The organism is Indolivaga capnocytophagoides DSM 22835, from assembly GCF_000426485.1.
GTDB lineage: Bacteria > Bacteroidota > Bacteroidia > Bacteroidales > Dysgonomonadaceae > Dysgonomonas_A > Dysgonomonas_A capnocytophagoides.
Genome location: NZ_AUFL01000019.1, coordinates 1 through 57,671, shown reverse-complemented (window position 1 = coordinate 57,671; position 57,671 = coordinate 1). Strand labels below are relative to the sequence as shown.

Below are 57,671 nucleotides of genomic sequence, written 5' to 3'. Positions count from 1 at the left end.
TCAGAGATAAATTATTAACCTGGGTATCAATAGTATTCGTGATACTTATCTTTTTATTTCAGGCAGGAATTATTTATAGTTTGTTCCAGACAAATATGAATCTTCTGACACGTGAGTTGAATTTACTCACAGACGAAGTTTATACTACCAGCCTAGATAAACGTCTTGATGCAGGAAAAAAAGATGTAGAAAATAAGATTAAAATTAAGGTTGATGATGCTCCGGAAGTACCGGATACAATTCAAGGCAAAAATGTTGTCTTTTTTAAGAAAGACAGTCTACCCAAGAACACCGAACAGATATCTCCATCTGCAATATTAAATCTGGCTATTGAAGAATTTATCAGTCAGACTCACCCACTTAATCTTGTAGAAATGAGCGAGGAAGTAGCTTCCGCTCTTAAACGTAATAATATAAATCTACGCTTTTATGTAGAGATCGTGGATCTGTCGGCAAATAAAGTTCTGGAAACAACTCTTCCGGCAACAGCTCATCCGTCGAGTATACTGTCTTCCAAAAATCTGCCGTTAAATATAAAGCAGACTAAAGTCTTACGTATTGTACTTATCGAACCGATGAGTAAAATATATCCCCAAATGGCATGGATGTTAGTATTGTCGCTCCTCCTGTCTTTAGTTTGTATTTACTGTTTATATTTCCAATTGAAAACACTGTCTAAACAACGCAAATTAGCGCACTTAAAAAGCGACTTCTTCTCTGAAGTATCACATGAGTTTAAACGTCCTCTATCTGTTCTAAAACAAGCTGTCAGCTCTTTAGATAACGAAAAGATTATAGGAGACAGAGACCGCAGATCCAAATTACTGAAAATAGCGGATCTGGAAATTACAAAAATGACAGAGAAAACAGAAATGCTATTAAGTTTGGCTATGGACGATGAAGGTATCTTCGAAGTCAATAAAACTGAGTTTGATTTTGTGAAAGTTGTTTATGACCTGGCAGATGAAGCTCTGGACACTACAACCAAACCAATAGATGTAGATGTGGTGAACGAAGTAAAAAATCCGTATATCATAGCTGACCAGTGTCACATAGAACAGGTTGTCTCTAACTTGCTGGGAAATGCCATTAAATATTCGAAAGCTGTAATTGATATACACATAAGAATCTACGAAGAAGGAGCATACACCTGCATAAGTGTAAAAGATAACGGATTGGGAATTGCTGCAGACGATCTTAATGTTATATTCGATAAATATACACGAGTTGCCAAAACGGCCAATATCAAAGGTCATGGAATCGGGCTGAACTATGTTAAAAGAATCATCGAAAAGCACAAAGGAATCATCGATGTTGAGAGTGAAGTAAGCGTAGGCAGCACATTCACTATAAAAATACCTACTAATGGCTAAATATATCCTATAAATACATAACAGAGTATAGGCTGTAAAAGAACTTCTTTATTATCTTTGTTTATATTTTGACAAGCAAACTTTTACAGGCACTTTTTATTATTTATAAAGCAGTATGGCAAATATATTATTAGTAGAAGATGATGAGAACTTAGCATATATGCTCTGTGAAAATCTAGAGATTGAAGGCTTTGAAGTGAAGCACATCAACAAAGGGGCAAAAGCGTTAGCTGAACTCGAAGTGAATCTAGCTGACTTATTATTAATGGACGTTGATCTGGAAGATAATATAAGCGGGTTTGATGTTGCAGAAAGCGTTCGGATGGTTTATCCAACACTACCCATTATATTCACAACCGGGAAAACACACTTCAAAGATGTTGAAAGAGGGCTTAAGCTAAGATATGTCGACTATCAAAAGAAACCTTACGGAACAAAAGAACTTCTGGCACGGATCAATAATCTGCTTAACAGAGTAGTAGAAACAAACGAGAAACGATTTGTATTCTCCGGATTCTCTTTCAATCCCATGGAGCAGATTGTATCAGTGGACGGCAATGAAATCCGGATAGCTAAAACCGAAGCTGCATTCCTTCGCTTATTATGTGAAAATGTCAACACCGTTGTTACTAAAGAAAAGATAGTATGGATATTGTGGAATGAAGAAGATGTTTACCAGAAAGAGCATTCGCTAAACAATCTGGCGCACAAAATACGTAAATATCTGGAAGGAAACCCTTATGTAGACTTAGTTACAATCTCTAAAGTCGGATATAAACTTATAGATAACAAGTAATCCTGAATCCGCCTGATAAATCAGATATCTTATAAAACAAAAAAGCATCCAATAATGGATGCTTTTTTATCTTATAAGACAGATAATTATTCTTCTGTTTTATCTTCGCTTTCAGCTTTAGAAGCCTTAGCTGCTTTAGGAGCCTTCTCTTTAGCTTCTGCTGCAGGAGCAACTTCAGTTGTATCAGCATCAGCTTTCTTTCTAGAACGACGTGTTTTAGGTTTAGCAGCTGCTTTAGAAGTTTCCTTAGCCATATTATCGTTGTAATCAACTAACTCAATAAAGCACATCGCAGCGTTATCACCAAGACGGTTACCTGTTTTAATGATACGAGTATATCCTCCAGGACGATCTGCTACTTTTTGAGAAATGTTTTGGAACAACTCAGTTACGGCAGTTTTACTTTGAAGTTCTTGGAAAACCAAACGTCTTGAATGAGTTGTATCTTCCTTCGATTTTGTGATGATAGGCTCAACAACTTTCTTCAAAGCCTTAGCTTTTGCCACCGTAGTAAAAATACGCTTGTGTAAGATCAAAGAAGCACACATGTTAGACAACATGGCATTTCTGTGCGTATTAGTACGTCCTAAGTGATTAAATTTTTTATTATGTCTCATCGCTTAATTAATCTTTATCTAATTTATATTTGGATATATCTAAACCAAAAGACAGGTTCAAGCTATCCAATAATTCATCAAGTTCAGTAAGAGATTTCTTACCGAAGTTTCTAAATTTAAGAAGATCGTTCTTGTTGAATTGAACAAGTTCACCAAGAGTCTCTACCTCTGCTGATTTCAAACAATTTAGAGCTCTCACCGAAAGGTTCATATCTACTAACTTGCTCTTCAACAATTGACGCATATGAAGTATTTCTTCATCAAATTCTTCGTTTCCATCAGTTTCTGTTTGCTCTAACAAGATCTTCTCATCAGAGAACAACATGAAGTGATGAATCAGAATTTTAGCAGCTTCTTTCAAAGCGTCTTTAGGATGTATAGACCCATCTGTTGATATTTCTATAACCAATTTTTCGTAGTCCGTTTTTTGTTCTACACGATAGTTTTCTATCGCATATTTCACGTTACGAATAGGAGTATAGATAGAATCAATTGCGATAACATTAACATCGTCATTCGGATTACGGTTCTCATCAGCTGGAACATATCCGCGACCTTTGTTAATTGTCAATTCAATCTGAAGGTTTGCACTGGAATCTAAGTGGCATATTACTAAGTCAGGATTCAATACCTCAAATCCGGACAGGTGTTTACCAATATCTCCAGCTTTGAACACTTCGGAACCCGAAATAGTTATACTTACTTTTTCATTCTCGATTTCTTCTACTATTTGTTTGAATCTTACTTTTTTAAGATTCAAGATAATGTTTGTTACATCTTCTATAACCCCCGGTACTGTGGCAAACTCATGCTCAACACCGTCGATTTTGATAGAAGTAATAGCAAAACCTTCAAGCGAAGAAAGGAGAATACGGCGAAGAGCATTACCTACAGTAATACCGTAGCCGGGTTCCAACGGACGAAACTCAAATTTTCCGAAGAAATTGTCCGCCTCCAACATTAATACTTTATCGGGTTTTTGAAATGCTAATATCGCCATGAAATTATTATTTAGAATACAATTCTACGATCAACTGTTCTTTGATGTTTTCGGGAATATCTGCTCTTTCTGGCAAGTGTAAAAATTTACCAGCTTTAGAAGATTGATCCCATTCAACCCAAGGATATTTACTGTGGTTAAATCCTGCTAAAGCGTTATCAATCACTTCCAATGATTTAGATTTCTCACGAACACCTATCACCTGACCTGGTTTCAATGTATAAGAAGGAATATTTACCACCTTACCATCAACCACGATATGACGGTGAGAAACAAGCTGACGAGCAGCAGCTCTTGTAGGAGCGATTCCTAAACGATATACAACATTATCTAATCTTGCTTCAAGGAATTGCAAAAGAACCTCACCGGTAATACCACGTGAGCGAGCAGCTTTTTCGAATAGGTTACGGAATTGTTTTTCCAACACTCCGTAAGTATATTTTGCTTTTTGTTTTTCACGCAACTGAATACCATATTCAGAAGTCTTTTTCTTTCTACCGTTACCATGTTGTCCGGGAGGATAGTTCTTCTTAGAAAGAACTTTATCCGGTCCGAATATAGGCTCACCGAATTTACGGGCTATTTTTGATTTTGGTCCAGTATATCTTGCCATTTTTTTTAAATTAATACATTAAAAAGAAGCGAGAATTGTGCAGCCGCGATTACAGAGAGGGTGTTTTGCAATCAATCACAACTCAAGTTTCAAACTTTAAAATTGGGATTAAACTCTTCTGTGTTTTGGAGGACGACATCCATTATGAGGAAGTGGAGTAACATCAACGATTTCTGTTACCTCAATTCCGGCACCATGTATTGTACGGATTGCAGACTCACGCCCATTACCCGGACCTTTTACAAACACTTTTACTTTTCTAAGACCAAGATCGTATGCAACTTTTGCACAGTCCGATGCTGCCATCTGAGCTGCATAAGGGGTGTTCTTTTTAGAACTTCTGAAACCCATTTTACCTGCAGATGACCAGCTGATCACTTGTCCTTCGCTATTTGTAATAGAGATAATAATATTGTTAAATGAAGAATGCACATGAGCTTGTCCGACTGCATCAACTTTAACGACTCTCTTTTTCGCTGCGACTGTTTTTTTTGCCATATCAAACTATTATTTTGTAGCTTTTTTCTTATTTGCAACAGTTTTCTTTCTACCCTTACGTGTACGGGCATTATTTTTAGTACTTTGTCCTCTCAGAGGCAAGCCATTACGATGACGAATTCCACGGTAACAACCGATATCCATTAAGCGTTTGATATTCAACTGAACTTCTGATCTCAAATCCCCTTCTACTTTATATTTAGTAGAAATAATTTCACGGATAGTACCCGCTTGATCATCAGTCCAATCTTTTACTTTAAGATCTCTATCAATACCTGCTTCTGCCAAGATAGCATTAGAAGCACTTCGTCCGATACCATATATATATGTCAAGGCAATTTCGCCTCTTTTATTTTGCGGTAAATCGACACCAACTATTCTTATAGCCATATACTAGATTATATTTTGCAAAATTAATAAAATTATCCCTGACGTTGTTTGTACTTAGGATTTTTTTTGTTGATTACATATAAGCGTCCTTTTCTTCTGACGATTTTACAATCATCTGTACGCTTTTTCAATGATGCTCTTACTTTCATATCTTGTTTTTTTATTTATATCTGAAAGAGATCCGACCTTTAGTCAAATCATAAGGAGACATTTCCACACGTACTTTATCTCCGGGAAGAATCTTGATATAGTGCATACGCATCTTTCCCGAGATATGAGCAGTGATCTCATGCCCGTTTTCTAATTCTACACGAAACATTGCGTTTGACAATGCTTCTACAATTACGCCATCTTGTTCTATTGCAGCTTGTTTAGCCATAAATTATTTTTTAGATTCCGTTGTTTCCTAATACAGCCTCGACAAATTCAAATGTCGATAGAATATCTGCTTTACCTTCACGGATTGCAACTGTATGCTCAAAGTGTGCCGACATTTTACGATCTTTAGTTCGTACAGTCCAACCATCACTCTCGAACACGACATTCTTACTTCCTTGATTAATCATGGGTTCTATCGCAATACACATTCCTCTTTTTAACTGAGGACCTGTACCTCTTCTTCCATAATTAGGAACTTCAGGTGACTCGTGCATTTTACGACCGATACCGTGACCGACTAATTCTCGGACAACAGAAAAGCCCTTTTTTTCGCAATACATCTGAACAGCCTCACCAATGTCTCCGATACGGTTACCTTCTACGGCTTTAGCTATTCCTTCGTATAAAGATTCTTTTGTTGTTCTCAGAAGTTTTTTTACGTCTTCCGCAACTTCACCTACACAAAAAGTATAGGCTGAGTCTCCGCAGAATCCGTTTTTTTCGGTTCCGCAATCAACGGATATAATATCACCATTCTTCAATATATATTCCGAAGGAAATCCGTGAACCACATTCTCATTAACCGAAATACACAATGAATAAGGAAATCCATTATATCCGAGAAATGAAGGGATAGCCCCATGGCTGCGAATAAACTCTTCTGCAATATTATTGAGATGCAGTGTAGTAACCCCCGGTTTGATGTGCTTGGCAACTTCACCAAGAGTCATGCCAACCAAACGGTTACTTTCACGCATCAATTCTATTTCTTCGTCTGTCTTTAGAAAAATCATTATCTATTTTAAACTTAATATGCTGCAATTGATCCAGTGCGACCCTTGATTCTTCCGGATTTCAACAATCCATCATAGTGACGCATCAACAAGTGGCTCTCAATTTGCTGCAAAGTATCCAGTACTACCCCGACAAGGATAAGCAATGATGTTCCTCCAAAGAAATGAGAGAACTCACGGCTAATTCCGACCAGACTAGCAAAAGCAGGAAGGATTGCAACCAATGCAAGGAATAATGATCCGGGCAAGGTTATACGAGACATAACGTCATCTATATAATCAGCTGTTTTTTTCCCGGGTTTGATACCAGGAATGAAACCATTATTTCTCTTCAATTCATCAGCCATTTGCACCGGGTTAATTGTAATTGCTGTGTAAAACCATGTAAATAAAATAATCAACAAAGCAAATATTGTACAATATAACCAACTTGTATTATCAGTCATAGAACGCATAAACCATCCTGCCTGATCCGCAGTAGTAAATCCTGCAATAGCCACCGGAATAAACATTATTGCCTGAGCAAAGATAATAGGCATCACATTTGCAGCATTCACCTTTAGAGGAATGTACTGGCGAGCTCCACCATATTGTTTATTACCAACTATACGTTTTGCATATTGTACCGGAATCTTACGAGTACCTTGTACCAATAAGATAGCTATACCTATAACAAACAGCAAGAATACTATTTCGAGCAGGAATACTATCAAACCTCCGGCCTGATCGCTCAAACGAGACATGAACTCGTTCACTAGAGCATGAGGCAGACGGGCAATAATACCTACAAGAATGATAAATGATACACCATTACCAATACCTTTATCCGTAATACGCTCTCCTAACCATAGAACAAACATACTACCTCCGGCCAATATTATTGTTGAAGGTATATAGAATGACCATAGCCCACCGGGAGCAGCACTACCCAAAGCACCCATCAAATAGGCAGGACCTTGGAATAACAATATAGCTACTGTCAGATAACGGGTATATTGATTTAGTTTATTACGTCCACTTTCTCCTTCTTTCTGCAATTTCTGGAAATATGGTAATGCAATACCTAACAGCTGGATAACAATCGAAGCCGAAATGTAAGGCATAATTCCCAGTGCAAAAATAGAAGCATTTGCAAAGGCACCTCCTGAGAACATATCCAATAGTCCTACCAGCCCTCCTGATGCAGTATGCTTCAAAGCATCCAAATCAGCAGGATTTACTCCGGGAAGCACAACATGTGCCCCGAAGCGGTAGATAACTACGAAAAAGAAAGTAGTGAGAATCCGTTTGCGCAGATCCTCAATCTTCCATATATTTTCAATTGTCTTTACAAATCCCATCTTAGTCTAGTTTTGTTGCGGTTCCACCTGCAGCCTGAATAGCTGCTTCTGCTGACTTAGAAAAAGCATGAGCAACTACTTCCAATTTAGAAGTAACAGCACCATTACCTAATATTTTAACTAAGTGCTTAGACGAAACAAAACCAGCGTCGATCAAAGCCTGAACATCAATCTTTGTTAGGTTTTTAGCATCAGCCAAAGCCTGAAGAGTGCTTAGGTTGATTGGCTTATATTCCACACGGTTGATGCTCTTGAAGCCATACTTAGGAAGACGACGTTGAATAGGCATCTGACCTCCTTCAAATCCGATCTTCTTAGAATAGCCTGATCTTGACTTAGCTCCTTTATGACCTCTAGTTGAAGTACCACCCAAACCAGAACCTGTACCACGACCAATTCTTTTTCTTGTTTTAGTAGCCCCTTCAGCGGGTCTCAAATTAGATAAATTCATATTCTTAGATTTTTATCTTTTACAGATTATTACTCTACTATAGAAACTAAGTGATGAACTTTAGCAACCATACCTCTTATAGCAAGATTGTCTGGATGTTCAACTACTCTGTTCAACTTTTTCAAACCTAAAGCATCCAAAGTTTTCTTTTGATCTTTAGGGCAGTTGATTCTGCTTCTAACTTGTTTAATTTTAATTGTTGCCATAATTGTAATCTCCTTGCGAATTAGCCTTTAAAAACTTTTTCCATTGATACACCTCTGTTTTGAGCAACAGTATAAGCATCTCTTAACTCACCTAAAGCCTCGATAGTAGCCTTCACTAAGTTGTGAGGGTTAGACGAACCTTTAGACTTTGCAAGTACGTCAGTTACACCAACACTTTCAAGTACGGCACGCATCGCACCTCCTGCTTTAACCCCTGTACCGGGAGCAGCTGGTTTGATAAATACTTCCGAACCTCCAAATTTAGCAATCTGCTCATGAGGTACAGTACCTTTCAATACCGGAACTTTGATTAAGTTTTTCTTTGCAGCTTCAACTCCTTTAGCAATGGCTGTCGTTACTTCTCCGGCTTTACCTAAGCCCCAGCCAACAATGCCATCTTCGTTTCCTACAACTACGATAGCAGCGAAACTGAATGTACGACCACCTTTTGTTACTTTAGTAACACGATTGATAGCCACCAATCTGTCTTTCAATTCAATATCGTTGGTCGATTTTACTTTATTATTAACTCCTGCCATTTCTATTAAAATTTAAGACCACCATTACGGGCAGCGTCTGCTAATTCTTTAATTCTACCGTGATATAGATAACCGTTACGGTCAAATACTACAGTTGTAACACCAGCTTCCTGTGCTGCTTTAGCCACCAATTCACCAACTTTAGCTGCAATCTCTTTTTTAGGAGCTTTTTCTCCTAATTTAAGAGAAGAGGCAGATGCAAGAGTTTTTCCGGCCAAATCGTCAATTACTTGAGCGTATATCTGCTTGTTACTTCTGAATACGGTCAAACGAGGACGCTCTGCAGTACCACTTACATGGCTGCGAACTCCTAATTTTATCTTATTTCTTCTATCTGTCTTCGATGTCATGATTATTACAGTTTATGTAAATTATTTACCTGCTGATTTACCTGACTTACGACGTATCACTTCACCTACAAAACGGATACCTTTACCTTTGTAAGGCTCAGGTTTACGGAATGAACGGATTTTAGCACATACAAGCCCGATAAGTTCTTTATCGCAAGATTCTAAAATGATCAAAGGGTTTTTGTTTCTTTCAGACTTAGTCTCAATTTTGATTTCAACCGGCAGCAACATGTGAATGTTGTGAGTAAAACCAACCGAAAGGTCTAGTTGTTGACCTGCATTAGAAGCACGGTAACCTACACCTACTAATTCCAATTCTTTACGGTATCCTTCAGAAACCCCGATAACCATATTATTGATTAACGCTCTGTAAAGACCATGCAACGCACGATGTTCTTTCTCATCACTCGGACGTGTAACTGTTACAACTCCTCCATCAACATTTATTTTGATGTCAGCATTTACACTCTGAGTTAATTGACCTTTAGGACCTTTTACAGTCACTAAATTATCATTATCCACAGTTACGGTTACTCCCGCAGGGATAGTTATAGGTAATTTTCCAATTCTTGACATAGTATACCTCCCTCTTAATTAATAAACGTAACATAAAATTTCTCCACCGACTTTAAGGTCGCGAGCTTCTTTGTCAGTCATAACACCTTTAGAGGTAGACAATACAGCAACACCAAGACCATTAAGTACTCTTGGCATTTCTTTGTATCCTGTATACTTACGAAGACCTGGAGTTGAAATACGAATTAACTTCTTAATTGCATTCACTTTGTTAACCGGGTCATACTTCAAAGCTATTTTGATTGAGCCTTGAGGACCTTCTTCTACAAACTTATAGTTAAGAATGTAGCCTTTTTCAAAAAGAATCTTTGTGATTTCTTTTTTCAAATTTGACGCTGGTATCTCTACCACTCTGTGTTTAGCCATGATCGCATTACGAACACGCGTCAAATAATCTGCTATTGGATCTGTCATTATTAAATTGATTTAAATTAATCCCGGCTTCCGGGACAATATTTAATTCTAAAAAAAATTCTAATAGATTACCAGCTTGCTTTTTTTACTCCTGGTATTAAGCCTTTAGAAGCCATTTCTCTGAACTGAATACGAGAAATTCCAAATTGGCGGATATAGCCTTTTGGACGTCCTGTCATACTACATCTGTTGTGTAGACGGATAGGTGTCGAATTCTTTGGCAGAGCCTGAAGACCTTCATAATCTCCTTCAGCTTTCAGCTGTGCACGCTTAGCTGCATATTTAGCAACAAGTTTTGCACGCTTCACTTCGCGGGCTTTCATTGATTCTTTTGCCATCTTATATCAATCTTTTTTTGCGTTCTTAAATGGTAGTCCAAACTCTTTCAAAAGAGCATAACCTTCTTCATCTGTTTTCGCAGAAGTTACAAAGGTAATATTCATTCCCAGAATTTTATTGATTGAATCAATATTAATTTCAGGGAAAATGATTTGCTCCTGGATACCTAGTGTATAATTACCACGGCCATCAAGCTTGCTTTCGATACCTTTGAAGTCACGTATACGAGGAAGAGCAACTTTCACAAGTCTTTCCAAGAACTCATACATGCGATCGTGGCGTAATGTAACCATTACCCCGATTGGCATTTTCTTACGCAATTTGAAGTTAGAAATATCTTTCTTCGAAACAGTTGCTACAGCCTTTTGACCGGTAATAGTAGCCATTTCGTTAAGAGCCGTTTCTATAATTTTTTTGTCGGCAACAGCTATACCCAGACCTTGATTGATCACAATCTTTTTAAGAACAGGCACCTGCATTGGCGACTTATAACCGAATTCTTTCATCAAAGAAGAAACAATACGGTCTTTATATTCTGACTTAAGAGTTGTTGTATTGCTCATTATTTAATTACCTCCCCTGATTTTTTAGAAATACGTACTATTTTTCCTTCTACAACTTTACGACCAACGCGAGTTGGTTTTCCTGTTTTAGGGTCTACGACATTCAAGTTAGAAATATGTATAGGAGCTTCTACTTGTTCTCTACCTCCTTGAGGATTTTTCGCATTAGGCTTAGCATGTTTCGTTACCATGTTCAGACCTTCTACGATAGCACGTTGTTTGTCAACTAAGACTTTAACAACACGACCAGTCTTACCTTTGTCTGTTCCGGTATTTACGAAAACGATATCGCCTTTCTTTATATGTAACTTACTCATTACCGTTTCTGGATTAATTTTGATTAAAGTACCTCTGGTGCTAATGAAACGATCTTCATGTTTGTAGCACGAAGTTCACGAGCAACCGGTCCGAAGATACGGCTACCTCTGATTTCTCCGGCTGCATTCAATAACACACATGCATTATCGTCGAAACGGATATATGATCCGTCAGCTCTACGTACTTCTTTTTTAGTACGAACAACTATAGCTTTAGTTACAGCACCTTTCTTAATATCACTTGAAGGGATCACATTTTTGATAGCAACTACTATCACATCACCAACTGATGCATAGCGACGTCTTGTGCCTCCCAATACGCGGATACAAAGAGCTTCTCTTGCTCCGCTGTTATCTGTTACAGCTAACCTAGATTCTTGTTGTATCATAATTATTTAGCCCTTTCAATTATTTCGATTAATCTCCATCTTTTTAGCTTACTCAAAGGACGAGTCTCCATGATACGAACTGTATCGCCGATATTGCACTCGTTTTTTTCGTCGTGAGCATGATATTTCTTCGTTTTATTAACGAACTTTCCGTAAATAGGGTGTTTTTCTTTCCATTTTACAGCAACAGTAATGGTTTTTTCCATCTTATTACTGAAAACGACCCCGATTCTTTCTTTTCTTAAATTTCTAGTTTCCATCAGCTCTTATTACTTGTTATTTAGTTCTCTTTGGCGCAATACTGTCAAAATGCGAGCGACATCACGACGCTTTACTTTGATCTGAGCAGGATTATCCAATGGAGTCACACTGTGGTTTAAAACTAATTGATCTAGTGCCGCTTTTTCGGTCACTAATTTGTCTGCTAAATCCTTATCGGACAATTCTCTTACTTCTGCAATATTCATCGTGCTTAAGAATTTTGAGTTAAATCATAATCTCTACGTACTACGAATTTTGTAGTTACGGGTAGTTTTTGAGCAGCTAAGCGCAATGCTTCTTTTGCCACCTCAAAAGACACACCTTCGATTTCGAATAGCATTCTTCCGGGAGTAACAGGAGCCACAAATCCTTCTGGCGAACCTTTACCTTTACCCATACGCACTTCGGCAGGCTTCTTAGTAATAGGCTTATCAGGGAAGATACGTACCCATACTTGTCCTTGACGTTGCATGTAACGAGTTACAGCAATACGAGCCGCTTCGATCTGACGTCCGGTAATCCATTTAGAATCAAGAGTCTTGATTCCGAATGAACCGAAAGCCAATTGGTTGCCACGTTGAGCATTACCCTTCATGCGACCTTTTTGCTGTCTTCTAAACTTAGTTTTTTTCGGTTGTAACATCTTTTTTCAAATGTTTAATTCTTATTTTCTCTTACCTTTCTTGAAACCTCTTCCTGAATCCGAAGATCTGCGATTATCGCCACCTCTGTTTTGAGAAGCGTTATCTTTAGATGCTACGAATGAAGGAGCAAGGTCTTTCTTACCGTAAACTTCTCCACGGCAAATCCATACTTTGATACCGAGCAAACCTACTTTTGTCAAAGCTTCAGCGTGTGCATAATCAATATCTGCACGGAATGTATGTAGAGGTGTACGTCCTTCTTTGTACATTTCGGAACGAGCCATTTCAGCACCGTTCAAACGTCCAGAGATTTGGATTTTGATACCTTCTGCACCCATTCTCATTGTTGAAGCAATAGCCATTTTTACTGCACGGCGGTAAGCGATCTTACCTTCAAGCTGACGTGCAATATTGTTAGCTACGATAACCGCATCTAACTCTGGCTTTTTGATTTCAAATATATTGATCTGAATATCTTTATCTGTAATTTTCTTTAGCTCTTCTTTCAGCTTATCTACTTCTTGACCGCCTTTACCGATAATGATTCCGGGGCGTGCAGTACATACTGTAATAGTTACAAGCTTCAGAGTTCTTTCGATCACTATGCGAGATACACTAGCTTTTGCCAGGCGGGCATTTAAGTATTTACGGATTTTGCTGTCTTCTAAAAGAGTATCACCGTAATTTTTACCGCCATACCAGTTTGAATCCCATCCTCTAATGATACCTAAACGATTTGCTATCGGATTGATTTTTTGTCCCATCTGGCTAAATTAATTTTGTTTTTTATTAATAAGTGCATCTACTTCGATAGTCACATGATTCGAACGTTTACGAATTCTGTAACCTCTACCTTGTGGAGCAGGACGAAGTCTTTTTAACATCGCTCCTCCATCTACATAAATCGAAGACACATACAGTTCTCCACTCTCGGCTTTACGTTCATTTTTAGCTTCCCAGTTTGCAATAGCAGAACGCAAAAGTTTTTCAACTCTTGCAGATGCTTCTTTATTTGAGAATTTCAAAACGCCAAGAGCTCTAAACGCTTCCATACCTCTTACCATATCGGCAACTAAACGCATTTTGCGAGGCGAAGTAGGAACGTTATTCAACTTAGCTAAAGAAACCGCTTGTTTAGCTTCTTTTCTAGCATCAGCTGCTATTCTTTTTCTCTTACCCATTTTATATTAATGTTTCTTTTTTTGAATAAATTTTGGCTTTGCTCAGATTACCTTTTCTTGTTACCTCCGTGTCCACGGAAAGTACGAGTTAAAGCGAATTCACCTAATTTGTGACCTACCATATTTTCTGTTACATATACAGGTATAAATTTATTACCGTTATGAACAGCGATGGTGTGACCTACAAAGTCAGGAGAAATCATCGAAGCTCTTGCCCATGTTTTAACTACAGCTTTTTTGCCTGACTCATTCATAGTCAAAACTTTTTTCTCAAGCTTAACATTAATATACGGGCCTTTTTTTAACGAACGACTCATAATTTTCTTTTAATTAATCAGGTTACTTCTTTCTTCTTTCAATAATGTACTTAGAAGAATGTTTCTTAGGAGCTCTTGTTTTAAGACCCTTAGTATACAATCCATTACGTGATCTAGGATGTCCTCCCGAAGCACGACCTTCTCCACCACCCATTGGGTGATCAACAGGGTTCATTACTACCGCACGAGTACGTGGACGACGACCAAGCCATCTAGAGCGTCCTGCTTTACCTGATCTTTCAAGTGCATGATCTGAATTACCAACACTTCCTACTGTAGCTTTACAAGCTAATAGTACTTTACGTGTTTCACCCGAAGGCATTTTCAGGATAGCATAGATACCTTCACGAGAAGTTAACTGCGCATAAGCTCCTGCCGAACGAGCCATTTTAGCTCCTTGTCCCGGGCGTAATTCGATATTATGAACAACTGTACCGATAGGAATATTTGCCAAAGGCAATGCATTTCCTATCTCAGGTGCTGCTTCTGCACCTGACATCACTGTCTGACCTACTTCCAAGCCTGTTGGGGCAATGATATAGGCTTTAGCTCCGTCTACGTAATAAAGCAATGCGATACGAGCCGAACGGTTCGGATCGTATTCGATTGATTTAACAGTAGCAGGAACTCCGTCTTTTGTTCTCTTGAAGTCTATGATTCTCAGCTTTCTTTTGTGACCTCCACCAACGTTACGCACGGTCATTTTACCAGTATTGTTGCGGCCACCTGAAGCACTCTTACCGACTACAAGAGATTTCTCTGGCACACTAGCAGTGATTTCCTCAAATGTACCAATAACTTTGTGTCTTTGCCCCGGTGTTGTGGGCTTTAATTTACGTACTGCCATTTTTGTATTTAGATATTACTAAAAAAGTCTATAACTTCACCTTCTTTCAAGGTAATGATTGCTTTCTTGTAAGCAGAAGTTTTGCCATTAACAGCACCTGCTTTAGTAAAACGGCTTTTGCGTTTTCCAGGATAGTTGATGGTATTTACACTTTCTACTTTTACTCCGTAAACTTGTTCTATAGCTGCTTTGATTTGAGCTTTGTTAGCATCTGGAGTCACACGAAAACCATAGCGGTTAGGAAATTTTTCCGAGATCGCTGTTTGTTTTTCTGTCAATATAGGTTTAATCAAAATTCCCATTTTTACCTCCTTATGCTTTTAAAAGTTTATCAATTACCGCAACTGAAGATTCCGCCAACACAAGACTTGAGCAATTCAAGATTGTATAAGCGTTTATATCAGAAGCAGTTACAACTTTAACTCGTTCTAAATTACGAGCCGACAAATATACGTTTTTATTTTGATCAGGCAAAACCAAAACTACCTTTTTATCAGCAACTTGCAAATTTTTAGCTAATGCCACAAAATCTTTAGTTTTTGGAGCTTCGAAGTTAAAGTCTTCAACTACTAAGATCTGATTGTCTTTCGCTTTGTAAGACAATGCTGATTTACGAGCAAGAACTTTCACTTTTTTATTCAATTTAAAGCTGTAGTCTCTTGGTTTAGGACCAAATACACGAGCACCACCAACCAATACTGGAGAGTTGATATCACCACGACGGGCTCCACCACCACCTTTTTGTTTGATTAGTTTACGTGTACTACCAGACATCTCACTTCTTTCTTTAGACTTGTGAGTACCTTGGCGTTGGTTTGCCAGATACTGTTTTACGTCTAACCAAAGAACGTGGTCGTTAGGCTCGATTCCATAGATCGCATCGTCTAACGATACTTTCTTTCCGGTATCTTTACCGCTTATATTTAATACACTAAGTTCCATTATTTTTCAATTAATACGATTGAACCTTTGCTTCCCGGAACAGAACCTTTTACTAGCAAAAGATTGTGCTCAGCGATCACTTTAATTACTTGTAGATTTTGTACAGTAACACGTACATTACCCATTTGTCCACCCATTCTTGTTCCTTTGAACACCTTAGCAGGGTAAGAACAAGCACCGATAGAACCCGGAGCACGCAAACGGTTATGTTGTCCGAGAGTAGCCTGTCCAACCCCACCGAAACCGTGACGTTTAACAACACCTTGGAAACCTTTACCCTTTGATGTTCCGATAACATCGATAAATCCGTTTTCATCAAACAGATCCACCTTCAATTCATCGCCTGGTTTGCAACCTTCAAATCCTTTGAACTCAGCCAAGTGTCTCTTAGGTGCTACTCCTGCTTTTTTGAAATGACCGGCAAGAGGCTTAGTTGTATGTTTGTCTTTTGCATCAACAAAACCCAACTGAACAGCTTCATAACCATCTGTTTCTGCAGTTTTAACTTGAGTAACAACACAAGGACCCACTTCGATAACAGTGCATGGAACATTTTTTCCCTCGGCACTGAAAACGGATGTCATTCCGATTTTTTTTCCTAATAATCCTGGCATTTCTTTAATTAATTTACTGATTTATCAAACTTTAATTTCTACTTCTACCCCACTTGGCAATTCAAGTTTCATCAAAGCATCCACAGTTTTAGCTGTTGAGCTATAGATGTCGATCAATCTTTTATAAGAAGATAGTTCGAATTGCTCACGAGACTTTTTGTTTACGAAAGTCGAACGGTTCACAGTGAAGATACGTTTGTGCGTTGGTAACGGAATTGGTCCGCTCACCACAGCTCCTGTAGCTTTAACTGTTTTCACGATTTTTTCAGCAGATTTGTCTACCAAGTTGTAATCGTAAGATTTCAGTTTGATTCTAATTTTTTGACTCATATGGTCTTTTAATTAATAAATTGATTTTAAATATATAATGATGCAAACTGCGATTAAGAGTCATTTACTAATCACAGCCTGCATACATTTTCTTTTTATTTGATAAGATCTACACGACCTTGACATTCAGTCAATACTTGTTTCGCAATAGAAGAAGATACTTCTTCGTAATGAGAGAAAGTCATCGCTGAAGTTGCACGTCCTGAAGTGATCGTTCTTAAAGAAGTCACATAACCGAACATCTCAGCCAATGGAACTTTAGCTTTCACGATACGAGCTCCTGAACGGCTTGATTCCATACCTTCAACTTGTCCACGACGTTTGTTCAAGTCAGAAATCACATCACCCATACTTTCCTCAGGTGTTACAACCTCAAGTTTCATGATTGGCTCAAGAAGAACGGGAGATGCTTTTTCGGAAGCACTCTTAAATGCAAAGCGAGCACAAAGTTCGAAAGACAACTGGTCTGAATCGACCGGGTGGAAAGAACCATCCACAAGAGTTACTTTCAGTTTATCCAAAGCAAAGCCGGCAAGCACACCATTCTTCATTGAAGAAAGGAATCCTTTCTGAACCGAAGGAATAAATTCTTTTGGTATATTACCACCTTTTACTTCATCAATAAATTGAAGATCTCCTTCGAAACCAGCATCAGCAGGACCTACCTTCACGATAATATCAGCAAACTTACCACGACCTCCTGATTGTTTCTTATAAACTTCGCGAAGCTCTACTGTATTAGTAATCGCTTCTTTATAAGACACCTGTGGACGACCTTGGTTACATTCTACCTTAAACTCACGTTTCAAACGGTCGATAATGATTTCCAAGTGAAGCTCACCCATACCTTCGATGATAGTTTGACCTGAGTCTTCATCGGTATGTACACGGAATGTTGGATCTTCTTCTGCAAGTTTAGCCAAACCGTTAGAAAGTTTATCGATATCTTTTTGAGTCTTAGGTTCAATAGAAATTCCGATCACAGGATCAGGGAAGTCCATTGACTCAAGTACGATAGGATTATTTTCATCGCAAAGAGTATCTCCTGTACGAATATCTTTGAAACCAACACCCGCACCTATATCTCCTGTAGAGATAACATCTTTAGGGTTTTGTTTATTTGAGTGCATCTGGAACAAACGTGAAATACGTTCTTTTTTATCAGAACGAGGATTGTATACGTATGAACCGGCAGGAAGTTCTCCTGAATACACACGGAAGAAACAAAGACGTCCTACGAATGGGTCTGTTGCGATCTTAAATGCAAGAGCACAAAGAGGCTCATCCGGACTTGGGTGACGTACTACTGTATTGTCATTTCTTGGATCAACACCTTCGATAGCTAATGTATCAACAGGGCTTGGCAAGAATTTAGCAACAGCATCCAATAAAGGTTGTACACCTTTATTTTTGAATGAAGAACCCAATAACATAGGGTTGATCTGCATAGCCAAAGTTCCTTTACGGATAGCAGCGATCAATTCTTCTTCTGTGATAGATTCGGGATCATCAAAGAATTTCTCCATCAAATCTTCATCACATTCAGCAGCTTTCTCAAGCAAATTAGCTCTCCACTCTTTAGCTTCTTCTAGGACATCAGCAGGGATTTCTTCAATCTCATAAGCAGCACCCATAGTTTCGTCATGCCAGAAATAAGCTTTCATTGTGATCAAGTCTACGATACCACGAAAAGTTTCTTCTGCACCAACAGGGATTTGAATAGGGCAAGGGTTTGCACCTAACATTTCTCTTACCTGACGAACTACTTCGAAGAAATTAGCACCCGAACGGTCCATTTTATTTACATAACCGATACGAGGTACATTATATTTGTCAGCTTGACGCCATACAGTTTCAGACTGAGGCTCAACACCGGCTACCGCACAAAATGTAGCGATAGCACCATCAAGGATACGAAGAGAACGCTCTACTTCTACTGTAAAGTCAACGTGTCCGGGGGTGTCAATCAAGTTGATTTTGTAAATCTCATTATTATATCTCCACTGAGTGGTTGTAGCAGCCGAAGTAATAGTAATACCACGCTCTTGCTCTTGTTCCATCCAGTCCATGGTAGCTGCACCATCATGCACCTCGCCTATTTTATGAGTCAAACCAGTATAAAAAAGAATACGCTCAGAGGTCGTAGTCTTTCCGGCATCGATGTGAGCCATGATACCGATATTTCTGGTAAGTCTTAAAGCATCTGTAACTTTTGCCATTGTTTAAATTATCTCCTTAATTAAAATCTGAAGTGAGCAAATGCACGGTTAGCTTCTGCCATTCTGTGCATATCTTCTTTACGTTTGTAGGCACCACCTTGATTATTGAATGCGTCAACGATTTCGGCAGCTAATTTATCAGCCATTGTTTTACCGCCTCTTTTACGAGAATAAAGAATAAGATTCTTCATGCAGATAGATTCTTTACGATCAGGACGAATTTCGGTTGGAACCTGGAATGTAGCACCACCCACACGGCGAGATTTTACTTCTACCTGAGGTGTTACATTTTCCAAAGCAGCTTTCCATATTTCAAGAGAGCTTTTTTCTTCGTTAGGAAGTTTAGTTTTCACCACTTCCAACGCTGTATAGAAAATTGTGTATGAAGTACTTTTTTTACCATCATACATCAAGTGATTTACGAATTTCGTAACTTTTACATCACCGAAAACAGGATCCGGAAGCACCTGTCTTTTCTTTGGTTTTGCTTTTCTCATTGCTTGTTAAAAATTTTGTTCTTGTTTTTGGTTGCCAATTTCCCGTCTTCAACAGTTCCGCTGAACTATTTACTCAACCTATAGTAGCCTACCCAATAAACTTAAAAACACTTTAATACTTGAATTAATTAAAAATGTTGATTATCGGAACGAAGAATTATTTCTTCTTTCCTCCCTTAGCTGGTGCCGCTGGTGCCGCTTTTCCTGCTTTAGGACGTTTCGCTCCATATTTAGAACGTCTTTGAGTACGACCATTCACACCGGCAGTATCCAATGTTCCGCGAACAATGTGATAACGTACCCCAGGAAGGTCTTTCACACGACCACCTCTAACAAGTACAATTGAGTGCTCTTGCAAATTGTGTCCTTCTCCAGGAATATAAGCATTCACCTCTTTTGAGTTTGTTAAACGCACACGTGCTACTTTACGCATAGCTGAGTTTGGTTTTTTAGGAGTGGTTGTATACACACGCACACAAACACCTCTTCTTTGAGGACAAGAATCCAAAGCAGGAGACTTGCTCTTATCAACCAAAACAGCCCGTCCTTTTCTTACTAATTGTTGAATTGTAGGCATTTTTTTAATTTTTAGAACTTAAAAAATTCAATTATTATTTGGTTAAACTACTTCGATATACGACAATAAATCACAGCCAAACATATGATTTCCAAAGAAATACACACGAAGACTGATCATTACAGAGTAAATCGAGGTGCAAAAATACAATAAATCAATGAGATATACAATGTATCAACAACGAAATATTAATAAAAAAAATCATGCATAACATTAATAACCACTTCATTCAATATATAAGAGACCTCTGTTCAGTAAAAAACATCAAACTATAGCTTACCTTAAGATACAATCAATAAAATCTTAGGCAAAACAAAGGGCCGGACTTTTACGTCCAGCCCAATTGCCCACATTTTCTACCCATCGTGTAATAGTGTTCAGATGTGTCGTCTGTTTTTAAAATAGAGAGTGTACAATATATAGAATATAACGAAAGTTGCTAACGGATATTTATAATCTCCTATCGGAGAATCAACAGCTCCCAATTCGGGATTACCCCACCCATCATTCGGATTGAAACCTCCTCCACTCTCTCCGGCAGACGGACTGGCTGACGCAATAACATTTACTGCTATGTTTTCATTGTAATAAACTTCCGACGGAAGCAGTTGACTTCCTGAAGGACTGCCGGACGAATAATAATTGTCATCCCCTATATTTTGAGCATACAAAGGGCTGGTGCATACCAATAGTATACATAAAACTTCCACTATAATTTTCATAGAAATAACTTATTTACAGGAAATTAATTCCCCCATAGTCTATCAATTCATATCGCTATCTTAAATGTACTCTCAGCCGTAGCCGTTCTTACTTTTATCAAATACACACCTTTTCCCAAAGTCTGCCCTCCAACTTCCACATCTAAAGACTCAACTCTGGCTTTCTCTTCTATCAATCGTCCAAGTATATCATATACAGAAACATTCTGAATAAGATCTCCTGTCGACTCCACACGATACTTATCTCCATCTTTTTTCAGAGAGATAGAGCTTTCCGATGAAATTATATCCTCTCCAATACCCGAGGTTGGTTTTCCGCTAACCCTCAAATAAAAACGCTTTTCCAGATTTTCCGTAGAACTTTTCTCGAAAGAAACGGACTCAACTTTTCTCAAGTCATACTCCTTGTTTAATACTTTATCTATTAATTTTATATTTGAGTAAGAATCAACTTTATCCATACCTGAGAAACTCAAGGTACCTAATCCTGTTTTTATCGTTTTTATCCCGATTTCCACATCTTGAGACTCAGCATCAACACCTATAAGATTAATTTCTGACGGAGAGAGATCTGTTGTTAACGTATACAATTCAGCGAGCTGATCTCCCGGAGCAAAAAGTTTTTCGATATCCTCCCCTTTTTTGAAACTTCCGGATGCTCCCGAACGAAGGGCTACAATCACCTGTGACTCATCATTGGAGAGCTTAAGATTTAATCGAATAATATTCGACAGATCCTGTGACGAAGATCGCAGCACTGCCGCCGTAGAAACTCCACCTGAAGTTACATTTTCGGGTTTAAACAGCAAAGATTCTGCACCCGGCTTAGATTCAACAAAGAACGATTGCATCGGAGCTATATAACGAGATGTTGCAGAAGGAGAAATATCAGTACTCAAACCCGTTAAACCCGACCATGATTCCGTTCCCCCATCACTGATATAAGAATAAAATTTCACACCATCCCAAATTCTATAATACCCATATATTTTCGTTTTATTATCAGAATAAAATTTATCAAAATTCAAATAGGACATAAATGGATTACCGATAATATTAGTAGCCGCCGCATTTATCGCTACGGTAATCTGCCCATTTACATAATTATCCTCAAAGACAAAACGATATCTATTATCTTTCTGAGCCTGAGTCAGGCTGTTATGATTGGAAACCCAAGTCAAACTATCAGGGATAGACGCTACGGCCCCCCGAGATAATGCCCCTGATGGATAAAGCCACTCTCCGGTTTTTGCATCATGATAACTATACGTAACATCATTTCCATCAGGCAGACGGCGAGGAAACTTATATGGGGTTCCTGTTAAAAAATTCTGATCAGGATAAGAATACTGTTCATCTTTACCATTCACCCAAAGAGCAAACCCTTTTTCAGGCCCGACCCTTTCCTCTAAATTTGCAAAAGGAGCCGAAAAACTACTAATACGATAACCCACACGTCCATCTGGATTCACATTGCTCTTAACATTAAAATACATCATAAATATTTTCGGTGACATAGAATCTGTCCATGTCATATCTCCATGATAATCAGCTGAGTACATATACCGGAGAGGAGCTCCCAGCATATACCAACGATTACGATCCAGCAACAATTCGATATAAGCCTTTCTATATAAAAGATATTGAATCTGCCCGACAGCCGCACCAGACTTAAACGTGATATCCCGACAGGCATCTCCATTCTTCAGAGTAGGATATATATTTGCACCGGAGGGGAGTGTCACATCAGTACACCAGATTGGATAACCTCCACCGGTAGACGACTGCCAGTTATTCGCATTAGCCCATACATCATCAGTTACCGCGGATTTCCATGCAGCAACAGAAGGATGAACACTTGCCACCACAGTTTTCATCTCTGTACCAAAATTATCTTTTATCACATACGTCAACTCCCCTGAAACATCCTCCGTGAATACCGCCTGATAAGAAGCGTCAAAGGTTCCCTTTTTTACATTGTTCCTATACACAGAATAAGCAGGTCCCGGCAGCAAAGAACTGCCGGACATTGTTATTTTGATCGGGCACTTTGTACATGATGCATCTATCAAAACCGTTGGCTCCGCAACTACAGTGATATGTACAACCGCCTGAGCATAACCTGCTCCTGATTCCGAGATATTATATGTTATGTCCGGCATTACCTGAGGAAGGCTTAACCCCGGAACAGATTTAAACGTTATATTTCCAGATTGATCAATTGAGACCACTCCCGCCAAAGACCCATTTTTATAAACCTGAGCGTTAGTTCCCGAAGCATAAGTCATTCCGTTAATGGTAAAACTGGTAACAGTTATTGCTCCGTTCAATTCACTCGGCAAATCATTTGTCAGAATATTAGCATGAAGCTCCTGCTCTGATTTCACCACGTAATAATCATCTACAGCTGTAGGTTTGGGGACATCTACACATCCATCATGCTTCACCAATACAATCTCATTCGAATACATAGGACAACCCGAAGTTGCCGTGGTATAAATGGCCAAACGATACACTCCTGCATCATTTGTAGAAAAAGTTCGATCGACCTTCCCTGAAATATTTACAAATGTGTTTCCTGTTTTTTTCTGCCACTGAAAAGTATAACCGGTTTTAAACGCATCAACAATTGATCCTGTAAGAGTAAAGACCGCTGCACACCCGGTTCCCGAGGAAGTTATATTAGCCTGTATCTGGGGGATAATAGCTTTCATACTCAGATTATCCAGCCCAAGGTCATTTCCACCACCTCCACTCTCGTTGTTTCGAAAAGCAACATACACCGAAGTTGCAGAACATGGAGCAACATAGTCAAAAAAGGTGTTTACCCATTCACCTGGAGTCGGAAGTGTTGTCGAAGATTTAGCTGCGACTGTTGTCAACAGGCTTTTATCAGGATCAATAATAAACGCAACATTTGGTGTTATTTGTCCGGCCATATTCAAGCGAACTAAATCCACACTCATTCTATAAGCCTGTCCGGGCTGCACAGATATTTTCTGAAGATAAAAGAGTTTGGTTTTATCATAGTCGGCGTTGACTATCATAAAATAATTAGACGGGCTATTCGTATTAGTTTCATATTTATCATATACTGTTTTAGGCCAGTCCATATAACTATAGGAAGGAGGTCCATACATTCCTCTTGTCGTAGTAGCGATAATATAATACCCATCGCTCGGCCCATGAGGAACCTGATAGGTGCTTTTCCCTCCATTATTTCTCTTAGGAAAATAATATTTCGTAGGCCCATTAGTAGACAACCCCCATGTATAGGAAGTCTGATCCGAAGCTAACGGTTTTCCCACAGTTGCTGTTGTATTTAGCGTAAGTGACAACAAATTGCCTGACTCATTATAAATACTTGACGCAGGTTGATAATAAGTTCCGATATTAGATACACTCACTCCCGGATATATATGTGTACCGGTAGAATTATCCCCATTTTTACCTTGTGTGGAAATTGATCCGAAATTGCCATTCACAACAAGTTCAGGCCCATAAATCTGAGCAGACACACTCAAAGCCTGCAGCCCCAATACAAATATTAAAAATCTCCTCAAAAACTCTCTTTTATTCAAAAAACAAGACATAAGATCCTCCGTAGGCAGATTTTTTCCGCCTTAATAATTATTCAATAGAAATACAATTCCATATTCGAATTAACATTTTCGATTATGCGAGAGTGCATAAAACAGCCTATAGGATAAATTATTATCCCAGCCTCACGAAAACATCAAACCGCTCAGATGATTCTTCATAATATGCGCCACAGTCAATCCTTCCCCTCCAGATGCTTAATAAAGCAATGAGTATCTACTTATCGTCGCACGCAAGTTATTCAATCATAACCAATACTTTTCATTCAACATCCTGATTTAGTTCAATTGATATCCACCTTATAAAACCTAATATTTACTTTTTATCGCACAGTGTATTTTGCAGTAATACCTGTAAAGTTTAAGAATGTTTTTTATTCAAAATTTAGCTTATTTTAAGAAGAAATATTAACTCTTCTTTCACAAACAAAGATCGTTCGTTTTTCTCATAAATCTCAATAAAAAATCATTTATTTTAGTATTCTATATTTCTATTTACGTAATACAGTATAATACAGCCTCTATTTTTGTAATAAACACCGGAGAATTTGTCTGTTTCCGCAAAACGATCATTATAATTTGTTGATATTTCGATTATAGATTAATTAACAAATAAATTTCTGACAGCTTCCTTTTGACTCGATATATACATATACCTCTGTCTTTCCCCGCTTTGGGTTATAAGAGTAGAATAACGTTTAAACGACTCAATCCATTCCTTATGAATACGACATACCTCTTCATTACAAGACTCGATTGTATTCATCGAATAAAGACGGAATAAGGCCATCTCGAATTCATTGCATTCATAATGAATATATGTACTATCTAAATCTATTTCAGACACATATATATTCACATCTTTAAAACCATTGTATTTGCCCGAAATTGAAGCCTCTTCCAGATCGTCTATAAAAAGCAGTAATTCGGCTTTAATTTCTTCAAGATCATCCTTAGAAAGATAATTCAGTTTAAAGAAATATGCTATTTCTTTTATAAAAGATGTAAAAACATTATGATCGAGCACCATTAAGGTTTTTTGAATCAAATTCATTTCCTTTATGTAAACTTTATGCAGATCCAATATCTTATCGGGAATCTGAAATTCAGAAAACGGATAATAAAGCAGAGATTTTTTGGACTGATACATCCAACGATAAAGGCGTAGTTTTGTTAATTTATTATATGTTAACAACAAAGGCAATGGCAATGCATTTAATGCAAAACGAGCCATAGAATTCGAAGATTGATTGATTCTCTTCAGATTTTCAATATAACTGGTTGTTTTGGAGCAATAATCATCAACCTGAAATTCAGGATCAAACATCCGCAAATCAAAAACAGCCTGAGAATAGCTGTTAACGCCGACAATAGAGTCCAAAGAAAAACCATATTTTCTGGACAATGTGGCTATTTCATCAAATGTAAAGGCAACCTCTCCTCTCAGCCTTCTGTAAACCGCTTCTTTTCCAATATATAAGACATCTGTCAATTCATTTACCAACGTGTCCCCATTAGACATAGATTTTTTTATAGCTTCAACAAGTCGTTCGTGTAATTTATTATTTTCTTTCATTATATAACATTTGTCTTTAATACACATAAAAACCATACACAACAGCCCGTCTAGTTGTTAAGCTTAGACATTGTGTAATGTTAAAAGTCAAAAATATCTGTTATATAAAGGTAGGAATCAATCAGATGCAAAGGTCAGCAAATAATTTCAATTATACAAGTATAGAAATATATGTTAAGATTTTTTATTCAAATTGCTCCACATATAACGAATAATACTTCCCTCTACGCCCCAGCAGTTCGTCATGAGTGCCTTCTTCAATAATCTGCCCATGCTCCATCACCAATATCTTATCGGCATTACGGACAGTCGATAGCCTATGGGCTATAATAAAGCTTGTGCGGCCAGCCATTAATCGAGCCAGGCCTTTCTGTATCAACAATTCGCTACGTGTATCAATATTACTGGTCGCTTCATCCAGCAAAAGAATCGAGGGGTTTGTTACAGCCGCTCTCGCAATATTAAGCAATTGCCGTTGCCCTTGACTCAGATTCGCTCCATCATTTTCAAGAAGAGTATCGTATCCTTTAGGTAAACGCTTAATAAAAGAATGAGCTGCCGTTAATTTTGCAGCATCAACCACCTCTTCATCCGTTGCCGCTAAACGTCCAAAACGAATATTTTCTTTCACCGTTCCCGTAAAAAGATGGGTATCTTGCAAAACGATAGCCATGGAAGACCTCAGACTGCTTCGCTTGATATCCTGCAAGGGTATCCCATCAATAGAAATAAGACCGGATTTAATATCAAAAAATCGGGGAAACATATTTAATATAGTTGTTTTACCCGCCCCCGTCGTTCCAACCAATGCAATAGTCTCGCCCGGACGAGCATGTAGAGAGACACCTTTAAGTATTAATTTTTCGGGTTTATACCCAAAATATACATTCTGCATCTTCACCTCACCTTTAACATCAGTCAGCACTACTGCTCCATCCTTATCTTCAGGCTCGGAAGGTTCATCTATCACATGAAAAATACGTTCAGCTCCGGCAATAGCTGCCTGAATATTATTATAAAGACTTGCCAATTCATTTATAGGCCTTCCAAATTGTCGGGAGTATTGCAAGAAAGCCGCTAAGCCACCAACATCAAAGCCCCGATAAATTGCAAGAAGAGCTCCAACTATCGTAATTATTACATAATTGAGAGTATTCAGATTCTGCATAACAGGCATCATCATCCCTGAATAAAGCTGGGCTTTCTCAGATTTCGATTTCAAGTCCTGATTAAGTTCCTCAAAACCATCCACCACTTTAGCCTCATGACCGAATACTTTTATAACCTTCTGCCCACTGATCATCTCTTCGATATAGCCATTTACCTGACCGAGCGTATCTTGCTGCGCTTTAAAATATTTCCGGCTTTGCTTCACAATAAGCCTTGCAGCCAGAAACATTAACGGAATAGTAATAAAAGTGACCAGTGTAAGTATAGGACTGATATATATCATTAAACAGATGATTCCGATAAGAGTTAATGCACTGGATAAAAGATCAGACAAGCTATCGGTCAACACCTCACTGATTTTATCCACATCATTTGTATATCGGCTCATCAGATCGCCATGCTGATTTACATCAAAATACTTGACAGGAAGAATCTCCATTTTCCGAAACAAATCGACACGGATGCGAGCCACTGTACGCTGCCCTATAACATTTAACAGGCGGTATTGTATATAAACTGCCAAAACTCCACTCAGATATACAGCAGCAAGTACAATCAGCATATTAATGAGCCCCCTGACATTGCCGGGCAAGATATAATCATTAATTATGGGTCGCAGCAAATAAGAACCCGCCAGATTTGCCAGAATACTGACCACGATCAACAGTCCGATAACAACCAGCAAAGAACGCTCTTCCGAAAGATATGTCATCAAACGAAAAAATGTTTTAGAGCCGTCTTTAGGCTTTTCTATTTGCTTGAAAGTATTACCATGCGCCATTATACAACGAAGATATAAAAAAAAGGATCAGCGGCGGAATCTGCTAATCCTATAATATCACGATTTATTTCACATCAATTATTTATAAACAAATTGGGGTCTACAATTTCCTGAGGTTTAGATTCCTCGACCTCAACAATGCTATCCACAATAAACCGGGTATAACCGCGCCAGGGCAGAGCGCCAAAATATTCTTTATAATGAAGTTTCACATTTTTGCCTGCCATATTCATCAACTTCTCAGCTAATTCTTTATTTTCTACCGAAAACTCGAATTCGTTTGATTGAACACCTCCGGTTGCCGCAGTTTTTATTCCTGTCTGAATAAGTTTACCCTCGTAAGTTTTAAAGATAAATCCCTTATACATCACATAATTCAACTGACCAGCTTTCACACTGCTTGCTCCGTACGGATAGTAGAAATAAATACCGAGAAACCCGATACCCAGAACAAATACGACTAATATAAATTTTAGAAAAAACTTTTTCCACGATTTGGTTTGAACTCCCATATTGTTGTTTTTTTGTTAAAACATCAAACTATATCAAATTGTTTGATGTCTACTAAGATTTACTGGAAGAACGCTGACGATCCTTCAATCGCTCTTTTCGCTCTTTCTCTCTCTGCTTCAGCAATTCTTTTCTATCTTTCTCCCGTTGCTTCAATTGTTCCTTTCGTAGCCTTTCTTTTTCTTTCAGCTCTCTCTGACGCTGTTTACGGGCATCTTCTTTCTCTTTTATTTCATTTTTCTTTTTATCGCTTTCGGCTTGTTTTACAGACTTTATCGCATCGGCTTGAGCACGCTCTACTGTATCAATCGAATCCTGACGTGCAGCCTCAATGTCTTCCGCTTTCTTTACACGTGCTTTTTCGGCAGCTTTAGCACGGCGTTCTTCTTCTTTGCGTTTTCTGTTTTCTTCCTTCTGTGCTGCTTTTTCTTCTTTCGTCAATTTAACCTTATCCTTTGATGAGTTAAGCAAGTTCTTCAAGCCCTCAACAGGATTATCGAAGATTTCTTTTGCCTTATTGATCACTTCATCAGCTTTTTCAATCTGATTTTCATCCAGAATATCCCCGATTCCAATAGTCCTGCCATTTGTTTCTTCTACTTTCTGTTCGGGCTGCCTACGAGGAGGAACAGGTACAACAGGAGGTAGCTCCTCTTGTCTCTCAGGTTGTACTTGAGGTGTAACGACTTCCTTTACATCTTCAACTTCAGGCTCTGCTACGGCTTTTTGTCTCTGCTTATTCCAATACATGATCAAAGGAATCATCTCTTTTGTATAATTCTTTTCGAAGAATAAGAAGTATTCATTCAGGGTCTTTCCGTTCATCAGGGCAATATAGTTATCGGTCGAAATAGGAATAGGAATAATAGAAGGATCAAGATCATCCATCAACGAATTCTTTTCAAATGCCATATCAATATATGATATTATATCGGCAAAAGATTTAAAGCCTTTCACCTGAAGCACTTCGAGTGAACCGGCTACACTAAAAGATAGATCGAAAGTCTGGTAAACAAACTTCGAGAAATTATAGCTTGCCACATCATATATCAACCGATTCTTGTCTACAGTCTTCGATTGGAAAAGGAATACCAACATAAATTCGGCATCTGATTTCGCAACAAAGTCTAATCCGGCAACCTCTTCTCCGTCTTTGTTGTCACCCAGTTTCAAATTCCATATCATTCCCCTCATCGGAGAAGAATCTGAGGCAAGTGCCCGTCCTTCAACAGCTTCTTTAAGCATTGCAGTTGCTAATTCTGTCACATCTTCTTTCGGATATTTCTCGATCAGACTTTTCAGTTCAGACTTAAATTTTTCCGAATCATTGGATTGAGCATACGTCAAAGCATTCAGAAACATAAATTTCGGAATAAGTACAGATAAAGGATATTTTTCCTTCATCGTATCATAGTTTGCTCTCACCTGTGTAATATTACCGGACAGATACAGCTGATAGGTCTGATCATACAAACCTGTTTCCAGCTGGTGCATATTACGTGTATTCCATTCATAGTCTGGATCGGCCAGAGCCTTTGCATATATACTTTTCGGAAATCCTCCCAGCAATAAATTCCGATATTGAGCAGTCATTTCGTGATTTCCCAGACGCAGATAAATAAGGAATAGCTGATAATATATTTCCTCCATATTAGGCGATGACGGAAAACGTCTCAAATCGGTTTCAAAAGCATCAATAGCTAAATGGTAATCACCAAGCTTTTCATTATATATCTTACCCATATTGAAAAAAGCATCTTCGATAATATCATCGGAAGCCTTTAAAGCCTCGGAGGTCAGGGGAATCTGCTTCAGGTAAAAATCAGGATTATATTTATCGGGGATCCCATTTTCTGCAATAGGCTTCTGTTCCTCCACTCCATCAATCGGAGTGCGGTCATTATCCTCAAAAACAGCGATCTGCTTTTCTCGTCTTCTCCAGTCATCTTCGAGCTTTCGGGTACCCCATCGTTGCTTAAACGCAGCTTTTCCCGAGTTAACCATTTCTTTATTATAAAAATAAAAAGACGATCCTCCCGAATTGTTTATTGAAGGCTGATTTTGTGGGATATTAGGTGTATTTTGTTTAAATAAAGGTTCATTGGGGTTACCATCATTGATCTGAACCCTATTTTCCCGCTCGGCAGCCTTACGTTCCTTTTCATCTTCTTTTTTCTGTTCGGAAATAATTTTATCTATAGCAGATAATCGTTGTACATCCGACATGCGTGATAAGACTTGCAGACTATCCTGCAAATGAACAGCTTTCACGTACACAACTAATTCGTCCAGTACTTCGGAACGTAAAGAAACCCTCGGATACTCCGAATGCTTCTTACTAAGCCCGGTCAATGCTTCCGAATAGCAAGGCTGAGCTCTAACATAATCTTTCTGTTTAAAATAAATATCGCCAAGCTGTACTTGATTTATAGCCTTATCATACCCACCTCTTGTACTTTTTTCTATAGCCTTCCGATAATTTTCGGCAGCAGTAACAGTATCTTGCTGATTGAGAAATACATTTCCTATCGCAAAATAAATCTGATCAAGGTATTCTTTGTTTTTCGGATTACGGGTCATTTTATCAAGCCCGCCGAGAACTTCTTTCCGATTTGAAGCATCAGCCAGACCTGCCTGTTGTATTTTTGCATTGAAGGTAAATTCGTAAGGTGTATTCATCCCCATAACCTTATCGAAAGCCTCGTATGCTTTTACCTTGTCTCCCTGCTGCGCATATAGCTGTCCCAGTAAATATTTCATACGTGTTCGCTGATACCTGTTTGGTTCGCTGTCAATCGATTTCTCGAGATAAGGTATAGCCGAAGAGTATTCTTTCTTCTTGATCAGGTAATCAGCATATGCAGCATCATATTCTGGCTGAAGGTGTGAGGATACACCACCGCTGATCTTTATTTTATGGAAAGTATCTTCCGCCTCATAAAACCACCCCATAGCGGTATATCCGCGAGCAATCCAGATACGGGCTTCGTCGACGATGTCTTTATCTGTTTTATATAAGCGGGTTACATACGACAGAGTAGAAACGGATTGCAAGTAATCTTCGTTTTGATACTCCGCCTTGCCCAACAGCATCCACACATTTTTCAGGAAAGGGTTAAATTCCTGTTGCTTGAGCCATGTCTGATATTCAATATCTTTCCGTTTTGCAGGATCCCGTTCGGGCTTTGTTTTAATAGAATGCAGTTTTATTGCTTTCGTTGTTTTATCGACCGTTATATCAAATGCACCTCCGGTTTTCTCCTTCAATTCATCTACATCACGGGCAGGATAAATATCGAGCAGCAGAGACATATTGTCGTTATACCCCTTCTGCTTTTCGTCAAGCTTTTCTTTATATGCCTCTTCGGCATTGAAATAAATATTGTAACGGGTGTTTATCTCATGGTATGCACGTGTAGTACGGGTATTCTTTTTAGAAGAACATCCCGATACAAGAATAAATATGGCCCCTGCCAATATGAGAACTTTATATTTCAATCTGAAACTACCCTAATTTCATAATCAATGAATCAGTCGCAAATATAATCATAGTGAGCCAATAAATGACTTCACCCCAATAAAAAAGCACCTCAACCGAAGTAGAAGTGCTTTCTTATGAAATGAGAAAAGATTATTTAGCAACAGCCACTCTCTTTTCTTTAATTCTTGCTTTTTTACCTGTAAGTGCACGAAGGTAGTACAATTTAGCTCTACGAACTTTACCAACTTTATTTACAGTAATGCTGTCGATAAATGGAGACTCAAGCGGAAAAATTCTTTCTACACCGATATTGTCTGACATTTTACGTACAGTAAAGCGTTTTTTGTCACCGTGTCCGGCGATTTTGATAACAACACCACGATACAACTGTACACGCTCTTTGTTACCTTCTTTGATGCGATATGCTACTGTAACAGTGTCACCACTTTTAAATTTGGGATGTTCTTTCCCTGTAGCAAATGCTTGTTCTGCAATCTTAATTAAATCCATGATTATTAATAGCTTTGTTGTACAACAATACGTAATATTCACGAGACCGTCCCGTCAGAGATTACGCAAAGCGGTTGCAAAAATAAGAACAATTATTATAATTGACAAATACTTAGCTGCTTTTTCGGTCACAGACCGTTTTATTGTTTTGGCTGACGCAACAAACACTGTTAGTACTTAAAGCTGCTTCCTCCCAAAAACTCCCTTAACAACGATGTGGGCGGCATTTCCCTGTCGTTTATATAATTGAAATAGTTCAGAAATTTCATGATACGGTATGCTTCTGCATATTCGGGTGCCGACTTCGGAACCTGCATTAATATAGGTTCTGCATATTTACGTAAGGCTGCCAACTCATATATTATAGCCGAATTGAACATTACATCTGCATTTTCCTGATAGGGGAATATCCACTTATCCTCTCCTTTTCTCACACTATTCCATCGGGAGATTGTATCTATCGCCGAATAATTACGGTATTTATAATCCCTTATCAAACGACGGATTAATCGATTGTCTGTCGTTGGTATCCAGTTGTGATTATCCAAAGAGATAGCAGTAAGAGCCGAAACATAAATCAAGAATTTGCTCTTATCCGGAATACGGCTTGTCAATTCGGGATTCAATCCGTGTATTCCTTCGATAACCAATACTGTATGCTTATCTATTTGCAATTCATTGCCTTTATACTCTCTTTGTCCGGTTGTAAAATTATATGTAGGCATAGCCACCTTGTCCCCTTTGAGCAATCTCGCCATGTCCTCATTAAACTGCTTCAAATCGAGAGAATAAAGAGACTCATAATCATACTCGCCATTCTCGTCTTTCGGTGTATCAATTCTGTTTACAAAGTAATCATCAAGGGAAATCCCTACAGGCTTGATCAGGTTTACCATCAACTGTACCTCGAGCCTTTTTCGGAAAGTAGTCTTACCTGAAGACGAAGGTCCTGAAATTAAGACAATCCTTACTCCTTCATCAAATTTTTCTGCAATTTGAGTTGCTATATCCGAAATAGATTTCTCCTGCAAAGCTTCCGAAACTTTTACCACGTCAGACATGCGTCCTGTACGGTTAGCTTTATTCAAATCGCCGACATTATCCAACCCTATGATATTCAGAAAGGTCAAATGCTTATTAAAGACCTGCTGCATCTTGGGTTGTTGGATAGCAGGCTCCAATTCCACAGGATTATCCCTATTAGGGACACGAAGCATAAAGCCTTCCATATACGGTTCCAATTCATACAAAAAGATATATTTGGTAGAAGGCACAAGGCATCCGTAAAAATAATCGACATAATTACCCAAACGGTAATATTTAGAATATAACATGTCGGATGTTTCAAGGAGCAATGCCTTATCTTCGAAATAATGCTGGCGGAACAGCTCAACGACCTCTTTTGTTTCAGCTTCCAAAGCTTCAAAGGGTAGATCTTCGGCAATCAGACGGTCTATCTCCAATTTAATCTTCGCAATATCGGACTCAGTCAGCGACTTTTTCCCTTTTATAACTCCATAATAGCCTTTCGCAATAGGATGCTCAATACTCATTTGCGCCTGAGGGAATACATTCGACACAGCTTTTGCAAGAATAAAACAAAGCGATCTTACATAGGTTCTCATTCCTGATGATTCACTGATGTCGATATATTCTATATTCTTAGGCTGATACACCTGATAATTCAGGGACTCCGTCTTGTTATTTACTTTACAGTTGACAATCAGAAAAGGCTTTTCGATACCTGTTGTCTTTAAAATCTCAACTAAAGATGTTCCCATCGGGACATCATAATACTGATTGTTATTTTTGCAAAAAACTTTTACAGTTTGGATCATATTCATAGATGTTGTTAAGGTCTCAGACCTATTTTATTTATATCTGCTAAGATAAATCTTAAATAAACGGAAAGCCAAACGTATGGATTATCTTATTAAGGAACTTTCAGTTCGTTTGTGTTTTTTTAGATTTTTTACCGTCTTCCTTTTTTATTAAAATTAGGATTATAACTCTTCGGAGTTTGCGACTTGTTATTACTCCCTCCTCCGTTACCTAATCCAGCAGGATATAGTTTATTCAGTAAATCTTCACGTTTCAATCGCCTTAGAGACTTTATAATGTCCGGCTTATAATCGTTATTGTACCAAAAGAAATATTTACGCTGAGCCAGCTTTTGTTCCTTTGTCTTAGGTGTATATATTTTTTCGAGAGTATACGGGTGATAGCCTGTATAATATATTTCGGTAGCCAGTGTCATGGGGGACGGAGTAAAGTCCTGCACCTGCTCGAGGTTAAAGCCAAGCGGTTTTGTTTTCACCGCTAATTCAGCCATATCCACCTCATCGCATCCCGGATGAGACGAAATAAAGTAAGGAATAATCTGCTGCTTCATTCCATAATCAGCATTTACCTTATCAAAAACACGCTTAAACTCATAAAACTGCTCGAAACTTGGCTTACGCATATAGTTCAAAACAGTATCCGATGTATGTTCCGGCGCAACTTTCAATCTTCCGGACACATGATTCTTTATCAATTCCTGAGTGTATTCATCAGTCACCTTATTTATCTTTTCATCGGCTGATCGGTGAAGCAAAACATCGTATCGGATTCCGCTTCCGACAAATGATTTTTTAATTCCGGGTAACGCATCTACCGAACGATAAATATCCAATAAAGCCGAATGATCTGTATTCAGATTTTTACAAATACGAGGGTGAATACACGATGGACGCCTGCATTTTTCACAAACTGACTGATCTTTTCCCTTCATCCGGTACATATTAGCCGAAGGGCCGCCTAAATCACTCAAATAACCTTTAAAGTCGGGCATCTCGGTAATTTGTTTAACCTCGTTTATAATCGATTCCTTGGAGCGTGAAGCTACAAACTTACCCTGATGAGCCGAAATAGTACAGAAAGCACAACCACCGAAACAGCCACGGTGCATATTTACCGAAAATTTTATCATCTCGAATGCGGGTATCGTCTTATCCTTATATTTCGGATGGGGCAAACGGGTATAAGGCAAATCGAAAGATGTATCGATTTCCGTTTCGGTCATCGGAGGATACGGGGGATTGATAACCACATACTCCCGTCCTGCCTTTTGCACGATACGTGCAGCCTTCATCATATTTGATTGTTCCTCTACAACTTTGAAGTTTTTGGCTTGTTTGAGTTTATCCTCCAAACACTCCTCGTGAGAAAACAACTCTATATCTTTTTCTTCTTTCTGAAATTCTATAGAAAGATAAGCCACCTGTTTCACATCGGTCATTTCTGAAATAGCCTGTCCCTCTTTCAGACGATGTACAACCTCCCTTAGTGGTTGTTCGCCCATCCCATATACAAGCAGGTCTGCTCCCGAATCAAAAAGTATTGACCTCTTCAATTCATCGTCCCAATAATCATAATGGGTAACCCGTCTTAATGAAGCCTCTATTCCACCCAAAACAACGGGAATATCAGGATATAGTTCTTTTAATATTTTCGTATATACAACGGACGGACGATCAGGACGCATACCTGCACGACTATCCGGAGTATAGGCATCATCGGATCTCAAACGTTTATTGGCCGTATAATGGTTAATCATCGAATCCATCGCTCCGGCCGAAACACCAAAGAATAAACGGGGTTTTCCCAATTTACGGAAATCCCGTAAATCATCACGCCAGTTAGGCTGCGGTATAATCGCCACTTTTAGTCCTTCGCTTTCCAATATCCGCCCGACTACTGCCGCACCGAAAGCGGGATGATCAATATAGGCATCGCCCGAGAAAAGAATGACATCTACATCATCCCATCCTCTCAATTCTATTTCTTTCTTGGTTGTAGGCAACCAATCTGTCAGTTTATAATCTCTCATTGTGGTGCAAAGATAGTTATTATGTAACAGAAAGCATTTAAGGTCGCAGACCTATTTATAGCTTTGACAAGTATAACACTCTGAACTTGTTATAACTTGAAAATGTATATCCACTCGTATCCTTGTAAAATTCTTTGCTGATACACAAATAAGTTTTGTATACTTGTAATATAAAATATTTATACGCCTCATGGAACACTCCGACCTATCCCGAATTGCCCGTCTTGCATCTATATTAACACTGTTACAATCGAAAAAGATTATAACAGCCCAAATAATTGCCGATAAATTCGGGATAAGCACACGCACAGCTTATCGGGACATACGTGTTCTGGAAGAAGCCGGTATACCTATTGTTACCGAAGAAGGAAAAGGTTATTCGCTCCTGCAAGGTTATCTTCTGTCTCCGATTTCATTTACCGAAGCGGAAGCCAATGCCCTTATCACCGCAGAAAAAATTGTTGCAGTGAACAACGATGAATCATTTCGCAAAAGTTATACTGACGCTATATCTAAAATAAAAGCAACAATGAGATACAGCGTCAAAGACAAAACCGAACTTTTGTCCGACCGTATACAAGTCCGCAATAACCATTGGTATAATCAGACAAGCCGCAATCTTACCATTATTCAGTCGGCAATAACAAATTTCAGGACAATACAGATAAAATACATATCGGAAAGCGGAGAACAAACCCAACGTTCGATCGAATCTCTAGCATTATACAATACGCAAGGTAATTGGATACTTATAGCTCATTGCCGTCTGAGAAATGAGATCAGAGCTTTCCGACTCGACAGAATCAGCTCTCTGATAGAATCAGGAGACCTTTTTACCCCTCACAAATTCAATCTTCAAGATTATTTCGAAGAATGTAAGCAAAAATATTTTAGATACTCTTCAACCCTTGACACACTGATGTCACAATCCTCTGATACCTTTGCAATATCAAACAGTGAGATGCGCAATCACAACAGTAAATCAACCCATAAAAGCAAAAGTATGAAAATAGAAGAATTTTATGTTATAGGAATATTTGTCCGCACATCCAACGAACCGGGAAAAGGTGAAAAAGATATACCTGCACTATGGAAACGTTTCTCAGCAGAAAATATCCCTGGAACAATACCCAATAAAATAAATGCGGATGTATATGGAGTATACTCCGATTATGATGGAGATTGTACCCAACCATACACTCTTACTATCGGTCTAAAAGTAAGCAGCATTGACCAGATCCCCGAAGGCATGCACGCAGTGAAAGTATGCGGAGGAAGCTACGAGAAGTTTACAGGTCAAGGAAAACTGTCGGAAAATATCATTTTCAACAAATGGATGGAGATATGGCAAACAGATCTGAACAGAGAGTACAGCACAGATTTTGAATACTATCCTGCCAGTCAGTTCTTCGGAGACGAACTGAGCTTCGATATTATGATTGGGGTTAAATAACCAACAAAAAGGGCAGCTGTTCGGGCTGCCCTTTTATATCATTGTACGGAAACGGAACGCTCGCCATTCGCCTCCTCTTTTATATACACATTCACCGTATCGTGAGGCAGTAGAGACTCCACTAACTCCGGCCATTCGACAAAACAGATACTACCACTATAGAAGTAGTCTTCATAGCCGAAATCAAAAGCTTCCGACTCATTTTTAATGCGGTAAAAATCGAAATGATAAATCAACTCGCCCGTACCCGAACGATACTCATTCACGATAGCAAAAGTAGGACTGTTTATTACATCCTCCACTCCCAATTTTTCACAAATGGCTTTTATAAAAGTAGTTTTACCGGCTCCCATTTCACCATGAAAAGCGAATACGGTATTATCTCCCATTTGTTTGACAAATTCTGTTGCCGCATCATTTATAGTTTCCAGCGACTTTATCTTTATCTCCATATATCTATCTATAGATTAAGGTCTCAGACCTATTTATTATTTCGGTAAATACTATAATAAACTAATTACAACCCAAAGTATATCATTAAAGACAAAATAATTCCTATTTAACCTCACTTCGGATTCAGCGTAACCAATGGTATCAGCATTTCCTCCAAAGAAATTCCTCCATGCTGGAATGTATCGATATAATACGACACATAATAATTGTAATTATTAGGATAAGCGAAAAAATCATCATTCTGCGCAAAAATATACTTACTGCTTATATTAGGTGATGGCAACCCGATCTGCGAAGGATTACGGGATTCGTATACTTTCTTATAATTATAATCGAGATTCTTCCCAACCTTATACCTCAGGTTCGAGTTGGTTTGCTTATCGCCGATAACCTTTAACGGATTTTTCACCCTGATTGTTCCATGATCCGTTGTTAAAATTATCTTATACCCCATATCGGCAATCTTCTTAAACAAATCACTCGTACTCGAATGCCGGAACCACGAACGGGTAAGCGAACGGTAAGCAGCCTCGCTGGCAGCAAGTTCGCGTATCATCTGAGAATCAGTCCGGGCATGCGAAAGCATATCCACAAAATTTACAACAATTACGTTCAATTGGTTATTCTGCAGAGTATTGAGATTCTGTACCAATTTACTGCCGTATGACGATGTATGTATCTTGTTATAAGAAAATGAATAATTCTTTCGGAATCGATCTATCTGTGCTTTAACAAAAGCTTCTTCATTGAGGTTTTTACCCTCGTCTTCCGTATCTTCCACCCATAAATCAGGATACATTTCCGATATCTGCAAAGGCATCAAACCTGAAAATATAGAGTTGCGGGCATACTGAGTAGCCGTAGGCAGTATCGACATATACATATCTTCTTCGATCGTAAAATCGGGAGCCAGCATATCTTTAATTGCCAGCCATTGATCAAGACGAAAATTATCGATCAGAACAAAGAAAACCTTCTCTCCGTTATCGAGCAGCGGAAACAGTTTTTTCTTGAACAAGTCGGGACTAATCAACGGACGGTGTTCTGCATCATGCACCCACGACTCATAATTCTTCTTCACGAATTTCAGAAAAGAATTATTGGCATCCTGCTTCTGTGCAATAATCAGATCAAGCAAAGGGTTTTGAGTTGCTGTCAGCTCCAATTCCCAAAAGACAAGCTTACGATACACATCCGACCATTCGTCAAAAGAATCAGCAAAACCGATCTGAGCTCCTATCTTGTTAAACTCCTCCCTGTAGCCTTCGACTGTGGCTTCAGAAACTATATCATTTTTATGCAGGTTTTTCTTTATAGACGATAGAATCTGGTTTGGATTAACTGGTTTTATAAGGTAATCGGCTATTTTTTTACCGATGGCATCTGTCATTATGCCTTCATCCTCGCTCTTAGTAATCATTATCACCGGAATATTCGGATCTATTTCTTTGATCTTGCTCAAAGTCTGCAACCCTGTAAGACCGGGCATATTTTCATCTAGAAACACCAAATCGAAACTCTCAGCAGAGCAGCAATCCAAAGCATCCTGACCGCTATTCACAGTTACTATTTCATATCCCTTATCTTCAAGAAAAAACACATGAGGCCTGAGCAATTCTATTTCATCATCGGCCCAAAGTATTCGGTATTTTTTCATATTATCATATATAAGAAGGTTTAAGGTCTCAGACCTTTTTATTGGCTCACATCCGTATCGTCGAATATTATTTATCCATTCAAGTATAACAACAGCCTGTTATTGCATTGAAATACGACATTAAATACTAACTGTTACTTAATAAGCTTAATTCAAGACCAAAGTTAATGATTTATACGAATACCACTCTCTTTATTCGTTTTTTATCTATACTGACAAGGCGGTGAAGCATCTCTTGTTTATAAAGCGTTCTTTGAAATCAATAAATAACAGAATAGAAAGAAACAACATCTGAAAGGATGCATAAAAGCTGTAACTTTTGTTACCTTTTAAGGATTAAAAATCAAATTTACAGCAACAAAAAAAAAGCAACAGACAATAAAATAGATTATAAAAACCAATGATTAAAAGCGTACATAAACAGTGTTACCTTTGTAACCTTTTTGAAATTCAAAATTGATAACAGATCACTGTTGACTGATTCGGTGTAACTTTTGTTACCTTTTAGGCAAAGATTTGATTTGCCATCGGCAACTCATTCTCACATTATTAACAGGTTTTAATTTTGATACAAATATTTTTTTTACTATATTTGCATCGAAATTAAAGAGAGGAGAAGGCTGTGTGCTTTCTCTTTTTTGTTCATTAGATAAGAAAATGATAGACAAATCGCAAATAAAGGACATAGTAGACGAGCATCTATTGCAGTCTGATGTATTTCTGGTTGATGTAACTGTCAGACCGGGCAATCTCATTGTTGTTGAAATAGACAGCAAAGACGGGGTGAGCATAGATGAATGCATCAAACTGAGCAAAGAAATAGAATCTCACTTCGACCGTGATGTGGAAGATTTCGAGTTAGAAGTAGGCTCGGCAGGAATTACATCTCCTTTCAAAATACAAAAGCAGTACGAAAAAAATATAGGTAACGAAGTTGAAGTATTGACAAAAGACGGAAAGAAATTGACCGGGGTGCTTAAAGACTCCAACGATTCATCTTTTATCGTTACAATCTCTAAGATGGAAAAACCCGAAGGTGCAAAACGCAAAATTGCAGTAGAGGAAGACCTCACCTTTGGTTATGACGAAGTAAAATATACAAAATATCTAATCAGATTCAAATAACATGGCTAAGAAAGAAGTTATAAACATGATTGATACCTTTTCGGAATTTAAGGAACTGAAAAGTATCGACCGTATGACAATGATAAGTGTGCTTGAGGACTCATTCCGTAACGTTATCGCTAAAATGTTCGGAACAGACGAAAACTACGATGTCATCATCAACCCCGACAAAGGAGACCTTGAAATATGGCGCAACCGTACCATCGTTGAAGATGAAGAACTGGAAGATCCGAACACCGAAATATCACTAACTGATGCCAAAAAAATAGACGAAGATTTCGAAGTCGGAGAAGATGTGACAGACGAAGTATTTTTCGAAGATTTCGGTCGCCGTGCGATCCTGAATCTACGTCAGACTCTAGCTTCAAAAATCCTTGAACTTCAAAAAGATACACTCTACAATAAGTACAAAGAAAAAATCGGAGAAATTGTATCCGGAGAAGTTTACCAGATCTGGAAAAAAGAGATCCTGCTTTTAGATGACGAAAAAGAAGAACTGCTTTTACCAAAAACAGAGCAGATACCTAGCGACTTTTTCAGAAAAGGAGAGCATGTGAGAGCTGTTGTTGAACGTGTAGACAACAAAAACAATAATCCCAAAATTATTCTTTCGCGTACATCTCCAGTCTTTTTGGAAAGACTGTTTGAACTGGAAGTACCTGAAATCAACGATGGACTTATAACCATCAAAAAGATTGCACGTATCCCCGGAGAACGCGCCAAAGTAGCTGTTGAATCATACGATGACCGCATTGATCCCGTAGGAGCCTGCGTGGGTATGAAAGGATCACGTATACACGGTATTGTACGTGAATTGAGAAACGAAAATATCGATATAATCAATTATACCTCAAACATGAACCTGTATATACAGCGCGCTTTGAGTCCTGCTAAAATCACCTCGATAAAACTAAATGAAGAGGAAAAGAGAGCCGAAGTATTTCTTCGCCCCGAAGAAGTTTCTCTGGCTATCGGTAAAGGCGGACTCAACATTAAGCTGGCAGGTATGCTAACAGGCTTTACTATTGATGTATATCGTGATATTGACGATTTTGACGAAGAAGATATCTACTTAGATGAATTTCGTGACGAAATTGACGAATGGGTAATCGAACAATTGAAAAAGGTAGGATACATCACTGCGAAAAACGTTTTGGCTGCAGACAAAGAAACAGTCGCCAAAGACGCCGATTTGGAAGATGACACAGTGAACGAGCTATTTGCTATCCTGAGTGCCGAGTTTCAGGACGAAGAATAATACTTATTTGGTATTTCTATGATTTCTTAATACTTTTGTACAATATACAGAATATTGACAGAAGTAAGAAACCTATCCTTTTCATCCTGTTCATATTTCATGACTTAAAAAAAACGTATGTCTATAAGATTAATAAAAGTTTCAAAAGATTTGAATGTAGGAATCAGCAGCCTTGTTGAATTCCTGCAGAAGAAAGGCTTTACCATTGAGGCAAATCCGAATACAAAGATTGAAGATGAACAATACGATCTGCTTATAGCAGAATTTGGCAAGGATAAGAAAATAAAACTGGCATCGGACAGAAATAAAGAACTTCAGAAGGAGAAAAGAAAAGAAGCTCAACAGGAACAACTACAGACTGAAAATCAAACAGCAGTTAACGAAGAACCTGAAGAATTCAAAGTTGAAATCCCTGAAGATATAAAACCTCATATTCAGATAATAGACAAAATAGATCTGGATAACCTGAACAAGCCTAAACATAATATCCCTGCCCCTGCTAAGGAAGAAGAACCAGAGCAAGAGGAGGAAAAGGAAGTAGAAATTATTACCGAATCAGTGATAGATAAACAGGAAGAAAAAGTAGCTCCGGTTGAAGAAAATATCGAAGCAGAAAAAGTAGCTTTGGAAAAACCTGCCGAAGCCCCCATAAATTCAACTACAGAAGAAGAGCCTCAAGCTCCGGTTGAATCAGAACAAGATGTAAAGCAAGAGAAAACCTCCGATGACGATGACGATGTATTCAGACTGAAAAGCCCGACATTAAAATCGAACATTGTAGTAAAAGGAACTATCGACCTTAGTGCAATCAATGACAAAACCCGTCCTGCGAAAAAGACGAAAGCCGAAAAACGCAAAGAAAGGATGGATAAAGAGCTGGCTGACACAAAGAAGGTTAAAGAAAATACTGTAAAACTACTGAAGAAAGAAAGTGTAGACGAACAGAAAAAAGCATCTCACACTGCCGGAGAAGAAGATCCTTCGAAAAAGAAAAGAGCCCGTATCAAAAAAGGGAAAGTAGATATCGAAAAAGGAGCTCCGACTGGACAACCCGCAGGAAACAGAGACAGATCTAAACAACCTCATCTACGCAAACCGGGACATCCAGTATTGAAAACTGAGGTTAGTGAAGAAGATGTACAAAAACAAATAAAAGAAACTTTGGCCCGCCTGACCAATAAAGGAGGTAAAAACAAAGGATCTAAATACCGTAAGGAAAAGAGAGAAGCCGTATCTCACAAACAGCAAGCTGAGCAGGAACAACAAGAACTGGAAAGCAGAATTCTGAAAATAACAGAGTTCGTTACAGCGAATGACCTGGCGAATATGATGAATGTTCCGGTTGTTCAAGTCATTTCAACATGTATGAGTATCGGTATGATGGTTTCTATCAATCAAAGATTGGATGCTGAAACTATTAATATCGTTGCAGAAGAATTCGGATTTAAGACGCAATATGTGAGTGCCGAAGTTGTAGAAGCAATATCCGAAGAAGAAGATTTGGAGGAAGATTTGGAACCACGTGCACCTATCGTAACAGTAATGGGACACGTTGACCATGGTAAAACTTCTTTGCTCGACAACATTCGCCAAACAAACGTTATTGCTGGCGAAGCCGGAGGTATCACTCAGCATATTGGAGCCTACAATGTTAAATTGAAAGATGGTCGCCGTATCACATTCCTGGATACACCCGGTCACGAAGCATTTACTGCGATGCGTGCTCGTGGAGCACAAGTTACCGATATCGCTATCATCATTGTAGCAGCCGACGACAATGTCATGCCTCAGACAAGAGAAGCTATTAATCATGCAACCGCAGCAGGCGTGCCTATTGTTTTTGCAATTAATAAGATAGATAAACCGGGAGCTAACCCCGAAAAGATAAAAGAAACCCTTGCCGGGATGAACTACCTTGTAGAAGAATGGGGTGGAAAATATCAATCACAAGATATTTCAGCGAAACAAGGACTAGGCGTAGATGAATTACTTGAAAAAGTATTGCTTGAAGCCGAACTTTTAGACTTAAAAGCGAATCCGAATAAGCGGGCAACAGGTTCGGTTATTGAATCGTCACTTGATAAAGGACGCGGATATATATCAACAGTACTTGTTCAGAACGGAACTCTTAAACAAGGAGACATTGTCTTAGCAGGAACCTACTACGGACGCGTGAAGGCCATGTTCAACGAGCGTAACCAACGCTCCGAAAGCGCAGCTCCGGCTGCTCCGGCATTAATTCTCGGATTAAATGGTGCACCTCAGGCTGGTGATATCTTTCACGTCCTGGAAACAGAACAAGAAGCAAGAGACATTGCGACCAAACGTGAACAATTACAACGTGAACAAGGTTTACGTACCCAGAAGATACTTACTCTCGACGATATAGGCCGCCGTATTGCTATCGGTAACTTCCAACAGCTGAACGTTATTGTTAAAGGTGATGTGGACGGATCTGTAGAAGCTCTATCAGATTCATTGATCAGACTTTCAACCGAAGAAATTCAGGTGAATGTGATCCATAAAGCAGTCGGAGCCATTTCCGAGTCGGATATTACTTTGGCAGCAGCATCAGATGCAATTGTAATCGGATTCCAGGTACGCCCATCTATGGCTGCAAGAAAAGCCGCAGAGAGGGATGGTGTAGAAATACGTTTATATTCTATTATCTACGACGCGATCGACGAAGTAACATCGGCAATGGAAGGTATGCTTTCTCCGGATATCAAAGAAGAGATTACAGCAAATGTTGAAGTACGGGAAGTATTCAAGATCACTAAAGTCGGAACAGTTGCCGGATGTATGGTCAAAGAAGGAAAAATCAAGCGTTCGAATAAAATACGACTTATCCGTGACGGTATTGTGATCTACTCAGGAGATCTGGGCTCTTTGAAACGTTTCAAAGACGATGTTAAAGAAGTATCCTTCGGATATGAGTGCGGATTGAATATTCACAACTACAATGATATCAAAGTAGGTGATATTATCGAAGCTTTTGAAGAAATAGAAGTAAAGAAAACATTGTAATAAAAAAAGATTTATTATATTTGTACCCTATAACCTAAGAAAAAAACCAATTGATAGTTGTAACCAAGCGATCATGCCTTGAAATCGGTGGTACCAACCATACCACCGAAAACACACAGCTATCAATCAGGTTTAAAGGTTAAGATTCTTCAAGTTCAGCTAAATCACACATTTTCTTCCGATATACATTCTTTCTATAATCAGAATAGAAAAGTCTTAATGTAACGATCTTTAATCATAACTAATTGTTTCTATTATAATATATAAGAATAATAAACAGGTCTATGACCCTCAACCTGAAGACAATGATTAAGAAGATTATTTTTTCGCTGGTATTTATTTTTACAATAGCATATAGCACAGAGCTTAAAGCTCAGTTATCAGATAAAGTGGCTTATATTAATTCGGTTGAACTGTTAGAATCAGTTCCGGGAAAGCCCGAAGCGACAAAAGCTATTGAAGAGCTAAACAAGAAATACAAAGACGAGCTGGCAGTCATGCAGAATGACTACAACAATAAATATACAAACTTTCTTGCCAACCAGAACAATCTTGCAGAAAGCATTAAACTTCGCCGGATGCAGGAACTTTATGAATTGGAGCAAAACATAACACGTTTTATGAAAGTTGCGCAAGAAGATATTGAAAGTCAGCAACAACAACTGATAGAACCACTGAAAGAAAAAATGCAGGATGCTATCCGCCAAATAGGGATGGAGCAAGGATATGCCGTTATTTACGACACTGCTAATCCGGCCATTGCGTTTATAACACCGGATGCTATTGATGCCAATTCTCTTGTTAGATCAAGACTGCAACAGATCAAACGATAAAAGACAGGGGATATAAATCCCCTTTTTTCATTTTATATGCAAAACAATTTAGAGTCGGGAGCCATAGGGGTATTTGATTCAGGATATGGAGGGTTAACTATTCTATCCGAAATACAGAGCTTATTACCGCAATATAACTATATATACTTAGGAGATAACTCAAGAGCTCCTTATGGATCACGTTCATTCGATATAGTATATGAGTTTACCAAACAAGCCGTATTTGCGCTGTTCGAACAGGGCTGTAATCTGGTTATTTTAGCATGTAATACAGCCTCAGCTAAAGCCTTGAGAACAATACAGCAAAACGACCTTCCAAAGATAGATCCTCGAAAAAGAGTACTGGGAATAATAAGACCAACTGCCGAAATGGTAGGGCAGATAACCAAGACCGGACATATCGGAATACTGGGTACTCAGGGTACAATACAATCTGAATCATATCCCTTAGAAATACATAAGATATATCCCGAAATCACAGTCAACTCACATGCCTGTCCTATGTGGGTTCCCTTAGTCGAAAACAACGAATATAATAAGTCCGGAGCCGACTATTTTGTAAAGAAGGGAATAGATGACATCCTACAAAAAGACAACCTCATAGATACGCTTATATTAGGTTGTACACACTACCCCTTATTATTGGACAAGATAAAGCAATACGCTCCTAAAGAAGTCAATATTATATCTCAAGGAAAATACATCGCGGAAAGCCTGAAAGACTATCTATACAGACATCCCGAGATGGACTCAATATGTTCGAAAGAAGGAACAACAAAATACCTGACAACCGAATCGGCTGCAAAATTTAAAGAATCTGCAACTATATTCCTGAACAGAGAAGTTACAGCTGAAAGAATTAACTTGGATTGAGATTTTACTTTGAGTAAAGAAAACTCATTTCACAACTATTTTCTTAGTCACATTGTCCGACTTAAGAATATAGTACCCTTTGGGAAGATTTACACGACTGGTGCAAACACCGCCATTCACTACAAATGTAGTCACTTTAGAACCTAGCACATTAAACACTTCAACGACCCCATCTTGGGGTAAACTTTGTACTGAAATTTTCTCGCCGTTTATTACAACTTCAATACCCTGACGATCATTATCAAAGTCTGAACCTCTCTTTTGGGCAAATCCCAAGATAGGCAAACTTGTGAAAATGATAATCAAAAATATCTTGTACAGTTGTTTCATTATATTTATCCCTTAAAATCTAAACGAGAGAATTCATTAATTTGCTCGAGTATAAAAAAGTGCGTGACCTTATATTTGCAAATATACAAATTCTTATAGACAAAAGTGCCTGCTGCTATTTTTTTTTCTTCTAAATTATAATTTTTCCACAATAGTTTCGTTGGCAAGTATAACATTCTTAAAAACCGACTTCGCTTCATCAGCAAAATCCTGTTCATTATCGTATCTCGAAGAATAATGTCCGAGCATTAGTTTTTTCACCTGAGCCTTAGCTGCTATCGTTGCAGCTTGCCTGGCTGTACTATGCCTAGTCATAGCTGCTCTGGCTGCATTATCTTCCAGAAATGTAGATTCGTGATACAATAAATCGGCCCCTTTTATTATCGGAATAATATCCTCTTTATACGCTGTGTCCGAACAATAAGCATACTTTCTCACAGGGATACGAGGCTTAGTCAGACGACTATTAGGAACTACTTCTCCCGATGGCATTATATAATCTTCTCCTTTCTTAATTTTGGATAATTCTTTAAGAGGAATATCATAAAAACGAATCATATCTCCATTCAAATTCAAGTCTGCCTCTACCTCCTCAAAGAGGAAACCGGCGCAAGGCATTCTGTGATCAAGAGGAATAGTACTTACACGTATTGACCGATCAGAATAGATAACTTCGTTCTTAGATGAATCAAAAGGCTTAAATATTACCTTATAAGACATTCCGCTACAAAAGAAATCCAATTGAGGACGAAGTATTCCTTCCAGCTCAGGAACCGAATGAATAGTCAAATCTCCTGTACGACCTAACAAACCCAATGTCGAAATAAGCCCTATCAAGCCAAAACAGTGGTCTCCATGCAAATGCGAAATAAATATTTGGCTGAGACGTCCGAAATGCAAACGCGAACGCCGGAACTCAAGTTGAGCACCTTCTCCGCAATCTATCATAAAAAGCTTTTCACGAATATTCAATACTTGAGCCGATGGCACATGTTTCATTGTCGGAAGTGCAGAACCACAGCCTAAGATATACAATTCAAACTTATTCATTCAATATGTATCAGTTTATGTACCTGTAAGCTAAGCGTCCATCGAGTATCGGCCTTAACTTGCTCTACACAATAGTTTATATTCTCCGTATTGGGCTTATCGCCATCAAATACAGGACTTACAAAATATTTATCCGCAACCGGAAAAATATCTATATCCGGCAACACATCTCCATTCAGTAACGGAATCCTTATCTCATTGACTCTGGGGATCAGCTCCTTTATTCTCGAATAATTTACTTTGGGACTACAAGTAATATAATCAATTAAAGAAGGAACAGGCTTTGTTCCATTTGTTTCTATAGCTTGCTTGTACCCTCTCTCTTTAAAAAAAGCCAGATGATCGTTTTTAAGCTGTAATGTAGGCTCTCCCCCTGTCCAGATGATCCACTTACAAGGGAACTTACTTATCACATTCAAAATATCATCTAAAGACATATCATCTCCATCGGCAAAATCAGTATCACAAAAAGAACAAGCAAGGTTACATTTTGTAAGCCTGATAAAAATTGAAGGCTCTCCTACCCTTCCTCCCTCACCTTGAAGTGAATAAAATATCTCATTTACCGTCAGCTTCATATATAGCAGTAGTTTTAGGAGTCTCGGATACTTCCACAGCATAAATCTGAGGAATAGATTCCGCAAAGATCTCATATAAGGTACGAGCCAAATTCTCAGCTGTAGGGTTCATGTCGAAGATATCGTTCAAATGCCTGTGATCAAGTTTATCATCTATAAATTGTTTGATAACACTTAGTTCTCTGTAATCTTTCACAAAACCGACATCGTTCAAAACATCAGATTTGAGATGAATTGTCACAATATAATTATGTCCGTGCATTCTCCCGCAAGGATGCCCTTCGGGTAAGCCTTCCAGAATATGAGAGGCCGAAAATGCAAATTGTTTACTTATTTTATACATCACTTTTTAGTTTTTAAGGTCTCAGACCTACTTGTATGCTTTGTAAGCATGATAACATCAGTCTGTTATCGCTTTTTAAGATATGTCATCAATACTTTCTGTTAGCAAGTAAAAAACCGAAGCCTTCTTAGGCTGCGACAAACTTGTCTGAACAGAATAAAAAAAGCCTAAGACTCTAATTCAAATCAAGACAAGTCCAAACCGGATAATGATCCGAGAAGTTCACTTTATCAATAGTAGTATTATACGCTTTTACATTCTTAGAATGCATTATAAAATCGATTCTGAACCAGAAAAAATTCTCATGATAAGTAATTCTGGGTCCAAAAGCTGTTTCGACATAAGAGTCTACTAAATTTTTAGATATCGTCCTGTATGTATAAGATATAGGAGTATCATTAAAATCTCCGCAGACAATAGTGGCATCAGTTTTCTGCTCACTTATATAGTGGGCTATGAGATCAGCCTGAGGAGCACGTACTTTATATGCGCCACCAAGCTTACGCTCCAGATTATGTGTTATCTCATCAAGCATCTGAGAATCGCGTTGCTTAATAAACTTCTTATACATTTTTTTGTCATCAGAAGCCAGACGATTCGATTCCAGATGGTTATTAATCAAAGTAATTCTTTTACCATCCACATCTATCTCATATAACACCGAACCATTATCACTAGTTACAATAGGAATAGGCAAAACTTTCTTTATCGGATATTTCGATAAGCAAAGCAAACCATATTCATACCGATCCCCAGGCCGTAACTTAGTCATTGAATAATAAGGATACTTCTTCAAAGCTTTAAGCAAATTACGAGTATTAGTTTTCACACCCCATCCTACGCTCAAATACTCCTGCATACAGATAATATCCGGATCAACTGATTTAATATACTCAACCATAGGATGTTTCTTATCCCATCCTCTGTTTACATCCCACGCAAAACCCCTTACATTATACGTCATCACCTTCAATGTTTTCTCAGGAGCCTTAGATGAAAAGATATTCACGGGAAAATATGCGGTAATGGGTTTAATACAGATAAGTATAACCAAAATATTTACAGCAAGCATCTTCCATTTTCTGGCAAAACTCCAGACAAACAGAAAAAGGATAGCCGCAATAAATGTAAAAGCAAACCCTAACCCAAGATAGGCAAATATAGAAAACCTTTCGGGAGATACAGTCCAAGTCAACCACGAAGACAACAATAACAAAAGGGTAAAAATATTCAGCCCAAAAGCTATCGATTTCAAAAAACGCCGTATCCCTCTGAAAAATCTGTTATTTATTGCTTGCATCGAATAATCTCTTTTTTTCTTCGTCATTCAGGCTATTATAGCCCGACTGTTTTATCTTATCCAAGATACGGTCTATCTCAACTTCATTGCTGTGCCGTTGCTGGTTATACTGCTCATCTGTCTTTCCCTTACGATAAGACACCTTCATTTTGGGTGATCTTTTGAACAGATTAGCTACCCGGTCTATCAGATAATTAAACCATTTTGTAATATCCCGTCCTTTCAGATATTGAGTTGCAAACAGATAGCCGAACACAGCTCCTCCAATATGAGCAACATGACCTCCAGTATTACTACCTCCTCCTAAGGCAATAAAGTCCAACAGAAAGATAAACAGAGCTATATATATAATCTTAATTCTACCCAAGAATAAGAGTCCTACTTCAAGATTCCGATTATAAAAAGCCGCAGCAAATATAATTGCAGTTACAGCTCCTGATGCACCTATCATAGAAGAGGCTCCCAACCCTACAAAATAAGGAATGGTATTAAATGTCAGAATATAAAATAATGCACCCGCAATACCGCCCAGAATATATACAGCGACCAGATGTTTAGACGTAAAATAAGAACGGAATATAAGCCCGAACCAATACAACATAAGCATATTGAAAAGGATATGCCAGATATCATAATGCAAGAACATATAAGTAAACAATGTCCAAAAATGGCTTAACGCAGTATGGACATTAGACGAAACCTCAAAGTAAATGCCTAAATCGGGGTAATTAATTTCAAATAAAACGCCTATCACCCTAAATATCGCACATACTGCAAATATTGCAACATTAACGAAAATCAGCGTAAAAAGAGTATCTTTTTTTCTTAATATATCTCTTATAGAATTAATAAAACCTGCCATTTTTCTTATTTCTCTTTTTCCAGTACAACACCAAAATCAATCCGGTAAGCAGACCTCCCAAATGAGCAAAATGAGCAACATTGTCTCCTGCTTTATTCCACACTCCCAAGAAAAGCTCAATAAGTCCGTAAATAATTACAAAATACTTTGCTTTGATAGGAACAGGAATAGGTATCACCATCAATTCCACATATGGGAACATAATTCCGAAAGCAACTAATATCCCGAAAACCGCACCGGAGGCCCCTACTGTAGTACCCACATTGGCAAGATAGAGTAATTCATTCAGTTTAGCCATAGCCGGATCGCTGTAAGTCATACCCTTTTCTATCAGAGCGGCTCCCTTCACATACACTTCGGCCACCATTTCGGGGGACAGATTCATCTCTGCAAATTTAATACGAAGAAACATTACGAGAATATTGGCCAAGGCAGCCCCTATTCCGGTTATGATATAATAAAACAGAAAACGCTTACCACCCCATACAAGTTCAAGTGTCCGACCAAACATGTACACCGCAAACATATTGAACAATACATGCATGATACCTGATGGATCGTGCAAAAACATATATGTAATTATCTGGTGAGGATAAAACTGATCCGAACTGAAATAATGGAGTCCCAGATAGTCACTAAGATCTATTCCTCTTGATAAAAACAACATCTGAGCCAACCAACATATAACATTGATGATTATGATATTGAGTGTAACCGGAGGAACCGAACTAAAAAAACCTCTATTGCTTTGATTCATAAAATATCAATAAGTATTTAACGCAAATTTACGGATATTTTCCTTTTGGTCATTAGAATTAAGTTCCATATCCCTTAAAAATTCAATAAATCGTTGATTTAACTTATGTTTTGGCGTTTTTTTTTGATAGTTACTAAACTATAATCTATATTTGGTGTTTGAATATTAGGCAAATCATTAAACAAATCAAATTTTTTATTAATTTTTTTATTGCATTATTATGAATAAGACTGAACTAATTAATGCTATTTCAGAAAAAGCTGGATTAAGCAAAGTTGATTCAAAAAAAGCATTGGATGCTTTTATCGAAACTGTAGGTGAAGAATTGAAGAAAGGCGAAAAAATCGCTCTTGTTGGTTTCGGAACATATTCTGTTACAGAAAAAGCTGCAAGAAAAGGTATCAATCCTAGAACTAAAGCAACAATCAACATCCCTGCTAAAAAAGTTGTGAAATTCAAAGCAGGAGCTGAATTAGCAAATTTGTAATTACAAATCAAAAAAAACAAGAAGACAGGAAGGAGTTACTCTTTCCTGTTTTTTTGTAGCTTTGTACTTTATAGATAAAAATGAAAGTTTAGAAGGATGAAGATAGAACAAGCAATTGAGGCTAGTATTGCATCGGCAATTAAAGAGCTTTATGGTACAGAAGTAGAAGCGTCGCTGACCCAATTACAGAAGACACGCAAAGAGTTTAAGGGACATTTAACCCTAGTAACCTTCCCGTTTCTGAAAATATCCCGAAAAAGCCCCGAGCAAACAGCACAGGAAATAGGCGAATGGCTTTCTGCCAACAGCCCTTATATATCCGGTTTTAATGTCGTAAAAGGATTCTTGAATTTAGAAATTGCCGGAAAATGTTGGCTGGAACTCTTATCCGACATAAACTCTCTGCCTGAATATGGCATCATCAGAGCTGCAGATAATTCGCCGCTGGTAATGATAGAGTATTCATCACCTAATACAAATAAACCCCTACACCTTGGACATATCCGCAATAACCTGTTAGGATATTCTATCTCCGAAATACTACAGGCAAATGGAAACAGAGTTGTAAAAACGAATATAGTAAACGATCGGGGCATCCATATCTGTAAATCGATGCTCGCATGGAAAAAGTGGGGCAATGGAGAGACTCCCGAATCAACAGGAGAAAAAGGCGACCACCTTGTAGGAAAATTCTATGTTTTATTTGATAAACACTATAGAGAAGAACTGAAGAACCTACAGGAACAAGGTCTGACAAAAGAAGAAGCTGAAGCAAAATCTTCATTAATGGCGGAAGCCCGTGAAATGCTTCGCCTCTGGGAAAATGGAGACAAAGACACTGTAGAACTTTGGAAAAAAATGAACAGTTGGGTCTATGCCGGATTCGACGAAACATACAAAGTATTAGGGGTTAATTTCGATAAGATATATTACGAATCCGAAACTTACCTTAATGGTAAAGACGAAGTATTAAGAGGTCTCAAAGAAGGAACATTCTTCAAAAAAGAAGACAATTCCGTCTGGGCGGATTTGACAGGAGAAGGACTCGACCAAAAACTCCTTTTACGCGGAGACGGCACGTCGGTATATATGACTCAGGACATAGGTACAGCCAAACTGCGTTATGATGATTACCACATAGATAGAATGGTTTATGTAGTTGGAAATGAGCAAAACTACCACTTTCAGGTATTAGCAATACTTCTTGACAAGCTGGGTTTCAAGTTTGGAAAAGACTTAGTACACTTTTCTTATGGAATGGTAGAATTACCCAAAGGAATGGGACGCATGAAATCGCGTGAAGGAACTGTTGTTGATGCAGATGACCTTGTCGAAGAAATGGTAGTCACTGCCCGTGAAACTTCCGATGAATTAGGCAAACTGGACAACTGCACCGAAGGCGAAGCCAACAACATAGCCCGTATCGTAGGACTTGGTGCATTAAAGTATTTCATACTGAAAGTAGACCCCAAAAAGAACATGGTCTTCAATCCGAAAGAATCTATCGATTTCAACGGTAATACAGGTCCTTTTATTCAGTATACATATGCCCGCATACAATCGGTATTACGTAAAGCTGCCGAAACAGGAATAAAGATTTCCGATGCGATGGATAATAGTATACAACCAACAGAAAAAGAAGAATCCTTAATCCAACTCTTAGCAGAATTTGCGGCTGTAGTTAAACAGGCCGGAGACGAGTACAGTCCGGCAATTATCGCTAACTATATATACGAGTTGGTAAAAGAGTACAACCAATTCTACCACGATCACTCGATATTGAAAGAAGAAAACGGAGCTATCCGCAATTTCAGATTGATTCTTTCTCTTAATATATCACGTACAGTACAAAAAGGTATGCAGCTGCTGGGAATAGAAGTTCCGGACAGAATGTAAGGGCTTATATCATATATTATTAAGAAAGGTAACATCCTATGCAGATGTTACCTTTTTTCATTGTGCCGAAATTTTCATCAAATTTTAGGTATGGATAAAATAAAGGAGACAGTTTAATTGTCTCCTTTATTAACTACACTCTAATCATGCTTCTCTTTTTATTTCTGAGCCCTCTTATACTCTTCTGCTGTCTGAATACACCATGCCATAGCATTAGCTGCAAAAACGGCATTATACACCTGAAAAGTTGATGACATCCCGGAAATTGTTCCTGCCCCATAATTAGGCTTATACGTAGGATAATTTGAGAAGGTTGTACCCTTAATTGTTTTCGTTGCCAATTTAAATGGACATATAATGTTGGATGTACCAGCATCATTGGAAGTAAAGCCTCCATCTCCGACCCAAACAAAAGGTAAAGTCCGATGGCGGAAAGCTGTCGCGGCATTCATTATCTCCGCATTACCACTAGCCACATTCACATTGTTGGAATACAGCACAACCTGATCCAATGGTAGGTTTATAGCATAATTTGTGGTAGATGCATCCTCACCCCAATACAAGCCGGTCAGATTTCCGAAAGGCCCGTCTAAAATAGGGTCGGTAATAGTCGGATAACGATAAATCGATCCGGGAGGATTAGTACCTACTCCAGCGACAAAATTAATATCACTTTTCTCAAATATCTTTCTGAAAATCTTATTATTCAACACCGGAGCTTCACTAAACATAAGAAGAATACCTCCTCCATGCACAAAATTATAAATATCCTCGAGCTGATTCGTTGTTATATTATCCCACAATGATGCAGCCGTCCCGATACCGCCAGTCCATCCGATATACAAGATATCGACAGCCGGATACTGACTCGTTCCAAATAATAAATTATGAAATTCCTGATCTCTGGCAGTAGAATTAAAATAGCCAGCATCTCGCGAAACAATTGTCCGTCCATCATCAGCTCCCTCATTAGAGGTAATGCCCGTTCCTTTATTCTTAAATCCTGAATAACGAACTATACTATTACGCAATGGTCCAAAATTAAGAGGATCGGTTATCATCTTATTCGAAGCCGTACCAACAGATCCGAAGTTATAACCGTAAGCATTATTTGTTGCAATGGTAAGGATTCGTTTCGGAGGAATGATAATCCAAACCTCAGCAATACAGGTTGCTGTAGAAGATTCGCTATTAGAACGGATGTATAGACTTTTGGTTGATGTTTTATACGGCACACCCTCACCTTGCAAACGTACAGTCTGAGGAGTGGAAGACAAGACTCCTGATCCTTTAAATTTAATACCATCCACTTCATTGGTTTCTATTTCATAAGTAGCACCGTACGATGTTGACTCAACATTCAAAACCACTTCTATATAGTTTGACGCATCCAAGGCCTTCTCTTCATAATATTCTCCATAAACTACTGTGCCTGAACAAGACATAGTATAACGAGGACGAATAGCCGAATTTTTCACTTCTATCTCAAAAGTACAAGCAGGCTGTGAACCGTTCATCCTTACTCCATTCAAATCTATTGTAAAATGATCTTTATCCGGATTAGAATAATTTATAGGAGTACCCATTGCCGGAATACGGAGAGTATAAGTTCCCTCCGACAAAAATTCACCCGAAGCCGTAAAGAAATATCCATTTTCTTTATTAGGGTCTGTTATTGTGGCCGAGATAGAATAAGTCCCTCGTTTGGTGACATCAACAGTTACAGATATAAAATTAGCAGAACCGGTTTCCACCCCATTCTTATATTCGCCACTGACCGATACTTTGCTACAATCCATCGTGAAAACAGCCTTACTTGCTTTTCCGCAAATACTTTTCCATTCTTTTTCCAGACGGTTGTAATAGTTATAGCAATCTTCATCTATATTATAGATAAGGATACCGTTATCATCTTTAACATCGGCAATAACCATCTGGTCACGTTGTTCAGTCCTTAATCTGGGCACAAGGATGCCTTTGGGAATAGTATCAGATCCATTCACAATATTTTTCACATCCAGCTCTGTCAGCCGATGCGGATTTTCGGTATTTATTCCCACCTGCGCTTGCAGAATCACCGAGCTGATAAGGAATAATAATACTAAATAAAACTTCTTCATTGTCATTCTTTAATTTGTAATTTTAATATCGAGAGTTGATTTTCAAACCTATAAAATAACGGCAGGATGCAATCTCTGCGTCCTACCGCAACAAGGAGTCTACTCCTTTTCAGGATATTTGCCTGTACGACACACGAACAACAACAAAACAACGTGTTTATACGAGACATCCTGTTATCCCAACTATAACAGAAGTTGAAAAATAGTCCGATAAGTATATGTATAAATAGAGGCATAGCAAAACTCATTGCATCGGTATGATACAACAAACACCTTTTTATTCTATATAGGTAGAATTTAGATTGGCGAACTAATTTAAGTTTTATTCGCCTATGTAGTATACGCCTGTGCGTGCGCGTGTGTGGTCTCTCTCTCTCTCTCTCTCTCTCTCTCTCTCTCTCTCTCTCTCTCTCTCTCTAATATTTTAGCACATATATGCAAGCCTAAATCGTTAAAATTTAGAATACCCCATATATTTTTTATGTTAGAAAAAATCGCCATCTAGCTGGATAAGAGATTATTTTACAGGGCAAATATATGTATATATATTTTAACACGCAAGATATCCACCCTTTTCTCTCTTTCAAAACCTCAATACAACTTTCTCTAGCAGCGCTTTAGCCAAAATATCACGTATCCTTTTTAACTCTTGAAACTCTCCAAGGATAGCTGTTGCT

The 57,671-nt window shown here is 38.3% G+C and carries 62 protein-coding genes (1 of these 62 running past the window's edge); 10 read left to right on the top strand and 52 right to left on the bottom strand.

The genetic code is table 11. The features are described 5' to 3' along the window. Both K322_RS0111335 and K322_RS0111330 read left to right on the top strand, forming a co-directional pair. Nucleotides 1–1,373 carry the 3' portion of a sensor histidine kinase gene (locus K322_RS0111335; RefSeq protein WP_026626998.1) on the top strand. The gene continues 16 nt to the left of window position 1, outside the view, so 1,373 of the gene's 1,389 nt are visible here — the last part of the coding sequence; the start codon falls outside the window, past its left edge; it ends in the stop codon at nucleotides 1,371–1,373. A 115-nt stretch (nucleotides 1,374–1,488) separates the two neighbouring features. After that, a complete protein-coding gene (locus K322_RS0111330; RefSeq protein ID WP_026626997.1) occupies nucleotides 1,489–2,169 on the top strand; it encodes a response regulator transcription factor in 681 nt (226 codons plus the stop codon). Nucleotides 2,170–2,255: 86 nt separating this feature from the next. Here K322_RS0111330 and rplQ read toward each other — a convergent pair whose 3' ends face one another. The 42 genes from rplQ to K322_RS19250 all read right to left on the bottom strand — a co-directional run bounded on the left by rplQ (nucleotide 2,256) and on the right by K322_RS19250 (nucleotide 36,592). Next, the gene (gene rplQ, locus K322_RS19260) at nucleotides 2,256–2,786 is read right to left on the bottom strand and encodes a 50S ribosomal protein L17 (RefSeq protein WP_035331944.1); all 531 of its coding nucleotides are present in this window, start codon (nucleotides 2,784–2,786) and stop codon (nucleotides 2,256–2,258) included. Between the two features lie 7 nt (nucleotides 2,787–2,793). Beyond that, a complete protein-coding gene (locus tag K322_RS0111320) occupies nucleotides 2,794–3,786 on the bottom strand; it encodes a DNA-directed RNA polymerase subunit alpha (protein ID WP_026626996.1) in 993 nt (330 codons plus the stop codon). Nucleotides 3,787–3,793: 7 nt separating this feature from the next. Continuing rightward, nucleotides 3,794–4,399, bottom strand: a complete 606-nt coding sequence (gene rpsD, locus K322_RS0111315) for a 30S ribosomal protein S4 (RefSeq protein ID WP_026626995.1) — start codon at nucleotides 4,397–4,399, stop codon at nucleotides 3,794–3,796. Between the two features lie 108 nt (nucleotides 4,400–4,507). Beyond that, on the bottom strand, nucleotides 4,508–4,897 hold the full coding sequence (rpsK, locus tag K322_RS0111310) for a 30S ribosomal protein S11 (protein ID WP_026626994.1): 390 nt from the start codon (nucleotides 4,895–4,897) through the stop codon (nucleotides 4,508–4,510). A 9-nt stretch (nucleotides 4,898–4,906) separates the two neighbouring features. Next, the gene (gene rpsM, locus K322_RS0111305; protein ID WP_026626993.1) at nucleotides 4,907–5,287 is read right to left on the bottom strand and encodes a 30S ribosomal protein S13; all 381 of its coding nucleotides are present in this window, start codon (nucleotides 5,285–5,287) and stop codon (nucleotides 4,907–4,909) included. A gap of 32 nt (nucleotides 5,288–5,319) precedes the next feature. Then, nucleotides 5,320–5,436 (bottom strand): type B 50S ribosomal protein L36, encoded by a 117-nt coding sequence (ykgO, locus tag K322_RS0111300; RefSeq protein ID WP_026626992.1) that lies wholly within the window; start codon nucleotides 5,434–5,436, stop codon nucleotides 5,320–5,322. Between the two features lie 11 nt (nucleotides 5,437–5,447). Continuing rightward, nucleotides 5,448–5,666: a translation initiation factor IF-1 gene (infA, locus tag K322_RS0111295; protein WP_026626991.1), complete on the bottom strand. Its 219-nt coding sequence runs from the start codon at nucleotides 5,664–5,666 to the stop codon at nucleotides 5,448–5,450. 10 nt (nucleotides 5,667–5,676) lie between these two features. Then, on the bottom strand, nucleotides 5,677–6,459 hold the full coding sequence (map, locus tag K322_RS0111290) for a type I methionyl aminopeptidase (RefSeq protein WP_026626990.1): 783 nt from the start codon (nucleotides 6,457–6,459) through the stop codon (nucleotides 5,677–5,679). Between the two features lie 14 nt (nucleotides 6,460–6,473). Beyond that, nucleotides 6,474–7,799 carry a preprotein translocase subunit SecY gene (gene secY, locus K322_RS0111285; protein WP_026626989.1) on the bottom strand — a complete coding sequence of 442 codons (1,326 nt, stop codon included), beginning with the start codon at nucleotides 7,797–7,799 and terminating at the stop codon, nucleotides 6,474–6,476. A gap of 1 nt (nucleotide 7,800) precedes the next feature. Next, nucleotides 7,801–8,250: a 50S ribosomal protein L15 gene (gene rplO, locus K322_RS0111280; protein WP_026626988.1), complete on the bottom strand. Its 450-nt coding sequence runs from the start codon at nucleotides 8,248–8,250 to the stop codon at nucleotides 7,801–7,803. A 29-nt stretch (nucleotides 8,251–8,279) separates the two neighbouring features. Beyond that, nucleotides 8,280–8,456 carry a 50S ribosomal protein L30 gene (gene rpmD / locus K322_RS0111275; RefSeq protein WP_026626987.1) on the bottom strand — a complete coding sequence of 59 codons (177 nt, stop codon included), beginning with the start codon at nucleotides 8,454–8,456 and terminating at the stop codon, nucleotides 8,280–8,282. Nucleotides 8,457–8,476: 20 nt separating this feature from the next. Beyond that, nucleotides 8,477–8,995: a 30S ribosomal protein S5 gene (gene rpsE / locus K322_RS0111270; RefSeq protein WP_026626986.1), complete on the bottom strand. Its 519-nt coding sequence runs from the start codon at nucleotides 8,993–8,995 to the stop codon at nucleotides 8,477–8,479. 5 nt (nucleotides 8,996–9,000) lie between these two features. Further along, nucleotides 9,001–9,345 (bottom strand): 50S ribosomal protein L18, encoded by a 345-nt coding sequence (gene rplR / locus K322_RS0111265; protein ID WP_026626985.1) that lies wholly within the window; start codon nucleotides 9,343–9,345, stop codon nucleotides 9,001–9,003. A 21-nt stretch (nucleotides 9,346–9,366) separates the two neighbouring features. Further along, nucleotides 9,367–9,921: a 50S ribosomal protein L6 gene (gene rplF, locus K322_RS0111260; RefSeq protein ID WP_026626984.1), complete on the bottom strand. Its 555-nt coding sequence runs from the start codon at nucleotides 9,919–9,921 to the stop codon at nucleotides 9,367–9,369. Between the two features lie 18 nt (nucleotides 9,922–9,939). Beyond that, nucleotides 9,940–10,335, bottom strand: coding sequence for a 30S ribosomal protein S8 (gene rpsH, locus K322_RS0111255; RefSeq protein ID WP_026626983.1), 396 nt, complete (start codon nucleotides 10,333–10,335; stop codon nucleotides 9,940–9,942). A gap of 68 nt (nucleotides 10,336–10,403) precedes the next feature. Continuing rightward, nucleotides 10,404–10,673 (bottom strand): 30S ribosomal protein S14, encoded by a 270-nt coding sequence (rpsN, locus tag K322_RS0111250; RefSeq protein WP_026626982.1) that lies wholly within the window; start codon nucleotides 10,671–10,673, stop codon nucleotides 10,404–10,406. A gap of 6 nt (nucleotides 10,674–10,679) precedes the next feature. Then, on the bottom strand, nucleotides 10,680–11,237 hold the full coding sequence (gene rplE, locus K322_RS0111245; protein ID WP_026626981.1) for a 50S ribosomal protein L5: 558 nt from the start codon (nucleotides 11,235–11,237) through the stop codon (nucleotides 10,680–10,682). Further along, nucleotides 11,237–11,554, bottom strand: a complete 318-nt coding sequence (rplX, locus tag K322_RS0111240) for a 50S ribosomal protein L24 (protein WP_026626980.1) — start codon at nucleotides 11,552–11,554, stop codon at nucleotides 11,237–11,239. Before rplX ends, rplE begins: the two co-directional genes overlap by 1 nt. 23 nt (nucleotides 11,555–11,577) lie before the next feature. Further along, nucleotides 11,578–11,943, bottom strand: coding sequence for a 50S ribosomal protein L14 (gene rplN, locus K322_RS0111235; RefSeq protein WP_026626979.1), 366 nt, complete (start codon nucleotides 11,941–11,943; stop codon nucleotides 11,578–11,580). A gap of 2 nt (nucleotides 11,944–11,945) precedes the next feature. Next, on the bottom strand, nucleotides 11,946–12,203 hold the full coding sequence (gene rpsQ / locus K322_RS0111230; RefSeq protein WP_026626978.1) for a 30S ribosomal protein S17: 258 nt from the start codon (nucleotides 12,201–12,203) through the stop codon (nucleotides 11,946–11,948). 9 nt (nucleotides 12,204–12,212) lie between these two features. After that, nucleotides 12,213–12,410, bottom strand: a complete 198-nt coding sequence (gene rpmC / locus K322_RS0111225) for a 50S ribosomal protein L29 (RefSeq protein ID WP_026626977.1) — start codon at nucleotides 12,408–12,410, stop codon at nucleotides 12,213–12,215. 5 nt (nucleotides 12,411–12,415) lie between these two features. Next, nucleotides 12,416–12,847, bottom strand: a complete 432-nt coding sequence (gene rplP, locus K322_RS0111220; RefSeq protein ID WP_026626976.1) for a 50S ribosomal protein L16 — start codon at nucleotides 12,845–12,847, stop codon at nucleotides 12,416–12,418. A 21-nt stretch (nucleotides 12,848–12,868) separates the two neighbouring features. Continuing rightward, nucleotides 12,869–13,612, bottom strand: a complete 744-nt coding sequence (gene rpsC, locus K322_RS0111215; RefSeq protein WP_026626975.1) for a 30S ribosomal protein S3 — start codon at nucleotides 13,610–13,612, stop codon at nucleotides 12,869–12,871. A 9-nt stretch (nucleotides 13,613–13,621) separates the two neighbouring features. Beyond that, nucleotides 13,622–14,029: a 50S ribosomal protein L22 gene (gene rplV, locus K322_RS0111210; RefSeq protein ID WP_026626974.1), complete on the bottom strand. Its 408-nt coding sequence runs from the start codon at nucleotides 14,027–14,029 to the stop codon at nucleotides 13,622–13,624. Nucleotides 14,030–14,076: 47 nt separating this feature from the next. After that, nucleotides 14,077–14,346: a 30S ribosomal protein S19 gene (gene rpsS / locus K322_RS0111205; protein ID WP_026626973.1), complete on the bottom strand. Its 270-nt coding sequence runs from the start codon at nucleotides 14,344–14,346 to the stop codon at nucleotides 14,077–14,079. 22 nt (nucleotides 14,347–14,368) lie between these two features. After that, entirely contained in the window at nucleotides 14,369–15,193 is an 825-nt protein-coding gene (rplB, locus tag K322_RS0111200) for a 50S ribosomal protein L2 (protein ID WP_026626972.1), read from the bottom strand. Nucleotides 15,194–15,201: 8 nt separating this feature from the next. Next, nucleotides 15,202–15,495 carry a 50S ribosomal protein L23 gene (rplW, locus tag K322_RS0111195; protein WP_026626971.1) on the bottom strand — a complete coding sequence of 98 codons (294 nt, stop codon included), beginning with the start codon at nucleotides 15,493–15,495 and terminating at the stop codon, nucleotides 15,202–15,204. Between the two features lie 10 nt (nucleotides 15,496–15,505). Then, nucleotides 15,506–16,135: a 50S ribosomal protein L4 gene (gene rplD / locus K322_RS0111190; protein WP_026626970.1), complete on the bottom strand. Its 630-nt coding sequence runs from the start codon at nucleotides 16,133–16,135 to the stop codon at nucleotides 15,506–15,508. Continuing rightward, entirely contained in the window at nucleotides 16,135–16,749 is a 615-nt protein-coding gene (gene rplC / locus K322_RS0111185; RefSeq protein WP_026626969.1) for a 50S ribosomal protein L3, read from the bottom strand. The genes rplD and rplC overlap by 1 nt, the downstream gene beginning before the upstream one ends. 24 nt (nucleotides 16,750–16,773) lie before the next feature. Then, nucleotides 16,774–17,079 carry a 30S ribosomal protein S10 gene (gene rpsJ, locus K322_RS0111180; RefSeq protein ID WP_026626968.1) on the bottom strand — a complete coding sequence of 102 codons (306 nt, stop codon included), beginning with the start codon at nucleotides 17,077–17,079 and terminating at the stop codon, nucleotides 16,774–16,776. Nucleotides 17,080–17,174: 95 nt separating this feature from the next. After that, nucleotides 17,175–19,298: an elongation factor G gene (gene fusA / locus K322_RS0111175; RefSeq protein WP_026626967.1), complete on the bottom strand. Its 2,124-nt coding sequence runs from the start codon at nucleotides 19,296–19,298 to the stop codon at nucleotides 17,175–17,177. Between the two features lie 20 nt (nucleotides 19,299–19,318). Beyond that, entirely contained in the window at nucleotides 19,319–19,795 is a 477-nt protein-coding gene (gene rpsG / locus K322_RS0111170) for a 30S ribosomal protein S7 (RefSeq protein WP_026626966.1), read from the bottom strand. Nucleotides 19,796–19,952: 157 nt separating this feature from the next. Continuing rightward, entirely contained in the window at nucleotides 19,953–20,372 is a 420-nt protein-coding gene (gene rpsL / locus K322_RS0111165) for a 30S ribosomal protein S12 (RefSeq protein WP_026626965.1), read from the bottom strand. Nucleotides 20,373–20,749: 377 nt separating this feature from the next. Further along, entirely contained in the window at nucleotides 20,750–21,094 is a 345-nt protein-coding gene (locus K322_RS0111160; protein ID WP_026626964.1) for a hypothetical protein, read from the bottom strand. A 47-nt stretch (nucleotides 21,095–21,141) separates the two neighbouring features. Further along, nucleotides 21,142–24,657 carry a T9SS type A sorting domain-containing protein gene (locus K322_RS0111155; RefSeq protein ID WP_157279431.1) on the bottom strand — a complete coding sequence of 1,172 codons (3,516 nt, stop codon included), beginning with the start codon at nucleotides 24,655–24,657 and terminating at the stop codon, nucleotides 21,142–21,144. Nucleotides 24,658–25,294: 637 nt separating this feature from the next. Then, nucleotides 25,295–26,269, bottom strand: coding sequence for a hypothetical protein (locus tag K322_RS0111150; protein WP_035331960.1), 975 nt, complete (start codon nucleotides 26,267–26,269; stop codon nucleotides 25,295–25,297). Between the two features lie 184 nt (nucleotides 26,270–26,453). Further along, entirely contained in the window at nucleotides 26,454–28,220 is a 1,767-nt protein-coding gene (locus tag K322_RS0111145; RefSeq protein ID WP_026626961.1) for an ABC transporter ATP-binding protein, read from the bottom strand. Nucleotides 28,221–28,294: 74 nt separating this feature from the next. After that, nucleotides 28,295–28,732, bottom strand: a complete 438-nt coding sequence (locus K322_RS19255) for a hypothetical protein (RefSeq protein WP_051290765.1) — start codon at nucleotides 28,730–28,732, stop codon at nucleotides 28,295–28,297. A gap of 52 nt (nucleotides 28,733–28,784) precedes the next feature. Next, a complete protein-coding gene (gene porW / locus K322_RS0111135) occupies nucleotides 28,785–32,228 on the bottom strand; it encodes a type IX secretion system periplasmic lipoprotein PorW/SprE (RefSeq protein WP_026626960.1) in 3,444 nt (1,147 codons plus the stop codon). 133 nt (nucleotides 32,229–32,361) lie between these two features. Continuing rightward, on the bottom strand, nucleotides 32,362–32,721 hold the full coding sequence (gene rplS / locus K322_RS0111130; RefSeq protein WP_026626959.1) for a 50S ribosomal protein L19: 360 nt from the start codon (nucleotides 32,719–32,721) through the stop codon (nucleotides 32,362–32,364). Nucleotides 32,722–32,891: 170 nt separating this feature from the next. Then, on the bottom strand, nucleotides 32,892–34,559 hold the full coding sequence (locus K322_RS0111120; RefSeq protein ID WP_026626957.1) for a nucleoside kinase: 1,668 nt from the start codon (nucleotides 34,557–34,559) through the stop codon (nucleotides 32,892–32,894). 134 nt (nucleotides 34,560–34,693) lie between these two features. Beyond that, nucleotides 34,694–36,592 (bottom strand): YgiQ family radical SAM protein, encoded by a 1,899-nt coding sequence (locus K322_RS19250; protein ID WP_084158570.1) that lies wholly within the window; start codon nucleotides 36,590–36,592, stop codon nucleotides 34,694–34,696. Nucleotides 36,593–36,782: 190 nt separating this feature from the next. Between K322_RS19250 and K322_RS20335 the strand changes: the two genes are divergently transcribed. Next, nucleotides 36,783–38,045: an effector binding domain-containing protein gene (locus K322_RS20335; protein WP_051290763.1), complete on the top strand. Its 1,263-nt coding sequence runs from the start codon at nucleotides 36,783–36,785 to the stop codon at nucleotides 38,043–38,045. Nucleotides 38,046–38,083: 38 nt separating this feature from the next. Here the strand turns inward: K322_RS20335 and tsaE are convergent, their stop codons facing one another. Continuing rightward, nucleotides 38,084–38,497, bottom strand: coding sequence for a tRNA (adenosine(37)-N6)-threonylcarbamoyltransferase complex ATPase subunit type 1 TsaE (gene tsaE / locus K322_RS0111105; protein WP_026626956.1), 414 nt, complete (start codon nucleotides 38,495–38,497; stop codon nucleotides 38,084–38,086). A gap of 113 nt (nucleotides 38,498–38,610) precedes the next feature. Continuing rightward, entirely contained in the window at nucleotides 38,611–40,155 is a 1,545-nt protein-coding gene (porX, locus tag K322_RS0111100; protein ID WP_026626955.1) for a T9SS response regulator signal transducer PorX, read from the bottom strand. A gap of 657 nt (nucleotides 40,156–40,812) precedes the next feature. Between porX and rimP the strand changes: the two genes are divergently transcribed. The 5 genes from rimP (at nucleotide 40,813) to murI (ending at nucleotide 47,271) form a co-directional block, all read left to right on the top strand. After that, nucleotides 40,813–41,280, top strand: a complete 468-nt coding sequence (gene rimP / locus K322_RS0111095; RefSeq protein WP_026626954.1) for a ribosome assembly cofactor RimP — start codon at nucleotides 40,813–40,815, stop codon at nucleotides 41,278–41,280. A gap of 1 nt (nucleotide 41,281) precedes the next feature. Then, a complete protein-coding gene (nusA, locus tag K322_RS0111090; protein WP_026626953.1) occupies nucleotides 41,282–42,538 on the top strand; it encodes a transcription termination factor NusA in 1,257 nt (418 codons plus the stop codon). A 117-nt stretch (nucleotides 42,539–42,655) separates the two neighbouring features. Continuing rightward, nucleotides 42,656–45,565 (top strand): translation initiation factor IF-2, encoded by a 2,910-nt coding sequence (gene infB, locus K322_RS0111085; protein ID WP_026626952.1) that lies wholly within the window; start codon nucleotides 42,656–42,658, stop codon nucleotides 45,563–45,565. A gap of 305 nt (nucleotides 45,566–45,870) precedes the next feature. Next, nucleotides 45,871–46,398: an OmpH family outer membrane protein gene (locus tag K322_RS0111080; RefSeq protein WP_026626951.1), complete on the top strand. Its 528-nt coding sequence runs from the start codon at nucleotides 45,871–45,873 to the stop codon at nucleotides 46,396–46,398. A gap of 36 nt (nucleotides 46,399–46,434) precedes the next feature. Next, on the top strand, nucleotides 46,435–47,271 hold the full coding sequence (murI, locus tag K322_RS0111075) for a glutamate racemase (RefSeq protein WP_026626950.1): 837 nt from the start codon (nucleotides 46,435–46,437) through the stop codon (nucleotides 47,269–47,271). Between the two features lie 24 nt (nucleotides 47,272–47,295). On the opposite strand, the gene K322_RS19240 is transcribed toward murI, so the two are convergent. From K322_RS19240 to K322_RS21425, 7 genes are all read right to left on the bottom strand, one after another. Continuing rightward, entirely contained in the window at nucleotides 47,296–47,601 is a 306-nt protein-coding gene (locus K322_RS19240) for a T9SS type A sorting domain-containing protein (protein WP_035331942.1), read from the bottom strand. Between the two features lie 135 nt (nucleotides 47,602–47,736). Next, on the bottom strand, nucleotides 47,737–48,651 hold the full coding sequence (locus K322_RS0111065) for a ribonuclease Z (RefSeq protein WP_026626949.1): 915 nt from the start codon (nucleotides 48,649–48,651) through the stop codon (nucleotides 47,737–47,739). Then, nucleotides 48,648–49,229, bottom strand: a complete 582-nt coding sequence (locus K322_RS0111060) for a 7-carboxy-7-deazaguanine synthase QueE (protein ID WP_035331941.1) — start codon at nucleotides 49,227–49,229, stop codon at nucleotides 48,648–48,650. Before K322_RS0111060 ends, K322_RS0111065 begins: the two co-directional genes overlap by 4 nt. Continuing rightward, nucleotides 49,210–49,572, bottom strand: a complete 363-nt coding sequence (gene queD / locus K322_RS0111055; protein WP_026626947.1) for a 6-carboxytetrahydropterin synthase QueD — start codon at nucleotides 49,570–49,572, stop codon at nucleotides 49,210–49,212. The genes K322_RS0111060 and queD overlap by 20 nt, the downstream gene beginning before the upstream one ends. Before the next feature lie 175 nt (nucleotides 49,573–49,747). Further along, nucleotides 49,748–50,899, bottom strand: a complete 1,152-nt coding sequence (locus tag K322_RS0111050; RefSeq protein ID WP_051290762.1) for an endonuclease/exonuclease/phosphatase family protein — start codon at nucleotides 50,897–50,899, stop codon at nucleotides 49,748–49,750. Next, nucleotides 50,856–51,734, bottom strand: a complete 879-nt coding sequence (locus K322_RS0111045) for a rhomboid family intramembrane serine protease (RefSeq protein WP_026626945.1) — start codon at nucleotides 51,732–51,734, stop codon at nucleotides 50,856–50,858. Before K322_RS0111045 ends, K322_RS0111050 begins: the two co-directional genes overlap by 44 nt. Next, nucleotides 51,718–52,491: a rhomboid family intramembrane serine protease gene (locus K322_RS21425; RefSeq protein ID WP_026626944.1), complete on the bottom strand. Its 774-nt coding sequence runs from the start codon at nucleotides 52,489–52,491 to the stop codon at nucleotides 51,718–51,720. The genes K322_RS0111045 and K322_RS21425 overlap by 17 nt, the downstream gene beginning before the upstream one ends. A 220-nt stretch (nucleotides 52,492–52,711) precedes the next feature. Between K322_RS21425 and K322_RS0111035 the strand changes: the two genes are divergently transcribed. Together K322_RS0111035 and argS are read left to right on the top strand one after the other, a co-directional pair. Then, nucleotides 52,712–52,978 carry an HU family DNA-binding protein gene (locus K322_RS0111035; protein ID WP_026626943.1) on the top strand — a complete coding sequence of 89 codons (267 nt, stop codon included), beginning with the start codon at nucleotides 52,712–52,714 and terminating at the stop codon, nucleotides 52,976–52,978. 96 nt (nucleotides 52,979–53,074) lie between these two features. Then, nucleotides 53,075–54,874, top strand: coding sequence for an arginine--tRNA ligase (gene argS, locus K322_RS0111030; protein WP_026626942.1), 1,800 nt, complete (start codon nucleotides 53,075–53,077; stop codon nucleotides 54,872–54,874). Between the two features lie 158 nt (nucleotides 54,875–55,032). Here argS and K322_RS0111025 read toward each other — a convergent pair whose 3' ends face one another. Further along, nucleotides 55,033–56,994, bottom strand: a complete 1,962-nt coding sequence (locus K322_RS0111025; protein ID WP_035331940.1) for a hypothetical protein — start codon at nucleotides 56,992–56,994, stop codon at nucleotides 55,033–55,035. Nucleotides 56,995–57,671 lie beyond the last annotated feature (677 nt).

Coding starts and splice junctions, on each gene's coding strand:
- K322_RS0111330 (WP_026626997.1), top strand. CDS start 1,489: ATGGCAAATATATTATTAGTAGAAGATGATGAGAACTTAGCATATATG.
- rplQ (WP_035331944.1), bottom strand. CDS start 2,786: ATGAGACATAATAAAAAATTTAATCACTTAGGACGTACTAATACGCAC.
- K322_RS0111320 (WP_026626996.1), bottom strand. CDS start 3,786: ATGGCGATATTAGCATTTCAAAAACCCGATAAAGTATTAATGTTGGAG.
- rpsD (WP_026626995.1), bottom strand. CDS start 4,399: ATGGCAAGATATACTGGACCAAAATCAAAAATAGCCCGTAAATTCGGT.
- rpsK (WP_026626994.1), bottom strand. CDS start 4,897: ATGGCAAAAAAAACAGTCGCAGCGAAAAAGAGAGTCGTTAAAGTTGAT.
- rpsM (WP_026626993.1), bottom strand. CDS start 5,287: ATGGCTATAAGAATAGTTGGTGTCGATTTACCGCAAAATAAAAGAGGC.
- ykgO (WP_026626992.1), bottom strand. CDS start 5,436: ATGAAAGTAAGAGCATCATTGAAAAAGCGTACAGATGATTGTAAAATC.
- infA (WP_026626991.1), bottom strand. CDS start 5,666: ATGGCTAAACAAGCTGCAATAGAACAAGATGGCGTAATTGTAGAAGCA.
- map (WP_026626990.1), bottom strand. CDS start 6,459: ATGATTTTTCTAAAGACAGACGAAGAAATAGAATTGATGCGTGAAAGT.
- secY (WP_026626989.1), bottom strand. CDS start 7,799: ATGGGATTTGTAAAGACAATTGAAAATATATGGAAGATTGAGGATCTG.
- rplO (WP_026626988.1), bottom strand. CDS start 8,250: ATGAATTTATCTAATTTGAGACCCGCTGAAGGGGCTACTAAAACAAGA.
- rpmD (WP_026626987.1), bottom strand. CDS start 8,456: ATGGCAACAATTAAAATTAAACAAGTTAGAAGCAGAATCAACTGCCCT.
- rpsE (WP_026626986.1), bottom strand. CDS start 8,995: ATGGCAGGAGTTAATAATAAAGTAAAATCGACCAACGATATTGAATTG.
- rplR (WP_026626985.1), bottom strand. CDS start 9,345: ATGACATCGAAGACAGATAGAAGAAATAAGATAAAATTAGGAGTTCGC.
- rplF (WP_026626984.1), bottom strand. CDS start 9,921: ATGTCAAGAATTGGAAAATTACCTATAACTATCCCTGCGGGAGTAACC.
- rpsH (WP_026626983.1), bottom strand. CDS start 10,335: ATGACAGATCCAATAGCAGATTATTTGACGCGTGTTCGTAATGCGATC.
- rpsN (WP_026626982.1), bottom strand. CDS start 10,673: ATGGCAAAAGAATCAATGAAAGCCCGCGAAGTGAAGCGTGCAAAACTT.
- rplE (WP_026626981.1), bottom strand. CDS start 11,237: ATGAGCAATACAACAACTCTTAAGTCAGAATATAAAGACCGTATTGTT.
- rplX (WP_026626980.1), bottom strand. CDS start 11,554: ATGAGTAAGTTACATATAAAGAAAGGCGATATCGTTTTCGTAAATACC.
- rplN (WP_026626979.1), bottom strand. CDS start 11,943: ATGATACAACAAGAATCTAGGTTAGCTGTAACAGATAACAGCGGAGCA.
- rpsQ (WP_026626978.1), bottom strand. CDS start 12,203: ATGGAAACTAGAAATTTAAGAAAAGAAAGAATCGGGGTCGTTTTCAGT.
- rpmC (WP_026626977.1), bottom strand. CDS start 12,410: ATGAATATTGCAGAAGTAAGAGAATTGTCCGATAAGGATTTAGCAGAC.
- rplP (WP_026626976.1), bottom strand. CDS start 12,847: ATGTTACAACCGAAAAAAACTAAGTTTAGAAGACAGCAAAAAGGTCGC.
- rpsC (WP_026626975.1), bottom strand. CDS start 13,612: ATGGGACAAAAAATCAATCCGATAGCAAATCGTTTAGGTATCATTAGA.
- rplV (WP_026626974.1), bottom strand. CDS start 14,029: ATGGGTAAGAGAAAAAGAATAGCAGCTGATGCTAGAAAAGAAGCTAAA.
- rpsS (WP_026626973.1), bottom strand. CDS start 14,346: ATGAGTCGTTCGTTAAAAAAAGGCCCGTATATTAATGTTAAGCTTGAG.
- rplB (WP_026626972.1), bottom strand. CDS start 15,193: ATGGCAGTACGTAAATTAAAGCCCACAACACCGGGGCAAAGACACAAA.
- rplW (WP_026626971.1), bottom strand. CDS start 15,495: ATGGGAATTTTGATTAAACCTATATTGACAGAAAAACAAACAGCGATC.
- rplD (WP_026626970.1), bottom strand. CDS start 16,135: ATGGAACTTAGTGTATTAAATATAAGCGGTAAAGATACCGGAAAGAAA.
- rplC (WP_026626969.1), bottom strand. CDS start 16,749: ATGCCAGGATTATTAGGAAAAAAAATCGGAATGACATCCGTTTTCAGT.
- rpsJ (WP_026626968.1), bottom strand. CDS start 17,079: ATGAGTCAAAAAATTAGAATCAAACTGAAATCTTACGATTACAACTTG.
- fusA (WP_026626967.1), bottom strand. CDS start 19,298: ATGGCAAAAGTTACAGATGCTTTAAGACTTACCAGAAATATCGGTATC.
- rpsG (WP_026626966.1), bottom strand. CDS start 19,795: ATGAGAAAAGCAAAACCAAAGAAAAGACAGGTGCTTCCGGATCCTGTT.
- rpsL (WP_026626965.1), bottom strand. CDS start 20,372: ATGCCTACAATTCAACAATTAGTAAGAAAAGGACGGGCTGTTTTGGTT.
- K322_RS0111160 (WP_026626964.1), bottom strand. CDS start 21,094: ATGAAAATTATAGTGGAAGTTTTATGTATACTATTGGTATGCACCAGC.
- K322_RS0111150 (WP_035331960.1), bottom strand. CDS start 26,269: ATGAAAGAAAATAATAAATTACACGAACGACTTGTTGAAGCTATAAAA.
- K322_RS0111145 (WP_026626961.1), bottom strand. CDS start 28,220: ATGGCGCATGGTAATACTTTCAAGCAAATAGAAAAGCCTAAAGACGGC.
- K322_RS19255 (WP_051290765.1), bottom strand. CDS start 28,732: ATGGGAGTTCAAACCAAATCGTGGAAAAAGTTTTTTCTAAAATTTATA.
- rplS (WP_026626959.1), bottom strand. CDS start 32,721: ATGGATTTAATTAAGATTGCAGAACAAGCATTTGCTACAGGGAAAGAA.
- K322_RS0111120 (WP_026626957.1), bottom strand. CDS start 34,559: ATGATCCAAACTGTAAAAGTTTTTTGCAAAAATAACAATCAGTATTAT.
- K322_RS19250 (WP_084158570.1), bottom strand. CDS start 36,592: ATGAGAGATTATAAACTGACAGATTGGTTGCCTACAACCAAGAAAGAA.
- K322_RS20335 (WP_051290763.1), top strand. CDS start 36,783: ATGGAACACTCCGACCTATCCCGAATTGCCCGTCTTGCATCTATATTA.
- tsaE (WP_026626956.1), bottom strand. CDS start 38,497: ATGGAGATAAAGATAAAGTCGCTGGAAACTATAAATGATGCGGCAACA.
- porX (WP_026626955.1), bottom strand. CDS start 40,155: ATGAAAAAATACCGAATACTTTGGGCCGATGATGAAATAGAATTGCTC.
- rimP (WP_026626954.1), top strand. CDS start 40,813: ATGATAGACAAATCGCAAATAAAGGACATAGTAGACGAGCATCTATTG.
- nusA (WP_026626953.1), top strand. CDS start 41,282: ATGGCTAAGAAAGAAGTTATAAACATGATTGATACCTTTTCGGAATTT.
- infB (WP_026626952.1), top strand. CDS start 42,656: ATGTCTATAAGATTAATAAAAGTTTCAAAAGATTTGAATGTAGGAATC.
- K322_RS0111080 (WP_026626951.1), top strand. CDS start 45,871: ATGATTAAGAAGATTATTTTTTCGCTGGTATTTATTTTTACAATAGCA.
- murI (WP_026626950.1), top strand. CDS start 46,435: ATGCAAAACAATTTAGAGTCGGGAGCCATAGGGGTATTTGATTCAGGA.
- K322_RS19240 (WP_035331942.1), bottom strand. CDS start 47,601: ATGAAACAACTGTACAAGATATTTTTGATTATCATTTTCACAAGTTTG.
- K322_RS0111065 (WP_026626949.1), bottom strand. CDS start 48,651: ATGAATAAGTTTGAATTGTATATCTTAGGCTGTGGTTCTGCACTTCCG.
- K322_RS0111060 (WP_035331941.1), bottom strand. CDS start 49,229: ATGAAGCTGACGGTAAATGAGATATTTTATTCACTTCAAGGTGAGGGA.
- queD (WP_026626947.1), bottom strand. CDS start 49,572: ATGTATAAAATAAGTAAACAATTTGCATTTTCGGCCTCTCATATTCTG.
- K322_RS0111050 (WP_051290762.1), bottom strand. CDS start 50,899: ATGACGAAGAAAAAAAGAGATTATTCGATGCAAGCAATAAATAACAGA.
- K322_RS0111045 (WP_026626945.1), bottom strand. CDS start 51,734: ATGGCAGGTTTTATTAATTCTATAAGAGATATATTAAGAAAAAAAGAT.
- K322_RS21425 (WP_026626944.1), bottom strand. CDS start 52,491: ATGAATCAAAGCAATAGAGGTTTTTTTAGTTCGGTTCCTCCGGTTACA.
- K322_RS0111035 (WP_026626943.1), top strand. CDS start 52,712: ATGAATAAGACTGAACTAATTAATGCTATTTCAGAAAAAGCTGGATTA.
- argS (WP_026626942.1), top strand. CDS start 53,075: ATGAAGATAGAACAAGCAATTGAGGCTAGTATTGCATCGGCAATTAAA.
- K322_RS0111025 (WP_035331940.1), bottom strand. CDS start 56,994: ATGAAGAAGTTTTATTTAGTATTATTATTCCTTATCAGCTCGGTGATT.